The following is a 56,161-nucleotide window of genomic DNA, read 5'->3' as shown; positions in this document are numbered from 1 at the left end:
GCCGGACCCCTCCGGCCCGGGAGCAGGCCGTCGTCAGCCAGGGATCAGGCCGTCGTCGTTCAGCATCTCGCGGACCTCCGCGAGGCTCGCGTCCGGCGACGGCAGGATCAGCTCCGACGGCTCCAGGGACTCGTCCGGCAGCGGGGTGCCCAGCCGGCGCACCGCGTCCAGGAGGGCGTTCAGCGTGCGCCGGAAGCCCTCCTCGTCGTCCCTCTGCATCTCCTGGAGCAGCTCGTCGTCCAGCTTGTTGAGCTCGGTGAAGTGGGCGTCGTCCAGCTTCACCTGCCCCTCCCCCATGATCCGCACGATCATGTGGCCCTCCTGTACGTGGGACCCGGTGGATGACAGCGTTACGTGAGGTTACGGCCTGCCGGGCGTCACTGCTTGTCGAAGCGCGGGGTGTCCTGCGGCTGGGACTGGGACTGCCCCTGGCCCGTGCCGCCCTCCAGTGCCTGCCGCTGGTCGGAGGTGCCTCCCGCCAGCTCCGCCTTCATGCGCTGCAGCTCCAGCTCGACGTCCGTGCCGCCGGAGAGCCGGTCCAGCTCCGCCTGGATGTCGTCCTTGGCCATGCCGGAGGGCTCGTCCAGGGCGCCGGAGGCCAGCAGCTCGTCGATCGCGCCCGCGCGGGCCTGGAGCTGGGCCGTCTTGTCCTCGGCGCGCTGGATCGCCAGGCCGACGTCGCCCATCTCCTCCGAGATGCCGGAGAACGCCTCGCCGATCCGGGTCTGCGCCTGGGCCGCCGTGTACGTCGCCTTGATGGTCTCCTTCTTGGTGCGGAAGGCGTCCACCTTGGCCTGGAGGCGCTGGGCCGCCAGGGTCAGCTTCTCCTCCTCGCCCTGCAGGGTCTGGTGCTGGGACTCCAGGTCCGTCACCTGCTGCTGGAGCGCGGCGCGCCGGGACAGCGCCTCGCGGGCCAGGTCCTCCCGGCCGAGCGCCAGTGCCTTGCGGCCCTGGTCCTCCAGCTTGGTGGACTGCTGCTGCAGCTGGTTGAGCTGGAGCTCCAGGCGCTTGCGGCTGGTCGCCACGTCCGCGACTCCGCGACGCACCTTCTGCAGCAGCTCCAGCTGCTTCTGGTACGAGTAATCGAGGGTCTCGCGCGGGTCCTCGGCCCGGTCAAGGGCCTTGTTCGCCTTCGCGCGGAAGATCATCCCCATACGCTTCATGACACCGCTCATGGGCTTCGCGCGCCCCCTTCTGACGGACTCCAGCTCACAGGTCTGCGACAGGACCCACAGTACGGGCCCTGCATCCATTACCGCACTGTTCGGGGACGGATGCGGTCATCCCCAAGGACGACTGCGTACGGTCCCGCTCCGGCGTAGGGAGTAGGTGTCCCCCGAGGTTACGTACGGGGTGACTCCCGGATTCCCTCAGCCGGCCTACGGAAGAACGCCGGTGGTCCTCCTTTTGAGGCCCTCTGTCCCACTACAGACGACCGGTGTTGCCGGATCGTTCCCCACGCGGCTGGGGTCCAAGCGGGGGAACCCCGTACCCTTGGGTTTTGTGTTCCGTAGCCGTGCCAAGGAAGAGAAGGCCCCCGCCGACAAGGCGCCGGTGACCGACTCCAAGCAGACCCGTGACCCGCAGGCCAAGAAGGGCCGGCCCACGCCCAAGCGCAGTGAGGCCCAGTCCCAGCGCCGCAGCGTCGCCAACACGCCGCTGACGCGCAAGGACGCCTCCAAGCGCCAGCGCGACGAGCGCCGCGCCCAGATGGAGCGCCAGCGCCAGGCGCTGGCCGGCGGTGACGAGCGGTACCTGCCGGCGCGGGACAAGGGCCCGGTGCGCAAGTTCGCCCGCGACCACGTCGACGCGCGCTTCAACGTGGCGGAGTTCTTCCTGCCGATGGCCGTGATCATCCTGGCGCTGAGCCTGGTGAAGACGACCTCGCTGCAGAACATCGCGCTGCTGCTCTGGCTCGTCGTCATCGTGCTGATCGTGCTCGACTCGATCCTCTCCGCGTTCCGCCTGCGCAAGCGGCTGAACGAGCGCTTCCCCGACCAGAACAAGAGGGGCGCGATCGCCTACGCGCTCATGCGCTCCCTCCAGATGCGCCGATTCCGGCTGCCGAAGGCGCAGGTCAAGCGCGGAGAGCGGCCCTGAGCGCGGATTCCTTCTCCGGGGATGCGGCCGGAGCGTGGCTGGACCGGCTGGGCCGCCTGCGTGATGTCGTACGGCAGGAGCTGGTGGCCCGGCAGCTCGACGAGCAGATAGCCGGGCGGTTCCCGGTCGGGCAGCGGCTGCGGGTGCTGGACGTGGGAATGGGCCAGGGCACCCAGGCGCTGCGCCTGGCCCGGGCCGGGCACCGGGTCACCGGGCTCGAACAGAACCCCACGATGATCGAGGTGGCCCGCAGGGCCCTGTCGGGGGAGCCCGAGGGCATCCGGGAGCGGATGCGGATCATCGAGGGGGACGGGCGCGACACGGGGGTGCACTTCCTGCCGGGCAGCTTCGACGTGGTGCTGTGCCACGGGGTGCTCATGTACGTGGACGAACCCGATCCGCTGCTGGCGGGGCTGGCGCGGATGCTCGCGCCCGGGGGACTGCTGTCGCTGCTCGTACGGAACGGGGACGCGCTGGCGCTGCGGCCGGGGCTGTCCGGGGACTGGGACACGGCGCTGGCCTCCTTCGACACCACCGCCTATACTAACCGTCTGGGCCTGGAGGTGCGGGCCGACCGGCTGACGACGCTGACCGCGACGCTCGCCGGGATCGGGGCGCCGCTGCACACCTGGTACGGGGTGCGGGTCTTCACGGACACGGCGCCCGACGACGCTCCGGTTCCAGAGGACGTGGAGCGGCTGCTGGCCGCGGAGGAACGGGCGGGGCGGACGGATCCGTACCGGGGTGTGGCCGCGTTGCTGCATCTGTGCGGAGTGCGCGGCTGAGCCGGGGCCTGCCCCTCGTTCGGACGCGCAGGAGGCGCCGGGAGTCCCTCCCGAGGAGAGACTCGGGGCATGGACGCTACCCGTGCCCGTACCGTTCGGCGGTGCGTTCCGTTTCTCCTGTGGTGTCTGGTTCTGCCCGGATGCACCGGCTCCGGGCAGCCGGCCCGGGCCAAGAGCCCGACCAGCACCCAGGCCCCCTCCCCCAGGACGGCCAACGATCTGCAGAGCGACTACCAGCGGGTCATCAAGAACGTGCTGCCGTCGGTGGTGCAGATCCAGGCCGGTGGGGCCCTCGGGTCCGGAGTGGTCTACGACGACAAAGGGCACATCGTCACCAACGCCCATGTGGTGGGCAGCGGCAAGAAGTTCAAGGTGACCACCGCCAACAGCCAGGAGGTGCTCACCGCCGGCCTCGTCTTCTCGTACCCGCAGCAGGACCTCGCCGTCATCCGGCTGGACCGGACGCCGCAGGGTCTGCGGCCGGCCGTCTTCGGCGACTCGGGCAAGGTCGAGGTGGGGCAGATCGTCCTCGCCATGGGTTCACCGCTCGGGCTGTCGTCGAGCGTGACCGAGGGGATCGTCTCGGCGACCGGGCGGACCGTCAGCGAGGGGAACAGCGAGGGCGGTACGGGCGCCACCATCGCGAACATGGTGCAGACCTCGGCGGACATCAACCCCGGCAACAGCGGGGGCGCGCTCGTCGATCTGAACGGCCAGGTCATCGGCATCCCCACGCTCGCCGCCGTCGACCCGGAGCTCGGCAACGGCGCGGCGCCCGGCATCGGGTTCGCCATCCCGGCGTCCCTCGTGAGGACGATCGCCGACCAGATCATCAAGACCGGCCGGGTCACCGGCTCGGGACGGGCCGCGCTCGGCATCACCGGCCGCACGGTGGTGAACGGCGCCTATCAGCCGGTCGGGGTCGCGGTGGTCGAGGTCGTACGGGGCGGCGCGGCCGACCACGCGGGCCTGAAGACCGGGGACGTCATCACCAAGCTGGGCGGCCAGGACATCACCACCATCACCTCGCTCGCCGAGGCGCTCGCCGGGGACAAGCCGGGACAGCGCACGACCGTGACCTACACCCGCAGCGGCGGCCGGCGGACGGTCGACGTCACCCTGGGCGAGCAGTAGGCGCGCGAGTCGCACGAGGGGCGGGGCGGGTGACGACCGTTCGGCCCTCGCCCGCCCCGCCCACGCGCGTACGCGTGTGCCTCCTACGGCTACGACTCGTCGGCGCGCAGGCTCATGGGCCCGTAGATCTCCGTCGAGTCCTCGTACAGCCGCACCTGGTCGGCGCCGCCGTCGAGCAGGTCCCTCCAGTGCTCCCCGATCCAGGACTCGGCGTCCCCCTGCGTGGTGAACTCCTCGGGCACGACCGCGGGCTGGACCTCCGCCCCGTCGGCCTTCTCGAACCGCCACGTCCATGCCGCCATGTACGCCTCCCAATGTGAGCACATGCAGAGCACCGGCCGGATCTTGGTCCGGCCATCGTTCCGAGCCTAGCCGGACGCGCAAGACCTGCGGCGACCCGGGAAAATCGGGTCCGTGGAACTGACTCTGCTCGGCACCGGTGCCCCCGCGGGACTTCCCCGCCCCGACTGTCCCTGTGCGGCCTGCGCGCGTGCGCTCGGACCCGAGGCGCGCGCGGCGACCTCGCTGCTGGTGGACGGCACACTGCTGCTGGATCTGACGCCGGGTGCGGCGTTCGCGGCCGCGCGCGCCGGGCACTCGCTGGCCGGGGTGCGCCAGGTGCTCCTCACCCACCCGCACGAGGGGCCCCCGGTGGACGTCCCGGCGGGTCTGCCGCAGCCCGCGCGGGTGCCGGACGGGCGGGAGCTGGCGCTGCTGACCGGGCACCGGGTGCGGGCCCTGGCGATGGACGCGCCGGGCACGGGCTACGCGGTGACGGGCCCGGACGGGATGCGGCTGCTGTATCTGCCGCCGGGCGGAGCGCCCGCGGGCCTTGTGGGGCCGGTGGACCCGTACGACATGGTGGTCGCCGATGTGGTGGGGCGGCCGGACGCGGTCGCGCGGCTGCGCGCGGTGGGGGCGCTCGGGCCGGCCACCGATGTCGTCGCCGTCCACCTCGACCACGAGGTGGCGCCGGGCGCCGAGCTGCGGCGGCGGCTCGCGGCCGCGGGGGCGCGGGCGGTGCCGGACGGGACGACGCTGGCCGTGGGCGCGTACGACGAGGTGCCGGACGTCCCGCGGCGCACGCTGGTGCTGGGCGGGGCGCGCTCGGGCAAGTCGGTGGAGGCCGAACGGCGGCTGGAGGCGTTCCCGGACGTGCTGTACGTCGCGACGGGCGGAACGCGGGGCGGGGACACGGAGTGGGCGGCGCGGGTGGCCGCGCACCGGGAGCGACGGCCCGGGTCCTGGCAGACCACCGAGACCTGTGACCTCGTACCGCTGCTGAAGGAGGAGGGGCCGCCGCTGCTGATCGACTGTCTGTCGCTGTGGCTGACCGACGCCATGGACGCGGTGGACGCATGGGACGATGCGGAGTGGGCGAGCGGCGGCGAACGGGCCCTGCGGGCACGGGTGGAGGAGCTGGCGGCGGCGGTGCGGGAGACCCGCCGGACGGTCGTCGCCGTCTCGAACGAGGTGGGCTCCGGGATCGTCCCGGCGACGGCGTCGGGACGCCGCTACCGCGACGAACTCGGCCGTCTGAACGCGGCGTTCGCGGCGGAGTGCGAGCATGTGCTGCTGGTGGTGGCCGGGCAGGCGCTGACGCTACGCGGATGACGGCGGCGTGCGCGCGATGACCCGGTAGGCGTTGGCGAAGCGGGTGCGCCGCAGCAGCGGTGCCAGCGCGTGGTCCGCCGCCGTGGCCGCGGCCGCGACCGGGGCGGCGGCCCTCGCCAGGGCCGTGCGCACGGGTGCCGTGCGTCCCCGGGCGTCCGGCGCCGGCAGGGCACGGGCCAGGGTCAGGGCGAGGGCGCCCGCCAGGTCGTACGGCAGATGCGGCTCACGATGGTCCGTGGCGACGATCGCGCAGCCCAGCGCCTCGAGTTCGGCCAGCAGGTTGGCCTGCGGCACGAGGTGGAGGTGGTGCGGGCTCCCGTGAGGGACCCACCGCCTGCCCAACAGCCGGGCGAACGCGCAGCCGGGGTCGGCGGCCTCGATGAGCAGATGGCCGCCGGGGCGCAGCACGGTCAGGGCGGCGCGCAGTTCCGCGCGCGGGTCTGGGGTGCGCTCCAGGTGGTGGACCATGCTGAGGACGTCGTAACGGGAGCGCAGACGCGCGAGGACCGCCGGGTCGGTGAGGTGCCCGCGGTGGGCCTCCTCGACGCGGCCCGCGGCCCGTGCCTGGTGGACGCGCCGGGTGGGGTCCAGTCCGTCGAAGGAGGTGTACGGGTGGATCTCCTTGGCCGCCTCGGGGAAGTGGCCGTGCCCGGTGCCGACGTCGAGCCAGCTCTCCGGCTCCTGGTGGGGCCCGAGCGCGCGGGCCGCGGCCCGGTGGCGCCGGGCGCTCGCGCGGGCGCCGAGGAGGCGTTCGGTGAGCCGGTCGTGTCCCGGGCGGCCGTCGGGGCCGTCCTGGTCGTGGCGGGCGCTCTCCTCGGCGGCGGGACGGGGGTTGCGGAAGACATGGGCGCAGTCCCGGCACTCGTCGACGCCGAAGGCGCCCGGCCGCACCGCCTCCGGGGCGCTTCTCCGGGCCCGGACCCGGGTGCGCAGCCGCGTGGAGCCGCACCACGGGCAGTCCTCCCGGCGCGGCTCCTGCGACCGGGCGGGGTCCGGGGCGGCGTGACCGCGGCGCTCGGCGCGGCGCGCGGCGGCCGTCCGTGGGGTACGGCGCATGGGCGGCTCCTGTGGCGACGGGGGTGGCGGCTGGGGTGGGCGGGACGACGGACGGCCGCGGCGACAGGGGGGTACGGCCGTGCGCACGGGGTGCGCGACCATACATGCCCAAAAGGTACGTACAGGACACCGCTCGGAGGCGTAGTGACGTGCCGTCGACGTGGCGCCTCGGCGTTGGATCAGGGCCGGTACTGTTCGGCGAATGAGCTCGCTTAATCTCGACGACTTCACCGATCTGATCGAGCGCCCCGACGGCGGGGTGCGCCGCGACGCCGAGGCGCGCAGGGAGCGTCAGATCGTGCCGCCCGGGGCACTGGGCCGGCTGGACGACCTGGGTGAGTGGCTGGCGGCCGCGCAGTCCGCCGTGCCGGTGCGGCCGATCGAGCGACCGCGCGTGGTGCTGTTCGCGGGCGATCACGGCATCGCCTCGCTGGAGGTGTCCGCGCGGCCGGCGGGCAGCGCGGACCGGCTGGTACGGGCGGTGCTGGAGGGCGCGAGCCCGGCGTCGATCCTGGCGCGACAGCTCGACGTGCCCGTGCGCGTGGTCGACATGGCCCTCGACTGCGACCCGGACGAACTGCCCGGGGACGTCGTACGGCACCGGGTGCGACGCGGCAGCGGGCGCATCGACGTCGAGGACGCGCTGACGGCACAGGAGACGGAGGCGGCGTTCCTGGCGGGGGTCGCGGTCGCGGACGAGGAGGCGGACGCCGGGACCGACCTGGTGGTCCTCGGTGACGTGAGCGTCGGCGGGACCACACCGGCGGCCGTGCTGATCGCCGCCCTGTGCGGCACGGACGCGTCCGTGGTCACCGGGCGCGGGGGTCTCGCGATCGACGACCTGGCTTGGATGCGCAAGTGCGCGGCCGTACGGGACGCGTTGCGGCGGGCCCGGCCGGTGCTGGGCGACCAGTTGCAGCTGCTCGCCGCGGTCGGCGGGGCCGATCTGGCCGCGATGACGGGCTTCCTGCTGCAGTGCGCGGTGCGCAAGACCCCGGTGATCCTGGACGGAGTCGTGTCGGCGGCGTGCGCGCTGGTCGGGCAGCGGATCGCGTTCCGCGCGCCGGACTGGTGGCTGGCCGGGCAGAACAGCGGGGAGCCCGCGCAGGCCAAGGCGCTGGACCGGATGGCGCTGGAGCCGCTCCTCGAACACGGCGTGACCGTCGGCGAGGGGACCGGTGCCCTGCTGGCGCTGCCGCTGGTCCAGGCCGCGGCCGCACTGGCGGCGGAACTTCCGGAGACGCCCGCCGAGGCCGAGGGCGACGAGTAGCCGAGGACAGGAACGGCCCGGGCGACACGCGTCCGGGCACGTGGAGTTGACGTCCAGTCAGCTACCTTGGGAGCGGCCGCATGTGACGCGTGAGCGATTCCACTCGATTCCGCCTCGCACCGCTCCCCCGCACACACCCGAACGCCCCATATCATCGCCCTTCATGGGAGATGCCCGTTTCACCATGGAACAGGAGCGCACGGTTCGGCCGGGAGGCCAGGCGCGGTCGTCCGGTCGGGCCTCCCGGCGGGCCGCCGCGGGCGCCGTCTGGTACCTGCGCGCCGTCACCTTCATCAACTTCCTCTCCGCCGCATGGGTCTCGCTGGGGCAGGACGTACGGCGGCACAACCAGGAGAACCTCTTCACCCCGTACCTGCTGACGGCGGGCTTCGCCTCGGGCGTCTTCACGATGTTCCTCGCCGTCACCATGCGGCGGCGCAAGCGGGCCGCGTGGATCCTCAACCTGGCGCTCAGCGGGCCGTTCCTGCTGCTGTTCGCCTTCGCCATGAGCTTCCCGGAGATCCGGCAGTACGCGCAGAACTGGGCCTCCCTGGTGCTCACCGCGGGCTTCGTCGCCGCCCTCCTCGTCGGGCGGCGCGAGTTCTACGCCAAGGGCGACCGCTCCAACCCGCGGCTCGCCGCCGTGGTCGCGGTCGGCGGCCTGCTCGCCTCCTCGTTGCTCGCGGCGCTCCTGGTGACCGTCACCAACACCGCGCACGATCCGCATCGCTCGACCTTCCTGGACCGTTGGCGCTACGGCACCCTGCGGCTGGTCTCGGTCGCCGCCGACGAGTCGCACTACCCCGGCATCTCGACGCCGAACTGGGTCAACGTCGCCATCAACGTGTTCAGCACGCTGCTGGTGCTCGCCGTGCTGTACGCCGCCTTCCGCTCCCGGCGCGCCGTCGACCCCCTCACCGAGGACGACGAGAAACGGCTGCGGACGCTGCTCGCCCGGCACGGCGAGCGGGACTCGCTCGGGTACTTCGCGCTGCGCCGGGAGAAGAGCGTGATCTGGTCGCCCACCGGCAAGGCCGCGGTCGCCTACCGGGTCGTCGGCGGGGTCTCGCTCGCCTCCGGCGACCCGCTCGGCGACCCCGAGGCCTGGCCCGGCGCCATCGAGCCATGGCTCGCCGAGGCCCGTGCGCACGGCTGGATCCCGGCCGTGATGGGCGCGAGCGAGGAGGCCGGCACCGTGTACGCGCGGCACGGGTTGGACGCGCTCGAACTCGGTGACGAAGCCATCGTGGAGATCGGCGAGTTCACCCTTGAGGGGCGGGCCATGCGCACCGTCCGCCAGGCTCACAACCGGGTGCGGCGCGCCGGGTACACGGTGCGCATCCGGCGCCACGAGGACATCCCCGGGGGCGAGATGGCGCAGCTGCTGGAGAAGGCGGACGACTGGCGGGACGGGGCCACCGAGCGCGGGTTCAGCATGGCGCTGGGGCGGCTCGGCGACCCGCAGGACGGCCAGTGCATGATGCTGGAGTGCCTGGACGCCGACGGCCGGCTGCGGGCGCTGCTGTCCTTCGTGCCGTGGGGACCGCACGGACTCTCGCTCGATCTGATGCGGCGTGACCGCGACTCGGACAACGGGCTGATGGAGTTCATGGTCATCGAACTCCTGCGCCGCGCCCGGGAGATCGAGATCACCCAGGTCTCACTCAACTTCGCCATGTTCCGTTCCGTCTTCGAACGTGGTGCGCGCCTCGGTGCCGGACCGGTGCTCAGGCTGTGGCGTTCGCTGCTCAGCTTCTTCTCGCGCTGGTGGCAGATCGAGTCGCTGTACCGGGCCAATGCGAAGTACCGGCCCTTCTGGGAGCCCCGGTTCCTGCTCTTCGAGAAGAGCGCGGACCTGCTGCGCATCGGCGTCGCCTCGGCGCGCGCCGAGGGGTTCCTGGAGGCTCCGGGACTGCCGAAGTGGTTGCACCGCAAGCACCTGGAGTCGCACCGATGAGGAACGCCGGACGATGAGGAACGCTGGATGAACGCGCTCGCCCGCCTGGCCCGCGCCGAATGGGAACTGCTGTACGTCACCGTGCGTCAGGACCTCGCGCGACGGAACCGGCGGGCGGTCCCGATGACGCTGACGGCCGTGTGCCTGACCTCGGTCCTGCAGTTCGTGCAGAACCAGTCATGGGGCTTCGGGTTCGTGCAGCACATCGGATCCGTACGGGCCGAGGAGCCGCTCTCCCTGGCCCTGCTGCGCACCCCGCTCTCCCTGTTCGTACCGGCGCTCGATCTGCCGGTGTGGGGAGCGCTGCTGCAGATCCTGTTCGTGTTCGGGATCGCCGAGATCTGTCTCGGCTGGTGGCGCACGCTCGGTATCGCGTACGTCGCCACCCTGGCCGGCACGCTCTACGCGCGCTTGGGCATCCGGCTGGGGGCGCACCATCCGCTCGGGCTGCCCGCGACGGACGCGCAGGTCGTCGACACCGGCCCGTCGGCGGCGGTGATCGGGCTGGCCCTGTTCCTGTGCTGGCGCCACCAGGCATATATCACCGGCGGCGTGGTGGTCGCGGCGATGGTCGGCGAACTCCTGGTCAAGCAGAACCTCGCCGGCAAGGAGCACCTCGCCGCGATCGCCGCGGTGCTGGTGCTGTGCGGGACGTCCGCGCTCGGCCGCTACTGGCGCTGGGGCACCCGGGTGTCCTGCGAGTCGGGCCTGCCGCCGATCCAGTCCTGAAGTCTGCGGCTGGGGACCGCCCAGCGGCGGTCGTGGTGGTAGGCGCGCAGGCCCGCCCTGGCCCGGGCGCGCGGCCGGCCGCGGTAGAACCGTCTGGCCCACGGGGAGCCGGGGCGGGCCAGCCGCACGGCGCCGATCACGGCGACCAGCGGGACGATCACCCCGAAGAGCGCGGTGCGCGCCTTGCCCTTGCTCAGGGCGAGCAGCGAGAAGAGGAAGTTCGCGGCCACGCTCACGGCGACGGCGGCGCGGTCGTGCAGCTCGTCCGTGGAGACGTCGTTGACGCCGAACGGCGCGAAGCCCGCGAGCACCAGGCCGACCAGGGCCGCCGTGACCACCACGACCTCGACGCTCTTGCGGCCGTCCTCCGTCCAGTAGACGTCGGCGAGGTGCAGGATCAGGGCGAACTCGTCCAGGACCAGACCCGCCCCGACGCCGAAGAGCACCGCGCACACGCCCGAGCCCGGGCCGTGGCGGCTGGCGAGCGCGCCGAAGCCGCCCACCACGACGAGGACGACACCGGGGACGACATGGTGGATGTGCACACCCCCGGCGCTCACATTGCCGAACGGGCCCTTCCCCGCGCGGATGAGACGGGTGACGACCCGGGTGACCACGAACGTCAGCACGAACGAGGCCAGCGCGAGCAGCAGCGGCAGCTTGCCCGGCTCGACGATGTTGCGCTCCAGCCAGTGGCCCATGGGGAAAAGTGTGCCCGTGGCGGCCCCGAACTGCCTGCTCACGGCCGCCCCGCGGAAGGACGGCCGCACCGCTCACGTACCCTTCGCCCGTGTCCAGGACCCCGCAGCTGCACGGCCTCCGCTTCGCCTTCGGCACTCTCACCGTCCTGCCGGTCAGGGTGACCCGCTGGGACCGGAAGGCCGCACGGGGCGGCATGGTGTGCGCGCCGCTGGCCGGAACGGTGGTCGGAGTCCTCGCCGGGCTGCTCGGCGCGGCCATGCTTCTGCTGGGCGCGGGCCCGCTCACGGCCGCCGTCGCCGCTGCCGCCGTGCCGGCCGTGCTGACCCGGGGCCTGCATCTGGACGGGCTCGCCGACACCGCCGACGGACTCGGCAGCGGGAAGCCCGCCGAGGACGCGCTGCGGATCATGAAGCAGTCGGACATCGGCCCCTTCGGCGTGATCACTCTGGTCCTCGTGCTGCTGGCCCAGGTGGCGGCCCTCGCGCAGGCCTACGACGCCTCCTGGACCCGCGGTCTGCTCGCCGCGGTCGTCTCGGCGGCCGCCGCGCGGCTCGCCCTCACCCTGGCCGCGCGCGCGGGGGTGCCGGCCGCACGGCCCGAGGGACTGGGGGCCGCCGTCGCGGGGGTGGTCCCGGTGGGCGCCGCCCTCGCCGTGGGGCTGGCCGTGACCGCGGCGGCGGCGGGCGGGGGCGCGCTGTTCGGCCCCTACGGCGCCGTCCGCACGGCGGCCTCGGTGGTGCTCGCGGTGGCCGCGGCGGAACTGCTGCTGCGCCACTGCGTCCGCCGGTTCGGCGGGGTGACGGGTGATGTCTTCGGCGGCCTCGCCGAAACGGCCGCGACGACCGCGCTCGTCGCGCTGACCCTGGGCTGACCGCCCCCGGATCATCGGGACGGGGGCGGCAGAAGGCCGAGGCACCACGAAGAGGTGAACACCCACAGGACTCAGTGGGTCGGCCACCGAGCGTAGGCTCATGCCGGGTGTTTCCCTGCCCAGGTGAAGACCGAACGATCGGAGCAATCTAGGGTCGGGTCCCGGGCCGGTCGACCCCATCCTGTTCGGCCACCGAAACTCAATCGGAAGCGAGATTTCACCACCGTGACTGCTCTCACTCTCAGCACCGCTGCGGCGGCCGGCCTGCGCGCCGACGCGATCGTGGTCGGTGTCGCGAAGGGCGCCGAGGGCCCGGTCGTCGCACCGGGCGCCGAGGCCGTGGACCAGGCGTACGACGGCAGGCTCGCCGTCGTCCTGGAGACCCTGGGCGCCTCGGGTGCCGAGGGCGAGGTGACGAAGCTGCCTGCACCCTCCGGCTTCAAGGCTCCTGTCGTCGTGGCCGTGGGCCTCGGTGCCGCCCCGGAGAAGGACGAGCCCTACGCCGCCGAGTCGCTGCGCCGGGCCGCCGGCGCCGCCGCCCGCGCGCTCGCCGGTTCCAAGAAGGCCGTCTTCGCGCTGCCGGTCGCGGACGCCGCCGACGCCGGTGTCGTCGCCGAGGGCGCGCTGCTCGGCGCGTACTCCTTCGACACGTACAAGGAGAACGGCAGGAACTCCAAGAACGCCAAGAACGGCAAGGCTCCCCTCGCCGAGGTCGTCCTGCTCGGCGGCAAGCCCCGCGACAAGGCCTACAAGGCCGCCGTCGAGCGCGCCGTCGCGGTCACCGAGGAGCTCAACCGCGCCCGCGACCTGATCAACATGCCGCCCAACGACCTGAACCCGGCGGCCTTCGCGTCCATCGCGCAGACCGCGGGCAAGGAGCACGGCCTCAAGGTCCAGGTGCTCGACGAGAAGGCGCTGACCAAGGGCGGCTACGGCGGCATCCTCGGCGTCGGCGCGGGCTCGGCCTCCGGTCCCCGCCTGGTGAAGGTGTCGTACACGCACCCCGAGGCGAGCAAGCACCTGGCGCTGGTCGGCAAGGGCATCACCTACGACTCGGGCGGCATCTCGCTCAAGCCGGCCGGCCACAACGAGACCATGAAGTGCGACATGAGCGGCGCGGCGGCGGTCTTCGCCGCGGTCGTGGCCGCCGCCCGGCTGGGCCTCGAGGTCAACGTGACCGCCTGGCTCGCCCTGGCCGAGAACATGCCGTCCGGCTCGGCCACCCGCCCGGGCGACGTGCTGCGCATGTACAGCGGCAAGACCGTCGAGGTCCTCAACACGGACGCCGAGGGCCGTCTGGTGCTCGCCGACGCGCTGTGGGCGGCGTCGGAGGAGAACCCGGACGCGATCGTGGACGTCGCGACCCTGACCGGCGCGATGATGCTGGCGCTCGGCAGCCGCACCTTCGGGATCATGGCCAACGACGACGCGTTCCGCGGCGCGATCCACGAGGCCGCCGAAGAGGTCGGCGAGGAGGCCTGGCCGATGCCGCTGCCCGAGCACCTGCGCAAGGGCATGGACTCCCCGACGGCCGACATCGCCAACATGGGCGAGCGGATGGGCGGCGGCCTGGTCGCCGGTCTGTTCCTGAAGGAGTTCGTCGGCGAGGGCATCACCTGGGCCCACCTCGACATCGCCGGCCCGGCCTTCAACGAGCAGGCCCCCTTCGGCTACACCCCCAAGGGCGGCACCGGTTCGGCGGTCCGCACCCTGGTGCGGCTCGCGGAGCTGACCGCCGCGGGCGACCTCGGCTGACGTCTGCGCGCAGACGGCGCACCACACGAGGGCGGCCCCGGATGCCACGGCACGGCATCCGGGGCCGCCCTCGTCGACGCACACCGGGAACGCCTCGCCCCGGATCGGGCTCCGGCCGCGGGGTCGTTACGCCCTCGACGAAATCAGTACGGGCCAGGCGGCCACGACCTCCCGACGTGATGGATCAGACGTCCCAGACGGCGGCCCGGCGTCCCCTCTGCCGCCGACAAGTGCAAAGATGGGGTCTCGGCAGGACAGGGCCCCCACCGAAGGGCCGAAGCATCAAGCGGCCGGACACCAGCCGCCTGCCGGTCATCGGAGACCGGCGCACGGCGCACATGCATGGAGGACGTGACGTGGCGAACGACGCCAGCACCGTTTTCGACCTAGTGATCCTCGGCGGTGGTAGCGGTGGTTACGCCGCGGCCCTGCGCGGGGCGCAGCTGGGTCTGGACGTCGCCCTGATCGAGAAGGACAAGGTCGGCGGCACCTGCCTGCACAAGGGTTGCATCCCCACCAAGGCTCTGCTCCACGCGGGCGAGATCGCCGACCAGGCCCGCGAGAGCGAGCAGTTCGGTGTCAAGACCAGCTTCGAGGGCATCGACGTGCCGGCCGTCCACAAGTACAAGGACGAGGTCATCTCGGGCCTGTACAAGGGTCTGCAGGGCCTGATCGCCTCCCGCAAGGTGACCTACATCGAGGGTGAGGGCCGGCTGTCCTCCCCCACCTCCGTCGACGTCAACGGTCAGCGGATCCAGGGCCGCCACGTCCTCCTGGCGACCGGTTCCGTGCCGAAGTCGCTGCCCGGCCTGCAGATCGACGGCAACCGCGTCATCTCCTCGGACCACGCCCTCGTCCTGGACCGTGTGCCGAAGTCCGCGATCATCCTCGGCGGCGGCGTCATCGGCGTCGAGTTCGCCTCCGCCTGGAAGTCCTTCGGTGCCGACGTCACCGTCATCGAGGGTCTGAAGCACCTCGTCCCGGTCGAGGACGAGAACTCCTCCAAGCTTCTCGAGCGCGCCTTCCGCAAGCGCGGCATCAAGTTCAACCTGGGCACCTTCTTCCAGAAGGCCGAGTACACCCAGGACGGTGTCAAGGTCACCCTCGCCGACGGCAAGGAGTTCGAGGCCGAGCTCCTCCTCGTCGCCGTCGGCCGCGGCCCGGTCTCCCAGAACCTCGGCTACGAGGAGGCCGGCGTCGCCATGGACCGCGGCTACGTCCTCGTCGACGAGTACATGCGCACCAACGTGCCGACCATCTCCGCCGTCGGCGACCTGGTCCCCACGCTCCAGCTCGCGCACGTCGGCTTCGCCGAGGGCATCCTGGTGGCGGAGCGCCTGGCCGGCCTGAAGACCGTCCCGATCGACTACGACGGCGTGCCGCGGGTGACGTACTGCCACCCCGAGGTCGCCTCCGTCGGCATCACCGAGGCCAAGGCCAAGGAGATCTACGGCGCGGACAAGGTCGTCTCCATCAAGTTCCCCCTCGGTGGCAACGGCAAGAGCCGGATCCTGAAGACCGCGGGCGAGATCAAGCTCGTCCAGGTCAAGGACGGTGCCGTGGTCGGCGTCCACATGGTCGGCGACCGCATGGGCGAGCAGGTGGGCGAGGCCCAGCTGATCTACAACTGGGAGGCCCTGCCGTCCGAGGTGGCCCAGCTGATCCACGCCCACCCGACGCAGAACGAGGCGCTCGGCGAGGCCCACCTGGCCCTGGCCGGCAAGCCCCTCCACATGCACGACTGACCCTCGGTCGACGAACGCGACGACACAGACTTCCGCACTTCGTAAGGAGCAACCGAAACCATGCCGGTTTCCGTAACCCTCCCGGCGCTCGGTGAGAGCGTCACCGAGGGCACCGTCACCCGCTGGCTGAAGGCCGAGGGCGAACGCGTCGAGGCCGACGAGCCGCTGCTCGAGGTCTCCACCGACAAGGTCGACACCGAGATCCCCGCCCCCGCCTCCGGCGTGCTGACCTCGATCAAGGTCGCCGAGGACGAGACCGTCGAGGTCGGCGCCGAGCTGGCCGTCATCGACGACGGCACGGGCGCCCCCGCCGCGGCTCCGGCCCCGGCCGCCGCCGAGGCCCCCGCTCCGGCCGCCGAGCCCGCCCCGGCGCCGGTCGCCGAGGCACCGGCCGCCCCGGCTCCGGCCCCTGCCGCCGCCCCCGCCGGTGCCGCCCAGGGCACGGACGTGGTCCTGCCCGCGCTCGGAGAGTCGGTCACCGAGGGCACCGTCACCCGCTGGCTGAAGGCGGTCGGCGACTCCGTCGAGGCCGACGAGCCGCTGCTCGAGGTCTCCACCGACAAGGTCGACACCGAGATCCCGGCGCCCGCCTCCGGCGTGCTCCTGGAGATCGTGGTCGGCGAGGACGAGACCGCCGAGGTCGGCGCCAAGCTCGCCGTCATCGGCCAGCCGGGTGCCGCCCCCGCCGCCGCTCCGGCCCCGGCCGCCCCGGCTCCGGCGCCCGCCGCTGCCGCCCCGGCGCCCGCCGCCCCCGCGGCTCCGGCCGCGCCTCCGGCCCCGGCGCCCGCCGCCCCGGCCCCCGCTCCGGCGGCCCCCGCCGCTGCCGCTCCGGCCCCGGCTCCGGCCGCGCCGGCGCCCGCCCCGGTCACCCCGGTCCCGGCCGCCGCCCAGGCGACCGACGAGGGCGCGTACGTGACCCCGCTGGTGCGCAAGCTCGCCGCCGAGAACGGCGTCGACCTGTCCACCGTCAAGGGCACCGGCGTCGGCGGCCGCATCCGCAAGCAGGACGTCATCGCCGCCGCCGAGGCCGCGAAGGCCGTGGCTCCGGCTCCGGCCGCCGCTCCCGCCGCCGCCCCGGCCGCGAAGAAGGCTCCGGTCCTGGAGGTCTCCCCGCTGCGCGGTCAGACCGTGAAGATGCCGCGGATCCGCAAGGTCATCGGCGACAACATGGTCAAGGCCCTGCACGAGCAGGCCCAGCTGTCCTCGGTGGTCGAGGTCGACGTGACCCGCCTGATGCGTCTGCGCGCCCAGGCCAAGGACACGTTCGCGGCCCGAGAGGGCGTCAAGCTCTCCCCGATGCCGTTCTTCGTGAAGGCGGCGGCCCAGGCGCTGAAGGCCCACCCGGTCATCAACGCCAAGATCAACGAGGCCGAGGGCACCATCACCTACTTCGACACCGAGAACGTCGGTATCGCGGTGGACTCCGAGAAGGGCCTGATGACCCCGGTCATCAAGCACGCCGGTGACCTCAACATCGCGGGTATCGCCAAGGCCACGGCCGAGCTGGCGGGCAAGGTCCGGGCCAGCAAGATCACCCCGGACGAGCTGTCCGGCGCGACCTTCACCATCAGCAACACCGGTTCGCGCGGCGCCCTGTTCGACACGATCATCGTGCCGCCGGGCCAGGTCGCGATCCTCGGCATCGGTGCCACCGTCAAGCGCCCGGCGGTCATCGAGACCGAGGAGGGCACGGTCATCGGCGTCCGCGACATGACCTACCTGACCCTCTCCTACGATCACCGTCTGGTGGACGGCGCCGACGCCGCCCGCTACCTGACCGCGGTCAAGGCGATCCTGGAGGCCGGCGAGTTCGAGGTCGAGCTCGGCCTCTGATCCTCTCCGGGCCGCCGACAGTCGGCCTGATCCACGGCGCCCCCGTCCGGACGTTCCGGGCGGGGGCGCCGTGTCTGCCCGTTACAGCGATGTGTAAGCCTCGTCTCACCTGCGGGAAAGCCCCCGCATGCGCCCTTCCCTCCTGGGCTCGCGGCCGTATTGTCTAAGCGTCGAACGCCCCGACTGAGGAGCCCCCATGACCGCGCCCGTCGTCCACTCGCTGCGCGAGCAGATCCGCGAGCACATCGTGGAGGGGATCGTCAGCGGGCGCTGGAAGCCGGGCGAGCGGATCGTGGAGCGGCGGATCGCCACCGAGCTGGAGGTCAGCCAGACACCGGTCCGGGAGGCGCTGCGGGAGCTGGAGTCGCTGCGGCTGATCGAGTCGGCGCCCAACAAGGGCGTACGGGTGCGGAATCTGACGGCCGCCGACCTGGAGGAGAGCTACCCCGTCCGAGCCGGCCTGGAGGCCATCGCGGCGGAGCTGGCGGCCGGCCGGCTGGCGGATGACTGTTCGGCCCTGGAACCGCACGTCACGGCCCTTTACGAGGCGGACCGCAGGGCGGACGGCACGGCGCAGGTGCGGCACACGGTCGCCTTCCACCGGGAACTGGTGCGGGCGGCCGGGAACTCGGTGCTGCTGCACACCTGGGAGGGCCTGGGCATCGAGGTGTTCACGGCCCTGTCGATCCGCTGGCTGGGGACGGTGCAGCAGTCGTACGCGGAGGAGCACGAGGAGCTGGTGGCCGCGTTCCAGCGGCGCGACCCCCGGATCGCGGAGATCGTGAAGGCACACGTCCTGGGATGCGCCCCGCGCGCCTAGGAAGCGGTTCTCCCGGACCCGGGAACCGGGCCCCACGGACCCGCGAAGCCGGACCCCACCGACCCGGGAAGCCGGACCCCACCGACCCGAGAGGCCAGGCCCGTTCGGCCCCCCGGGAAAGCCGGTCCGCGTCACCCGAGCATTCCCCCGCTCAGACGCCCGCGGACCTGCGAAAACGGCAGGAAGACGCGACACTCGGTGTCTCGTTCGAAGGCACCGCGTGCCGACTTTCTCGAAATCGAGAGGTTTTGGCCGTCGATCCTTTGATCGATCATCGATCAGGGAGTTACAGTCGCCGATGGACTTCCACCGAAGTCCATCGCCCTGTCCTGCCAAAGACACAAGGGCACCCCCTGACCCTTACCGATGAGGGAACCCCCTTCGACTGAGGAAGGCGGCGACATGACCGACCCCAAGGCCATCCAGCCGAGCGAGCTCGACCAGCTCCCGGACCGCGACCCCGAGGAGACCGCCGAATGGCAGGCCTCCCTGGACGCCGTCACCAAGGCGGCCGGGCCGCACCGTGCCGCGTACCTGCTGCGCCGCACACTGGAACGAGCCGAGGGCACCGGCGTCGCGCTGCCGAAGCTCCTCGAGACGGACTACGTCAACACCATCCCGACCGCCGCCGAGCCCGCCGTGCCCGGTGACGAGGCGATGGAGGCCCGGATCACCGCCTGGAACCGCTGGAACGCGGCCGCGATGGTGACCCGTGGCAGCAAGTACGGCGTCGGCGGTCACATCGCCACCTTCGCCTCCGCGGCCTGGCTCTACGAGACGGGCTTCAACCACTTCTTCCACGGCAAGGAGGGCGATGGTTCGGGCGACCAGCTGTACATCCAGGGCCACGCCTCCCCCGGCATCTACGCCCGCGCCTTCCTCGACGGCCGGCTGAACGAGCACCACCTCGACAACTTCCGCCAGGAGGCCGGCGGCAACGGCCTGCCCTCCTACCCGCACCCGCGCCGGCTGCCCTGGCTGTGGGAGTTCCCCACTGTCTCCATGGGGCTCGGCCCGCTGTCGGCGATCTATCAGGCGCGCTTCAACCGCTACCTCACCAACCGCGGCATCAAGGACGTCTCGGCGTCGCACGTCTGGGCCTTCCTCGGCGACGGCGAGATGGACGAGCCGGAGTCGACGGCCGCACTCGCGCTGGCCGCCCGTGAGCAGCTGGACAACCTGACCTTCGTCATCAACTGCAACCTGCAGCGCCTCGACGGCCCGGTCCGCGCCAACTTCAAGATCGTGCAGGAGCTGGAGGCCCAGTTCCGCGGCGCCGGCTGGAACGTCGTCAAGACGCTGTGGGGCAGCGCCTGGGACGAGCTGTTCGCCCTCGACACCACGGGCGCGCTGGTACGCCGGCTGCGCGAGGTACCGGACGCGCAGGTCCAGACCTACCAGACCCGCGACGCCGCCTACATCCGCCAGGACTTCTTCGGCAAGGACCCGGCGCTCGTCGAGATGGCGAGGCTGCTGAGCGACGACAAGATCCTCGACTGCTTCCACTTCTCCCGCGGCGGTCACGAGTCGCGCAAGGTGTACGCCGCCTACAAGGCCGCCCTGGCACACAAGGGCGCCCCGACGGTGATCCTGGCGCAGACGGTCAAGGGCCACACCCTCGGCACGGGCTTCGCCTCGAAGAACGCCAACCACCAGATGAAGAAGCTGACGGTGGACGAGTTCAAGGCGATGCGCGACCGCCTGGAGCTGCCGATCTCCGACGCGCAGTTCGCCGACGGCGTGGTGCCCTACGGCCACCCGGGCGCCGACTCCCCCGAGGTCCGCTACCTCCAGGAGCGCCGCGCGGCCCTCGGCGGTCCGGCCCCGGCCCGCCGTGTCCACCCGCTCGCGCCGCTGCCCGCGCCCGCCGACAAGGCCTTCGCCGCCTTCGACAAGGGCTCCGGCTCGCAGAACGTGGCGACCACCATGGCCTTCGTCCGCCTGGTCAAGGACCTGGTCCGCGACAAGGAGACGGGCAAGCGCTGGGTGCCGATCGTCCCCGACGAGGCGCGCACCTTCGGGATGGAGTCGCTCTTCCCGTCCCTCGGCATCTACTCGCCGAAGGGCCAGACGTACGAGCCGGTCGACCGTGACCAGCTGATGTACTACAAGGAGGCCAAGAACGGCCAGATCCTCAACGAGGGGATCACCGAGGCCGGTTCGATGGCCGACTTCATCGCCGCATCGTCGTCGTACGCGACGCACGGCGAGGCGATGATCCCGTTCTACATCTTCTACTCGATGTTCGGCTGGCAGCGCACCGCCGACCAGATGTGGCAGCTCGGCGACCAGCTGGGCCGCGGCTTCCTCGTCGGCGCCACGGCCGGCCGTACGACGCTCACAGGCGAGGGCCTGCAGCACGCCGACGGCCACTCCCCGGTGATCGCGGCCACCAACCCGGCCGCGCTGACCTACGACCCGGCCTTCGCGTACGAGATCGCCGTGATCGTCAAGGAGGGTCTGCGCCGTATGTACGGCGAGACGGCCCCGGGCGAGGACCCGAACGTCTTCTACTACCTCACGGTCTACAACGAGCCGCTGCCGCAGCCGGCGAAGCCGTCCGGCCTCGGTGTCGACGAGGGCATCGTCAAGGGCCTGTACCGCTACAACACGGCGGAGTCGGCGGGCCTGTCCCCCGCGGCCAACGCCCCGCGCATCCAGCTGCTGGGCTCCGGCACCGCGATCCACTGGGCGCTCGACGCGCAGAAGCTGCTCGCCGAGGAGTGGGGCGTCGCGGCGGACGTGTGGTCGGCGACGTCCTGGGGCGAGCTGCGCCGGGACGCCCTGGAGGCGGACGCGGCACTGCTGCGGGGCGAGGAGCGGGTGCCGTACATCCGGCAGGCGCTCCAGGGCGCCGAGGGCCCGGTCCTCGCGGTGTCCGACTACATGCGCCAGGTCCCCGACCAGATCGCGCAGTGGGTGGAGCAGGACTACTCCTCGCTGGGCGCCGACGGCTTCGGCCTCTCGGACACCCGTGAGGCGGCCCGCCGCCACTTCGGTGTCGACGCCCCGTCGATCGTGGTCGCGGCCCTCGCCCAGCTCGCCCGGCGTGGCGAGGTCAAGGCGACGGCCGTCAAGGAGGCCAGGGACAAGTACGGCCTGTAAGGGCTCGTGATGCGGTGAGGCGAAGGGGCACGGCGACTGCCGTGCCCCTTCGTCGTACCCCTCGCTGTCGGTGGGCGACGGCATGATGGCCGCATGCGTGCCGCTCGTCTGATCACCATGGTGCTGCTGCTCCAGTCCCGGACCTCGATGACGGCGGCCGAGCTGGCCCGGGAGCTGGAGGTGTCGGAGCGGACCGTCACCCGTGACGCGCAGGCCCTCGCCGAGGCGGGGGTCCCGGTGTACGCGGACCGTGGGCGGGCCGGGGGCTACCGGCTCCTGGGCGGCTACCGCACCCGGCTGACCGGGCTCGCGCGCGACGAGGCCGAGGCGCTGTTCCTCAGCGGGGTGCCGGGCGCGCTGCGCGAGATGGGCCTGGCGGACGCGGCCTCCGCGGCCCGGCTGAAGGTGTCCGCCGCCCTCCTGCCCTCCTTGCGCGACGCCTCCCGTACGGCGGCGCAGCGGTTCCATCTGGACGCGCCCGCCTGGTTCACGGACCCGAAGACCCCGCCGCTGCTGCCCGAGGTCGCGGAGGCGGTCTGGGACGACCGGCGGATCACCGCGCGGTACCGGCGCGGCGCGCAGGAGGTGGAGCGGGAGCTGGAACCGTACGGGCTCGTGCTCAAGGCGGGCGTGTGGTACCTGTGCGCGCGGGCGACGGAGGCCGGGGCCTTCCGGGTGTACCGCGTCGACCGCTGTACGGCCGTGGACCCCCGGGCGGAGCGGTTCGCACGGGACGAGGACTTCGATCTGCCGGCCTTCTGGGCGGAGCAGGCCGAGCGGTTCGCGCGGTCCCTCCTGCGGGCCGAGGTCGTGGTGCGGCTTTCCGCGGAGGGCGTGCGCAGACTGCCGTACGCCGTGGATCCCGCGTCGGCCCGTGCGGCGCGGGCGGCCGCGGACGCCCCGGACGGGCAGGGGTGGGTGACGGTGACCCTGCCGGTGGAGTCCGAGGACGTCGCGCACGCACAACTCACGGCGCTGGGGCCGGAGGTCGAGGTGCTCTCGCCCCCGGGGCTGCGCGCCCTGTTCGCCCGGGACGCGCGGCGGATCGCCCGGCTCTACGGCCCCTGAGATCCCGCGGCACTCCGCGTGCGCGGCACCCGCCGAGGGCCGATGCTGGTTCCCGTGATGGACGAGACGGAGTTCTGGGAACTGGTGGACGCGAGCCGGGAGGCCGCCGGGGGCGACCCCGAGGAACAGGCCGACCAGCTCGTCGAACGGCTGCTCCAGCTGGACCCGGAGACCGTGCTGGACTTCGCCCGTCACTTCGAGGGCCGCTACAACCGTGCCTACCGCTGGGACCTGTGGGGCGCCGCCTGGGTGCTGCTGGACGGGGCGAGCGACGACGCGTTCGACTTCTTCCGCTGCTGGCTGATCGGCCAGGGCCGGGAGGTCTACGAGGGAGCCCTGCACGACCCCGACGCGCTGGCCGGTCTGCTCGGGGACTTCGACGAGGAGGTCGACGGGGACGGCGAGGAGCTCGGCTACGCCGCGGACGAGGCGTACGAGCAGCTCACCGGGACCGTGGCGCCCGACCTGGGCATCCCGCCGACGGCCTCCGAGCCGCAGGGGACACCGTTCGACCTGGAGGACGAGTCCGCGCTCGCCGAGCGCTACCCGAGGCTGTGGGACCGCTTCAAGGACTGACCCGGCTCCCGGCCGGTCTCGGCCGTGTGGTGCAGCGGCGCCCGGTTGGCCTGGTCGAGGGCGGACGCCGTGGCCGCGGCCGGCCCCAGCACGACCGTCGCCACCGCGCAGACCACCGTCCAGGGGTTGCGCACGGCCCCGGCCCAGGCGCGTGTCCTCTTCGTCTCCGTACGGCTGACGCCGCTCATGATCCCCACCTCCGGTCGGCTTCCGGGCACGACCGTAGGACGCGGAAATCGGAGGACTCTGCGCCTGGCCTGTGAGGGGCCTATGGGCCTCGCGGCGGCACGGGGCACACCCCCGTGGGCCGTGCGGCGCCCTCAAGGTGCGTCCCCGGGCCGCCGGGCCCGGGCGGTCACCGTCTGCCCTGCAGATGGGCCGCCCGTTCCCTGATCGCCGGGAGGAGGGCGCTGAGGGCCGCGCCCGGGCAACTGGTCGCATAGCCGTCCCGGTGGGCCGCGAGGGCGGGCAGCATCGCGGTGGCGCCCTCCTTGTAGAGGCTCTTGCCACTGCTGGAGACGAGCCGGACCTTGGTGCGCGGGTCGATGTCCGCGAGGCCCAGCTTCCAGGCGGCCAGAGCCGCGATCGCGTCGGTCAGGGCCCGGGGCACGGGCACGCCCGCCGTGAAGGTGCCGATCGCGGCGATGCCGGCCGTGCGGTGGTTGAAGCCCAGGGTGTGGGCGCCGGTGACGGGACGTTCCACGCCGCCCGCGCGGCCCTCGTAGATCGTGCCGCAGCGGTCGACGAGGAAGTTGTAGCCGATGTCGTCCCACCGCCGGTAGCCGATCTGGCCCGCGTCCAGCGCCCTGATGATGCGGGGCACGTCGGCGCAGTCGTAGCGGTTGGGCGAGTCGGTGTGGTGCACGAACACCGCGATGACCTTGTCGTCGTAGCGGGGCGACGGCTGGCCCGGCAGGCCACCGCCCGCCCAGGCCGACCGCGGCACGATCCGCGGCCTGGGTGCCTGGTGCAGCACGGCGGACCGGGCCTCGACCGGATGCGAGCGCTGGAGCGCCACCGTCTGCTCGACCCGGGAGGCGCACGTCATCAGGGTCAGGGAGGCGGCGAACCCGGGCACACAGCCGAGCAGCAGCAGGGTGGTTCCCCGAACCCGTACACGCCGTGGTCGCACCAGACCGGCTCTTGGCAAGACACGCATGGCCCCACTCTCGGCCGCCCCCACCGGCTGCGCGACGTGCGCTGTGCCACCTGGCGGAACCATTGTCCCGGTCCGGGACGTTTTAACAGGTCGACGCGCGTGGCCGCTTTTCGGGCGCCCCCCGCGCGCGGCTGATCACTGGGCCCCTGTGGCGCGTACTAACGCGTACTGAAGGGGTCCTAGAGAAAGGCGGCTTCGTGGACCTGCTCGACATCCTGCTGATGCTGGTCATCCTGGCCTATGCGGCGTCCGGCTACCGGCGCGGGCTGGTGGCCGGCTGCGTCTCCCTGGCCGGCTTCGTGGGCGGCGCCGTCATCGGTGTGTGGATCCTGCCGTGGGTGATGGACCTGGTGACGCGGGGGACGACTGCGGCGACGGTCACCGCGGTGTTCACGGTGCTGGTCCCGGCCGTGATGGTCCACGAGCTGGCGGGGCGCCTCGCGCTGAAGCTGCGGCGCGAGCTGGACCACGGCCCGCTGCGGGTGGCCGACGGGATCGGCGGCGCGGCGGCCAACACACTGGCCGTGCTGATCGTGGCGTGGGTGGCCGCGAGCGTGCTGGGCGCCTCCTCCTCCCCGCTGGTCACGGACTCGATCCGGGACTCCCGGCTGCTGGGCTCCGTGCAGAACGTGATGCCGGACACCACCCCGGCCTGGTTCTCGCGGGCCACGACCGCCCTCGCCCAGGCGGGCTTCCCCCAGGTCTTCAACCCGTTCGAGAACGAACCGACGGCCGGGGTGCCCAAGCCCTCGGGGGACGACGTCACCCCGAGCGCGACGAACGCCGCCAAGTTCAGCACGGTGAAGATCGAGGGCGCCGCCGGCACCCAGGGCCGTGAGGGCAGCGGCTTCGTGTACGCGACCGGGCATGTCATGACCAACGCCCATGTGGTGGCGGGCATCGATCACCCGACGGTCCGCGTCGGCGGTGTCGGCCCGTCGTACACGGCCCGGGTGGTGCTCTTCGACCCGGACCGGGACGTGGCCGTGCTGTACGTGCCGGATCTGCACGCGCCCGTGCTGCGCTTCGACGGCGAGGCCAAGCGTGGCGACTCGGCCGTGGTCGCGGGCTATCCGGAGGACGGCGATCTGACACTGCGGGCCGCCACGGTCGCGAGCCGGATCCGGGCGACGGGCCAGAACATCTACAGCTCGAACACGGTCACCCGGGACATCTACTCCATCCGCTCCACCGTGCTGCCCGGCAACTCCGGCGGCCCGCTGCTCACCAAGGACGGCCGGGTCTACGGCGTCGTCTTCGCCCGTTCCACCTCGAACGCGGAGACGGGCTACGTGCTGACGGCGGACGAGGTCGCGGGCGACGCCGGACGCGCGGCGCATGCCACGGCATCGGTGGACACGGGCGACCTCGTCACGCCGTAGGAGCTAGGTGTATTGACATCTCCCGCCGGGCGCGCGACTCCCCCAGCCCGGCGGCTGGGAGGTGCCCCCGGGCACGGCACCTCGCCGCGTTGTCGGATCACCCGAGTACATCCGGTAAGCGGATGATCCACCGCCTTGCGATGCTCCCCCGGCTATCGCTGGGAGGTGCCCCCCGCGCCGGACGCCACGCGCTGATCCGGCGCGAATCGTCAGACAGGCCCTGGGGATCTCAGAGCCCCTGCCGGCGGGCACCTCCGGCGGGGCGCGCGCTCACAGGAACATGCCCATGAGCACGTCGTCGACGTACTTCCCGTCGAGCAGGAACTCCTCGGGCAGGATCCCCTCCACCGTGAACCCCTCGGACTCGTAGAGCCGCCGGGCCGGGGTGTTGTGTCCGAGAACCCGCAGGGTGAGGCGCCGGGCTCCCCGCCGCCGCGCCTCCTCCTGAGCGGCCCGCAGCAGCGCCCGGCCGGCCCCGGTGCCACGGGCCGCGTCGGCGACGGCGAGCCCCCGGATCTGCAGGACGTGCGTGTTGCACGCCAGCGAGGTCGGGAAACCGAGCCGGAGATAGCCGACGACGGCGCCGCCGAGTTCGGCCACGAGGTGGTCGCGCGGCGGGACTCGCTCGGTGAAGAAGGGGTCGTACGGCGGCTCGGGGCGCGGCTGTACGGAGTGCAGCGGGGACCAGGTGGCACCGTCGAGGCGGCCGAGCACGTCCTCGTCGTCGGACGTGGCGAGGCGTATACGGAGATCGGACATGCGGTCACTGTACGGCCGGGGCACGACAATCCGTCCTGTGCTTTTCCGGGCGCCGGACGGGTCGGGAGGGGCGCACGGGGCAGGATGGACGCATGCAACGTTCCCGAATCGCCGTGGCCGGTGCGTCCGGTCTGATCGGCAGTGCCCTGGTGCGATCGCTGACCGCGGACGGACACGAGGTGGTGCGTCTGGTGCGGCGCTCGGCCCGGGGCGAGGAGGAGGTGTGCTGGGACCCCGAGGGGCAGTACGTCGACGCGGCGGGGCTCATCGGGTGCGACGCCGTGGTGAACCTGGCCGGTGCCGGAATCGGCGACCATCGCTGGACGGACGCTTACAAGAAGACGCTCCGCGACAGCCGGGTGCTGGGCACGGCGGCGCTCGCTGAGGCGGTCGCCTCGCTGCCCGAGCCGCCGCGGGTGTTCGTGAGCGGCAGCGCGATCGGCTACTACGGCGAGACCGGGGACCGTGCGGTCGACGAGACGGCACCGCCCGGGGACGGCTTCCTGCCCTCGCTGTGCGTGGAGTGGGAGGAGGCCGCGGCCCCGGCGCAGGAGGCGGGCGTGCGGACGGTGTTCGCGCGGACGGGGCTGGTGGTGGCCCGCGAGGGCGGGGCCTGGGGGCGGCTGTTCCCGCTGTTCCAGGCGGGGCTCGGCGGGCGCATGGGGGACGGACGGCAGTACTGGTCGTACATCGCGCTGCACGACGAGGTGGCGGCGCTCCGCCACCTCATCGACCGTGAGGACCTGTCCGGGCCGTTCAATCTGACGGCCCCCGAACCCTTGACGAACCGTCAGATCACCGACGCCATGGGGCGCGTGCTGCACCGGCCGACGCTCTTCCCGGTACCCGCCCCCGCGCTGCGGTTGGCGCTCGGCGAGATGTCCGGGGATGTGCTCGGCAGTGCACGGGTGGTGCCCGAGCGGCTGCTGGAGTCGGGGTTCTCCTTCGCGTTCCCGGGGATCGAGGAGGCGCTGCGGGCCGCGCTGCAGCGGTAGCGGACGGTGCGGCCACGGCGGTTCGGCGGGGTGCGATAGCGAAGAGAGACAGGGGAACGTCGATTTCGACTGTATGCGACCGCCGTGCGACCGTGCTCTGTTGATGCGCGACTACACCTGACCGTTCACGGACCTACGCTCGATCCGAACTCGGGTATCTCACCAGCCAGTTGGGGGCATGACGTCTCCACCGGCCGCACAACCTCGAGGAGGGGCACGTGCTACAGCCCGTGTATCAGGCGGACGTCGTCATCGTCGGCGCCGGGGTCGCCGGCCTCGCGGCGGCCCATCGGCTGACCAGCGCAGGAGTCACCACCGCGGTCCTGGAGGCCGCTCCTTACGTCGGCGGGCGCATGTCGACCGAGAAGGTCGACGGCTTCCGGCTCGACCGGATCGGACAGCTGCTGTCCACCGCGTACCCCGAACTGCGTCTGACGCCGGGGCTCGAGTCCCTCGTCCTTCGCTCCTTCGCACCGGGTGTCCTGGTCCACAGCGAGGGGCGCCACCATCGTGCGGGCGCCCCCGTGGGGGGCGGGGGCGCAGGGGGCGCACGGACGGCGCTGAGCGCCGTGCGCGCCCTCGCGGCCGTTCCCCGGTCGACGTCCGCGCCTCGCCCGGTGAGCGCAACCGGCCTGGGCCGTACGGCCCGTTCGCTGGCGAGCGGATCACGCGCGGCCGGCCTCGTCGCGCCCCTACGGCTCCGCGCGGAGCTGGCCCGGATCGCCACGTCCCCCATGGAACGGCTGCTGGCCCGGCCCGAGTCCGCCGCCCGGCACGCGCTCGCGGCGCGCGGGATCCCCGCCCGTGCCGTCGACGGTTTCCTCCGCCCCCTGCTCGCCGCCCTGTTGTGCGACCCGGAGCTGACCACGTCGAGCCGCTGCGCCGATCTGGCGCTGCGCTCCTTCGCGACCGGCCGGCTGTGCATGCCGGAGGGCGGCGCGGACGTCCTGCCGGAGCTGCTGGCGCGGGCGCTGCCGCCGGGCACCGTGCACACCGGGGTGCGCGCCACCTCCGTCTCCACGACGAGGGTGACCACCGCGGAGCACGGTGAACTGCGGTGCCAGGCCGTGCTGCTGGCCACCGACGCGTCCGCCGCCGCCGAGCTGCTGCCGGGGCTGCGTGTGCCGGACTTCCATCCCGTCACCGTCGTCCACCACACCATGGAGGAGCCGCCGGGGACCGGTGCCTCACTGCTGCTGGACGCGGACCGCGACGGTCCGGTGGCCCACACGGCGGTGGTCAGCCTGGTGGACCCGTCCCGGGCGCCCGTGGGCCGCGCCCTGGTCTCCTCCACGGTCCTCGGCACACCCCCCGACGACGTGGACGGTGCCGTACGGGCCCATCTGGCACGGCTCTACGGCACCTCGACCACCCGGTGGGAGACGCTGGCCGTGCACCACACGGCGCGGGCCGTGCCGGCGATGCGGCCGCCGCACGATCTGCGCCGGCCGGTACGGCTGCTGGCCGGGCTGTACGTGTGCGGCGACCACCGGGACACGAGTACGGTCCAGGGCGCGCTGCACTCGGGCCGCCGGGCCGCGTCCGCCCTCCTCGCGGACCTGGGCACGGGCCCGACCCGGCTGGCGGACCCATTGCCCACGGCGGCCTGAGGCTCAGCTCAGCGCGGCCACCTTGTCGCGGTACCCGCGCACCGGTGCCGCGTCCCGGTACGGCTCCAGCCGGCGCTCGAAGTCCCGTACGTACTCCACCGCCCGCACCGACCGCATCTCCGACGCCTGTCCGGCGGCCTCGGCCGCCAGCTGGCAGGCGAGGTCCAGCTCGCCGAGGCCGAGTCGCGCCGAGGCGAGCACGACCCGGCAGAACAGCCGGCTGCGGGCGTAACCGGGGGCCCGCAGCTGGAGCGAGCGCTCGGCGTGCTGCACCGCGGCCCGGTACTGCTGCAGATCCCGGTGGCAGTGCCCGAACTCGTCGGCGAGCTGTGCCTCGTCGAAGAACCGGGCCCAGTACGGGACTTCGTCGCCCGGCCGGGCGGACTCCAGCGCCCGCTCGGCCCGCACCAGCGAGGCGGTGCACGCGCGCACCTCGCCGAGCACGCCGTGGCCGCGCGCCTCCACGGCGTGCAGCAGCGCCTGGATGACGGGGGGCGCGGAGGTGCCCACTCCCTGCTGGGCCACGCGCGCGAGCTGCACGGCCTCGCGTCCATGGCCGAGGTAGACGGCCTGCCGGCTCATGGTGATCAGCACGTAGGCCCCGTAGATCCGGTCCCCGGCCGCCTGGGCGAGCCGCAGCGCCTGCACGAAGTAGCGCTGGGCGAGACCGTGCGCGCCGATGTCGTACGACGTCCAGCCCGCGAGCCGGGTCAGATCGGCGGCCGCGGCGAACAGCCGACGGCCGGTCTGCTCGCCGTAGCTGCCGCGGAGCATCGGTTCGGCCTCGTGCTCCAGATAGCGCACGAGGGCCTGGCGGGCGTGGCCCCCGCCGTAGGCGTGGTCGAGCGCACGGAACAGCTCGCCGACCGAGCGGAGGGCGGCGATGTCCCCGCCGGTGACCTTCTGGCCGGGGCCGCGTTCGGACTGGCTGCGCTGCCGGGACGCGGACCCTCCCGGTTCGGGCGCGGTCGAGAACTTGGGGGACGCGGGACGGCCCTGGGCGGGGACCCGGGCGAGGGTCTCGCCGCGGCCGACCCGGTCGTCGGCCCGGCCGATCAGCCAGTCCCGGCTCGGCACCACGAGACCGGCCGGGGTGAACGCGATCTTGCGCAGCTCGGCATGGCTGCCGGAGTCCTTGCGCCACAGACCGCTGACGATGTCCACGGCCTCCTCCGGGGTGGCGGCGAACTCCAGGCCCGCGTACACCGGCGCGCACGCGTCGAGGCCGAGGTCCTGCGCGGTGAGCCGGCGGCCGAGCCGCCGGGTGAACACCTCGGCGATGAGCGCGGGCGTGGTGCCGCGCGGCTGCTGCCCGCGCAGCCAGCGGGTCACGGATGTCTTGTCGTATCTGAGATCGAGCCCGTGTTCGAGACCCAGCTGGTCGACGCGACGGGCGAGACCGGCGTTGGAGAACCCCGCTTCTGCGATGAGCGCGGCGAGCTGTCGGTTGGGGGTGCGCTGCGCGGGTCGTTCCGTCATCTGCGGTGCGGTCTCCTGCCTCCCGGGCACCGACGCAGGAGCTCCCGGGAAGACATGCCTGCCTCCCGGGTCGCCGCGGTACCCGTATCGCCTTGGTGAGCAGCCCTTATGGCCTCGTGAACGGCGTGAATGTAGCGGAGAGTGAGCAGTCGATTGCAGCGTACGGCATGCATTCATCCGATCGTGTGAGGATTGCCCCGTCCGGCTGACGAGCCACCCGGCCCTGTCGACCGCAGGGCTGGACGTACAGTGGCGTGGGCGCCTTTCGCGCCTTACGAAGCTTCTAGGGAGGCGCTTGCCGTGAGTGAGTTGCGGTTCGTCCGTATGGGGTTCGGTGCCGAGGCCGTCGACTACCAGGAGGCCTGGGACGAGCAGCGTCGGGTGCACGCCGCACGCTTCGCCGACGAGGTCCCCGACACCTGCCTGCTCCTGGAGCACCCGCCGGTCTACACGGCGGGGCGGCGCACGGCCCCCGACGAGCGCCCCCTGGACGGCACCCCGGTCGTCGACGTGGACCGCGGCGGCAAGATCACCTGGCACGGCCCGGGCCAGCTGGTGGGCTACCCCATCCAGAAGCTCCCGCGCCCGGTCGACGTCGTCGCCCATGTGCGCCGTCTCGAAGAGGCCCTGATCCGCACCTGCGCGGAGTTCGGCGTGGAGACCACCCGGGTGGAGGGCCGCAGCGGCGTCTGGGTGCTCGGCGACCCGGTGGACCAGCGCCCCGCCCTCGGCGGTCTCTCCCTGGACTTCGACCCGCGCCTGACCGACGAGGAGTTCGACCCGCGCCTGAACGGCCCGGAGTACGCGCCCTCCAACGCCGGCCAGCGCCGGGAGGACCGCAAGCTCGCCCAGATCGGCATCCGGGTCGCCAAGGGCGTCACCATGCACGGCTTCTCGTTCAACGTGAACCCGGACACCACCTGGTTCGACCGCATCATCCCGTGCGGGATCCGCGACGCGGGCGTCACCTCGCTGGCCAACGAGCTGGGACGGGACGTGACCATCGCCGAGGTGCTGCCGGTGGTGGAGCGGCATCTGACGGACATCCTGGAGAACGCCGAGCTCAAGCCGCGGGAGATCGAGCGGACGTCGGCCTGACGGCAAAAGGGGGAATGCACCCCCGCTGCCCGAGGTTGGCCCACACACGGAGCCGAACACATCACGGGCGTACGCTGTGTACGCCGAAGAATCCAAAGTCAACGCAGACAGGCAGGGAGCCGACGTGTCCGCAGTCGCACCCGACGGACGCAAGATGCTGCGCCTGGAGGTCCGCAACAGCCAGACCCCCATCGAGCGCAAGCCCGAGTGGATCAAGACCCGGGCGAAAATGGGTCCCGAGTACACGAAGATGCAGAACCTCGTGAAGAGCGAGGGCCTGCACACGGTCTGCCAGGAAGCCGGCTGTCCCAACATCTACGAGTGCTGGGAGGACCGCGAGGCCACCTTCCTCATCGGCGGCGACCAGTGCACCCGGCGGTGCGACTTCTGCCAGATCGACACCGGCAAGCCCGAGGCGCTGGACCGTGACGAGCCCCGCCGCGTGGGCGAGTCCGTCGTCACCATGGATCTCAACTACGCCACCATCACCGGTGTCGCCCGCGACGACCTCGAGGACGGCGGCGCCTGGCTGTACGCCGAGACGGTCCGGCAGATCCATCGGCAGACGGCGGACCGCGACAGCGGCCGTACGAAGGTGGAGCTCCTCGCCCCCGACTTCAACGCGGTTCCCGAGCAGCTCGCCGAGGTCTTCTCCGCCCGCCCCGAGGTCTTCGCGCACAACGTCGAGACGGTCCCGCGGATCTTCAAGCGCATCCGCCCCGGCTTCCGCTACGAGCGCTCCCTGAAGGTCATCACCGCGGCCCGCGACTACGGCCTGGTGACCAAGTCGAACCTGATCCTCGGCATGGGCGAGACGCGCGAGGAGATCAGCGAGGCGCTGCACCAGCTGCACGACGCCGGCTGCGAGCTGATCACCATCACGCAGTACCTGCGTCCGAGCGTCCGCCACCACCCCGTGGAGCGCTGGGTCAAGCCGCAGGAGTTCGTGGAGCTGAAGGAGGAGGCCGAGGAGATCGGGTTCTCCGGCGTGATGTCCGGACCGCTGGTCCGTTCCTCGTACCGCGCCGGCCGGCTCTACCAGATGGCCGTCGAGAAGCGTGGCGCCTACGTCGCCTCGCAGGCCGTCTGACCCTGGTTCGCCTAGGCTTGTGGCACCCCGTGCCACTTCCCGCGTGTGAATCCGCACACAAGTGACTACCTCCCGGTAATGGCCGATTGACGCGGTCCCGACCGTCCCCGCAGCTTGGGGGGCCGTCAGGGCCGCGTCAGGCTTTTGGGCGTCTGTATCAAGGTTTCATTGGCGTTTGACCAGTGAGTCACGCCCTGGTAACACCAAACAGTGACGCTGGACTCACGCCACGTACAACTCCTGCCCGAGCCGCCGACCCGAGGGGGGACCTCCACCATGCAGGCCGCGCCCGTACGCGCCACCGCGATCCCGTCATTCACCGATGCACTCCGTGCCATCGAATCGCTTCTCATGAGCGGCGGCCAGCGCACCGCCCGCCAGAACGCCTGGACCTCCGTCCTCGAGGACCGCCGACGCGCCAAGGCCCGTGTCGAGGCGCAGCGCGTGTTCGAGTCCGTGGCGTCCCGCTCGTAGCGACGCCCTTCCGCTCTCCCCGCCGGGAGCGTCCCCACCGCTCCCCCCTTCACTCCCCCGCTCCTCGTGCCCGACCCGGCACTGCCGTCGTGGGCACTTCCCGGGCCACGTAGACTTCGTGCCATGGCGAGGAAGGAACCTGCAGCGGACGCTGCGAACGCGGGGCGACTGAAGCAGATCGCCCTGACCTACAAGATGACCCGCAAGGCCGACCCCAAGATCGGTCTTGTGCTCGCGGCTATCGGAATCGTCACCTTCGGTGTCTTCCTCGCGGTCGGCTTCTTGATCGGTCACCCCCTTTATCTGGGCATCCCCGGCCTGCTGCTCGCCTTCCTCGCGATGACGATCATCTTCGGTCGCCGGGCCGAGCGTGCCGCCTTCGGCCAGATGGAGGGCCAGCCGGGCGCCGCCGCGGCGGTCCTGGACAACATCGGCCGTGGCTGGACGACGACGCCGGCGGTCGCGATGAACCGCAGCCAGGACGTGGTGCACCGCGCGGTCGGCAAGGCCGGCATCGTGCTGGTCGCCGAGGGCAACCCGAACCGGGTCAAGAGCCTGCTGGCCGCCGAGAAGAAGAAGATGGCCCGCATCGTGGCGGACGTCCCGGTGCACGACGTGCTCGTCGGCAAGGGTGAGGGTCAGGTCGAGCTGAAGAAGCTCCGTACGACGATGCTGAAGTTCCCGCGGGTGCTGACCGGTCCCCAGGTGACCGCGACCAACGACCGACTGCGGGCGCTGGGTGACCTGATGAGCAACATGCCGCTGCCGAAGGGGCCGCTGCCGAAGGGGATGCGGATGCCGCGGGGTGGTGGTCGCCAGCGGTGACGCTGCCGCTGGGCTTGGCCGGTTTCGGGGCCCTTGGAGAACCTGTGCGGTTCTTCGAGGGTCCTGTTTTTTTGGGGGTGGGGTGGTGCGGTTTCCGGGGGTGTGCTGCGGTTTCTGGGGGTGTGCGGGTGGTGGGGAGTTTTGCACAGCTCCCCGCACCCCTGAGGGTGGTTCTGCCCGCGCCCTCGCAGGTGCGGGCCCGTGGGGGGAATTCGCGCAGTTCCCGCGCCCCTGGAAGGCCGCCCGCCCGCGCCTTCTCAGGTCCGGGCCCGCGGGGGGAATTCGCGCAGTATCCCGCGCCCCTGAGAACCCTCCCACCCGCGCGCCCTCAGGTCCGGGGCCCGCAGGGGAATTCGCGCAGTATCCCGCGCCCCTGAGAACCCCCCGCCCGCGCGCCCTCAGGTCCGGGGCCCGCAGGGGATTTCACGCAGTACCCCGGGCCCCTGAGAACCCTCCCACCCGCGCGCCCTCAGGTCCGGGGCCCGCAGGGGAATTCGCGCAGTATCCCGCGCCCCTGAGAACCCCCCACCCGCGCGCCCTCAGGTCCGGGGCCCGCAGGGGAATTCGCGCAGTACCCCGCGCCCCTGGAGGGCCGCCCGCCCGGCCGCGGGTCCGGGAGTCGTTCGCCGTGGGGCGGATGGAACGGTGGTTTCCCTTGGCTCGGGGGGAAGCGAGGGTCAGATTCTGGTTTCCACCGTTTTGGCGACGCGGTCGTGGAGGCCTCGGCCGTCGCGGTCCCAGATCAGGGCCGGGATCGCCAGGCACAGCAGGATCGTGCGGGTCAGGGCGCGCAGCGGGGCCACCCGGCCGGTGTCCACCGACGCCACCCGGATGCCGAAGAGCCGCTTGCCGGGAGTGACGCCGACCGTGCCCACCGTCAGGACGCTCATCACGAAGAAGACGAGCAGCGCCCAGTTCGGCGTGGCACGGGTGTAGCCGTCGGTGATCAGACCGTATGCGATCAGGACGCACAGGCCCCAGTCGACGGCCAGGGCGCCGATACGCCGGCCCGGGCGGGCGATCGAGCCCGGCCCCTGCTCGGGCAGACCGAGCTGCTCTCCCCGGTATCCGAAGTCCGCCCCGGCGTCCTCCATGGCCGCGCGGGGACCGGAGAGCCACGATCCGATTGCTTGCCTGTTGTCCACCCGTCCACGGTACTGCCCCCCATTTCGGACACAGAAGGGTGGGTCGGTCGGGCCTCCGGCTGGTTAACCTGGGAGAAACAAATGGGTCACGCCCGAGAAATCCCCCGTCCCTATGGTCGGCTGCAGCGTGTGCCACCGCACTGGCCGCACGAACGAACTACCACCCCGGCACGGACGGTCGGGAGTAGGAGGAGCTGGATGTTCCAGAACGCCGACGAGGTCAAGAAGTTCATCGCGGACGAGGACGTCAAGTTCATCGACGTCCGCTTCTGCGACCTGCCGGGCGTCATGCAGCACTTCACGGTGCCCGTCGAGGCGTTCGACCCGGACGAGGAGCTGGCCTTCGACGGATCGTCGATCCGCGGCTTCCAGGCCATTCACGAGTCCGACATGGCGCTGCGCGCGGACCTGTCGACCGCCCGGGTCGACCCCTTCCGCCGTGACAAGACGCTCAACATCAACTTCTTCATCCACGACCCGATCACGGGTGAGCAGTACTCCCGTGACCCGCGCAACGTGGCGAAGAAGGCCGAGGCCTACCTCGCCTCCACCGGTATCGCGGACACCGCGTACTTCGGTCCCGAGGCCGAGTTCTACGTCTTCGACTCCGTCCGCTTCGCGACCAGCGCGAACGAGTCCTTCTACCACATCGACTCCGAGGCGGGCGCCTGGAACACCGGTGCGCTGGAGGACAACCGCGGCTACAAGGTCCGCTACAAGGGCGGCTACTTCCCGGTCCCGCCGGTCGACCACTTCGCCGACCTGCGCGCCGAGATCTCCCTGGAGCTGGAGAAGAACGGCCTGAAGGTCGAGCGCCAGCACCACGAGGTCGGCACCGCCGGCCAGGCCGAGATCAACTACAAGTTCAACACGCTGCTCGCCGCAGCCGACGACCTCCAGCTCTTCAAGTACATCGTGAAGAACGTCGCCTGGCGCAACGGCAAGACCGCGACCTTCATGCCGAAGCCGATCTTCGGCGACAACGGCTCGGGCATGCACGTCCACCAGTCCCTGTGGAGCAACGGCGACCCGCTGTTCTACGACGAGGCCGGTTACGCGGGCCTGTCGGACACCGCCCGCTACTACATCGGCGGCATCCTCAAGCACGCCCCGTCGCTGCTGGCCTTCACCAACCCGACGGTGAACTCGTACCACCGTCTGGTGCCGGGCTTCGAGGCGCCGATCAACCTGGTGTACTCGCAGCGGAACCGCTCCGCCGCGATGCGTATCCCGATCACCGGCTCGAACCCGAAGGCCAAGCGCGTCGAGTTCCGTGCCCCGGACTCCTCCGGCAACCCGTACCTGGCCTTCTCGGCCCTGCTCCTCGCGGGCCTGGACGGCATCAAGAACAAGATCGAGCCGGCCGAGCCGATCGACAAGGACCTCTACGAGCTGGCTCCCGAGGAGCACGCCAACGTGGCCCAGGTCCCGACCTCGCTCCCGGCCGTCCTCGACTCGCTGGAGGCCGACCACGAGTTCCTCCTCCAGGGCGACGTGTTCACGCCGGACCTGATCGAGACGTGGATCGACTTCAAGCGCACGAACGAGATCGCCCCGCTCCAGCTGCGTCCGCACCCGCACGAGTTCGAGCTGTACTTCGACGTGTGATGTGGGCCCCAGGTCGGAGCGGGTGACCGCTCCCCTGGGCCGTCTGTGGGCCGTCGGCCGGCTCTCCCCGCGTGGGAGAGCCGGCCTTCGGCTTTTCGGATCCGGCTTCCGGGGCCGGTCAGGCTGCGTCGTCCTGTCGCTCTTGGCACACCTGGTCGACGGCTTTGGGGGCTCGAAGCCGGCTGTTCGGCAACAGGTGCGTGCAGCTGCGCAGCGTCTTCTTCGGTGTGAAGCCGCTGGATCTTGCCGGCTGAGCGTGACCGCCTTCGCGGCGGGCCGGGGAGTCTCCGTAATAACCCGTTGGCGGACACGGCGACCACTGCTACCTTTCCGGAGGCCGTGCGAGAGAACGAGGAGGTGGTACCCGTGAACGCAGTATCGACATGGGTGCTCCCCTCCGGGGTCACGGTCGGGCGATAGGTCGTCCGGGAGCGCCGTTCACGAGCACTCCCGAAAGGCACGACCATGCGATTCACTTCCGAACAGCGCCTCGACGACGGCGTCCTCGAACGCGAATTCACCCTTGGCGAGATCCCCGGCACCCTGTGGACGCCTGAATCCGCCGCACCGGCCCCGCTGATCCTGATGGCCCACAACAACGGCCTGCCCAAGGGGGAAGCCCGGCTGGTGGCCCGGGCCCGGCACTCCGCGGCGCACGGCTACGCGGTGGCCACCATCGACGCCGCCGGGTGCGGTGACCGGCCCCGTTCCGCCGCCGACGAGAAGGCCCGCGCCGACCTCCGCCGGGCGATGCAGGCCGGCGAGCCGGTCGACGAGATCTTCGAGTCCTTCATCGGCCCGCTGGTCGCAAAGGCGGTCCCTGAATGGCGGACCACCCTGGACGCCCTCCTTGCGCTGCCCGAGATCGGCGGCCCGGTCGGGTACTCGGGGTGGACCGCCGTCGGCGTTCGGCTGGCGGTGGTCGAACCGCGCATCGCGGCCGCCGGCTTCTTCGCCGGGGGTTACGTCCCCCGCGCCCAACGTGAGGAGGCCCGGCAGGTCACCATTCCGCTGCTGTTCCTGCTGCAGTGGGACGACGAAGGCAACCCCCGCCAGCGGGCCCTGGACCTGTTCGACGCCTTCGGCACCAAGGAGAAGACGCTGCACGCCAATCTGGGCGGGCACACCGGCACCCCGTGGTTCGAGGTGGAGGACGGGGACCGGTTCTTCGGCCGGCACCTGAAGTGAGGCCGTGCCGTCAGGCCGGCAGCCAGGCGGCACGGGCGACAGGCGCGGCAGGCCGCGCCATCAGTGATCCAGCACTCCAAGAGGACAGCTGACGCCTGGCACCACGCCGAACAGGGATCCCTGAGTGGCAGAGGTTCTGCGATCGTCCTGATGAGGATGAGGCCGGACCTCAAGGCCTTGGCCTGGCACGGGCGCCGTCCGTATCGTCGGCCGGCGCCCGTCGCCTCATCGGGCGTTCACCGGGGGATGAAGGTGCCGACGCGGGCGATGAGGAGGGCGATGTCGTCCTGAGCGGGGGTTGGGGCAAGGCGGTCGATGAGGGTGTCGGCCAGTTCGTCGAGGGACGGATGGGTACCGGCGAGGAGGTGGATGAGCTCCTCCAGGCGCTCATCGAGGTCCTGCTCTCGGGCTTCCACGAGCCCGTCGGTGTAGAGGACGATCACAGTCCCGGGAGCGACGGGGATCTCCGTGGTCGTGTAGGAGATGCCACCGATGCCGAGCGGCGCGCCGGCGGGCAGTTCGACGAGGCGGGCAGTGCCGTCGGGGGTGATCAGGGCAGGTGGGGGGTGTCCGGCCCGGGCGAGCCGGCAGCGGTTGGCCGCGGCGTCACAGACGCCGTACACGCATGTGGCCAGGATCGGGCCGTCGAGGTCCTGCATTGCCTGGTCAAGGTTGTGCAGCAGCTGGTCGGGGGGCAGGTCCAGCCGGACGAGGGCGCGGAGTGTGCTGCGCATCTGGCCCATGACGGCGGCGGCGGGGATGCCGTGCCCCATGACGTCGCCGATGGCCAGGGCGGCCTTGTCGAGGGTCATGGCGGCCACGTCGTACCAGTCGCCGCCCACCTCACTGGCGTCGGAGGCGGGCAGGTAGCGGTGGGCGATCTCGATACCGCCCGGGGGGTTGAAGCTGCGGGGCAGCATGCTTCGCTGCAGCGTCAGAGCTGTTTCGTGCTCGCGGGCGTAGCGAAGGGCGTTGTCGATCGCCACGGCGGCCCTGGCCGCGATTTCCCCGGCATCGGACAGCTCGTCCTCCGCGAACGGGCTGGGGTTCTCCGCTCGCCAGAGGCCGATCGCACCCACAAGTGTGCGCCGTGAGTACAGCGGGGCGGTGATCAGCGAGTGCATGCCGTAGTCCAGCAGTTTGCGGGCCTGGTGGCCGTGCTCGGCCTGCCATACGGACGAGGTACGAAGGTCCGGCACAAAGGTCGCGCTCGCGGTCGCCAGAGCGATCTGTGAGCCCACAGGATCGAGCGGAGGGGCATCGCGGACCCCGCCCAGTGCGACGCGGCGAGCCCCCGCGCCCTGGTCGGCGAGCGGCTCGTCGACGAGCAGGACGGGCAAGGCCAGATCCACGGTGACGAAGTCGGCGAAACGTGGGACCAGCACGCGCACCAGTTCCTGTGCGGTCTGCTTCGCGTCGAGAGTGGTGCCGATGACAATGCTGGCTTCGTACAACAGTCCGAGGCGCTCGTGAGCGCGACGTGCCTGCCCACGGCTCTCCTGAAGTGAGCAGGCCATGGTGTTGAACGCCGTCCCGAGCTGCCCGATCTCGCCCCTGCCGGTTTCGGGCATCCGCACGGCGAGGTCGCCGCCGGCGAGCTGGGACGCCACGCCGGCCGCCTTGCGGACCGGCCAGACAACGGCCCGGACCATGTACCCGGCGAAGGTCGCGATGAGGAGCATTGAGCCGGCAAGGCCGATCGACGCTGCCACGACCGCTTCCCGGACGTCGTCATTGGCCGCGCTTTCACGCGCCGCGATCAGGGCTTCCTGGGTCGAGTCGTACCGGTCGAACTGCTTCCTGAGCGCGTCGACGCGCCGCTTCCCTTCCAGCGTCGCCCCCACGCCGCGGGCCCGGGGATCCCCTCGGCTCGCAGCCGCGACCAGCGGAACCGAGTAGTCGTGGATGAGGGACTCGCCGGCCTGCCTGATGTGCTGGGCCAGTGTCTTCTGGCCGGGGGTGGTGCTGAGGCGCACGAGTTGCTGTGCCTGGCCGGAGAACGTGGCCCGGGCGGTCTGCCATGGCTCGAGGAACTGCTTCTCCCCGGTGATGACGAAGCCGCGCTGGCCTGTCTCCAGATCGACGACGAGTCGCTCGACGGTCCTCGCCTGGGCGAGCGCCGTATGTGTGTGGCGGTCGGCCGCCGCCGACTGGCCGAGCCCGGTGATCGTCCAGAGCAGCACCATGAAGGCGAACCCGATCAGCAGGGCGAGCAGCCCACCGGCGACAGCGGTAAGGGGCACCAGCCCCGCACGTGCGCGTCTCTTTCGTGGACCTGACATGCGCATCCCCTACCCTGCGCACGAACCGGTGGCCGAATCGCCGACAGGGCGGTCTCGCGGTGAGCTCCGTTCCCTTGAGTCTAGGTTGGGGACGACGTCCCTGCTGGTCGGAGCAATGGTGCCGGCGGTCCGCCGAGGTGACCCGGGCAGGTCGTCATTTCCTCGACGTGTGATCGGCGCTGCCCGCCCGCACTCCGGGGCCGCCGCCCGCAGCGGCTGGCGGCCCCGCCGCGTGCCACGGGTGAGGGAGGGTGCCCGCGGGGGCTGACGCACAGCGACGTACCGCGACTCACAGGGACCTTTTGCTGCTCCTAGGGCCGTTCGGAACCACTTCATGGGAATCCGCAGGTGCACACTGGACAGCGGGACGAGTGCCTGAACTGCGGGGTGATGCAGATGCAGAGCCGCTTCCGGAGCGATCGGCGCCTGACCGTGCGGATGACGGTCACGCTGTTCCTGCTGGGACTGCTGTACGTGGGCTTCATCGCGGCGTTGATCACGTTGCTGAGGTCCTGGGTACTGGTCGTCGTCCTGGTGGGCGCGATGTTCGTGGCGCAGTTCTGGTTCTCCGACCGGATCGCGCTGTTCGCCATGCACGGGCGGGTCGTGGAGCGCGAGCAGTATCCCGAGCTGCACGCGGTGGTCGACCGGCTGTGCGCGATCGCGGACATGCCGAAGCCGGTGGTGGCCGTGTCCGATATGGACATGCCGAACGCGTTCGCGACCGGGCGCAATCCCGACCATGCCGTGGTCTGTGTGACCACGGGCCTGCTACGGCGGCTGGACCCCGCCGAGCTGGAGGGTGTGCTCGCGCACGAGCTGTCGCATGTGGCGCACAAGGACGTCGCCGTGATCACGGTCGCGTCCTTCCTCGGCGTGATCGCGGGACTGATCGTGCGGTTCGCCTTCTACTCCCAGATCTTCGGCGGTGGCCGCCGGGACCAGAACACCGCGGCGGTGTTCGCCGCAGTGCTGGGCGTCTCGGCAGCCGTGTACGCGATCAGCTTCCTGCTGATCCGGGCGCTGTCCCGGTACCGGGAGCTGGCGGCCGACCGGGCGGCGGCACATCTGACCGGGCGTCCCTCGGCGCTGGCCTCCGCACTGACCAAGGTCACCGGGGACATCGCCCGGATCCCGTCCGAGGACCTGCGCACGGCCCAGGCCTTCAACGCCTTCTACTTCACCCCGGCGACCGGCAAGGAGCCCGGCATCGAGCGGTTCTTCTCCACCCACCCGACCCTTCAGCAGCGGCTGGACCAGCTGGGGCGGATCTCCGCCGAGCTGGGTGAGGCCACCGCGCCGGGGAAGGCGGGCTGAACCTTGGGGCTGCTGGACATCCTGCTGGGCCGTACCAAACCCGTCGCACCCGACCTCGACCAGCTGTTCGCGCTGCCGTCGGCGGCCGTGACGCTCCAGGCGGCGGCCGGGTTCACGCCGACCGGGGGCGGCGCGGTGTGCTTCGCCACGGTGGAGGGCGGGGCCTTCGAGCAGACCCACCGGGAGGTCCAGGCCCTCCTGGACGCGGACGCCGACCGCACCGGTCCGCCCGTGGAACTCCGGCAGGACGAATACGGCTACTCCTGGCTGGTCTCCCGGCGGACCCCCGACCAACTGCCCCAGCTGGTCAACGATCTGCACGCGGTGAACAGCTCGATGGAGGTCAACGGCTTCGGACCGCAGCTGCTGTGCTCCCTGGCCGGATTCGAGTACGTCTCCGGGAACCAGGGGGACGCCGGACACGAGGGCGGCCGGGCCGGCCGGAAGCTGGCCCTTGTCTACCTCTACAAACGCGGCACCTTCTACCCCTTCGCCCCGCTGCCCGGCTCCGCCCAGAGCCGGGACAGCGCGCTGGAGTTGCAGGTGAAGGCGGCGCTCGCGAACGACCTCAGGATCGAGCAGGACCTGAGCCGCTGGTTCCCCGTGTGGGGCGCCCCCGGTCTGTGACCGGCGGCGCCCCGGGGGCTCACTTGTTCTTCTCGCGCTCCTGACGGCGGGTCTCGAAGGGGCGCTCGCGGCGGTAGCGGCGCTCCCACTTGGCCTGCTGGTCACGGCGCTCGCGGTACTGCTGGTAGGTGGCCGCCGCCCCCGGGGCGGCCCCCGTGCCCGATGACGCCGAGGACGAGCGCCGTCCGTACTGCGCGTACAGGAAGAGCAGGACGGCGGCGGCGAGCCACCAGGCGTGGTTGGTGAACCCCAGGACGACGAGGACTACGGTTCCGACGATGACGATGGTGCCCATGACGGGCCTCCGTGCGTGGGTGAGTGGTTGTGCCAACGCTGTCCGACGGGTCGCTGGGGGTGGGCGGCCGTCGTAGGTGCGTAGAGAGTAGCCCTGAGTCCACCGGCTGGTACCGGTCCTTCGGAAAGCGGTGGTGGGCGGCTCCGGAACGCGTGTCCAGCGTAGGGACACGGTCACTCGCCGTGCATCCCCTTTTCGACGCGGTGCGTCCTCGCCAGGGGTGGCCGTACGGATCAGCGCGTACGGGATCGATGTGCGCGCACCCGGCTCGCGGGCCGGGGGTCCGTGGGGCCCCGGCCCGGGCGCGGGCCGTAGGGGCCTCTGGGGAACGGTCCGGTGCGGGTGGCGGGCCGGCCCGGGGGCCGGAGGCCGGAGCGCGGGGCGTGGTGCGGCACGGGCACCGTCAGAGCTGACGTCGTAGGGGTGCGTCCGTGTCGTGCCATCGCCTCTCCCGCCTGTCCGCGACGGCTCTCCACACCGTCCCTGCCTCAGTGAAGGCATGGACGGGGGCCGTCCGCATGTCGGGTACGGCACTCCGGGTGACGGCGAGCCGCCGACGGACGAGCCTCGCCGGGCGCCCCACCGCACAGGGCACCCGGCTCAACCGCTCCCCTGCGTCAACGGCTCAACGGCTGTACCGCATCAGCGCTCGCACCATGTGGCACGTGGTGTCCGACGGCGGATGCACCCCGATCTGCTCCGCCGTGCTCCGGATCGTCTCGTTGTGGGCCTGGTTCGGCACGTACACCCCGGAGTCGAGCAGCGCGATCGCGAGGCGCATCGCCTTCAGACGGCGGTTGTGCGTGACGTACCACTCGCGCGGCCGTCCCGGAGGGAGCGGGCGCTTCTCCACCGGCGCGTACGGCAGATCCATGAGCACCCGCCTCCTGGCGGTGGACTGGGTCGGCTTCGACCTGGGTTTCGTTGCGGCAGCGGGCACGGGCATCCTCCTGTCGCGGTCAGGGAGCCGGCCGGACGTCCCGGCCACTCCCTCGAACACTACTTCCAGTCTACTGCCCGGCACTGACATTCAGGGAGTCCGCCGAGACCAGCAAACACCCAGCTCAGAAAGGAAATTGGCACCCAGTCACACCAGTTTCGCGAGGGGCCTCTGAGGTGGCATCAAATTCGAACAGAGGGGACTCGGCTACCGTGGGCCGCATGGAGATCTGGATCAATCCGGCCTGCTCGAAGTGCCGCAGCGCCCTCACCCTGCTCGACGCCGAGGGCGCCGACTACACGGTCCGCCGCTATCTGGAGGACGTCCCCACCGAGGACGAGATCCGCGACGTTCTGACGCGGCTCGGCCTCGAACCCTGGGACATCACCCGCACCCAGGAGGCCGACGCCAAGGAGCTCGGCATGAAGGAGTGGGCGAGGGACCACGCGAACCGCGACCGCTGGGTGCGCGCACTCGCCGAACACCCCCGGCTCATCCAGCGGCCGATCATCACCGCCGACGACGGGACGGCCGTGGTCGGCCGCACGGACGAGGCGGTACGGGACGCCTTGTCCCGCTGAGCCACAACTCCCGCGTGACCCACGTCACTTCAGTGACTCCTGGAACCGCTGAGTAACCCCGTTCGGGATCTCGTACATAGCGGCGTACCTTTCGCGACCGGCCGTCGACGAGGCGGCCGGGGACAGGAGGCGCGCATGTCGCGTAGGAGAACCCTCAGCCCCAAGAAGAAGATCGCGCTGGCAGTCACCGCCGTCGCCGTGGCGGGCAGCGGGGCCTTCGCCCTCGCGGCCACCTCGAACGCGGCCAACGTGCAGACCGCAGCCACCTCGACGGTCTGCAAGGGACTCGCCACCGCACTCGGCAACAACGAGTCGTTCATCGCCGGGCAGAAGGCCAAGCCGGACGCCCAGTCGGCGGCACGCATCGCCAACCGCGAGGCCGTCATCGCCCAGATCAAGGTCCAGCAGCAGGCGTCGGACTGTCAGGTCGGGGAGTCCGTGCAGGCGGGCGGGGCGGCGCAGGCCGGTGGCGCGGCGCAGGCCGGGGGGTCGGCTCAGGACCCTCAGGCCGGGCAGGCCGCGTCCACCCCGCCGGCGAACACCGCTCCCGCGAAGGGCGCGGGGAACAACGGCAACGCCGGCAACGCCGGTGCCGCCTCGGGCCAGCAGGTCTGCAAGGGCTCGACCGTGACGCTGTCCGGCGAGGCCGGCGCCCCGGCTGCGTCCAGCAACCAGTTCCCGGCGGGCACGAAGCTGAAGGTCACCAACCTGGACAACAACAAGTCCACGACGGTGACGGTCACTTCGGTCTCCGGTAGTTGTGTGCTGCTCAACAACGCCGCCTTCGAGCAGGTCCGCGAGCCCGGCAAGTTCCTGATCCGCCGGGCCGTGATCGAGAAGGTGGGGTGAGGTCAGCCCCTTAGGAACTCCAGGAGGCGGCGGTTCGCGGCCGCCGGGCAGCTGTACGGAACGGACGGGGGACTCCGCGCCCGGCAGCGACCCGGCGGCACGGACGGCCACAGGGCGGGGATCACGGGTCCTGCTGCTCGCGGCCACGAGCGGCAGGACCCTGGTGTGCGGCGAGCGCGGCGCGGCAGCGCTCGGACACGGCCCCGCGACCGGGCGGACCGTCGGGAACCGGGCCGCCGCCTCCTGGGGCCGCACCCACACGGCCGGTGACAGCGGGACGTCGGGCACGTACGGCGGACACGCGACGGACACGACCGGCGGCGGGTGCTCATCACGGTGGACGAGCAGGCGGTACAGCTCGGCCGGGGGGTGTTCGGGCCGTTGGCCGGGCGGGCCGGAGAGCTGCTCCAGGGGTACGGCGAGCGGGAAACCGGCGGCGGTACGGGGCTTCCTGGACGGTGTCCTGGGGCGGCCGCGGACCAGGGCCGCCCCACTGCCGCCGGTTGACACGCAGCCGCCGGTAACACGGGGTTCACACCCGGGCAATGGACGAGAAATCGCCTGTTGGCAGGCTGCGGGGCAGGAAAACGCGGTGCACGACGGCGCCGCGGCACCCGCAAGTGCACCAAGACACACCCCGAAGGATGTGGCCCGTGACCTTCAAGGCTGAGTACATCTGGATCGACGGCACCGAGCCGACGGCCAAGCTCCGTTCCAAGACGAAGATCATCACGGGTGCCCCCGCCGGTCTGGACTCACTGCCGATCTGGGGCTTCGACGGGTCCTCCACCAACCAGGCCGAGGGACACTCCTCGGACTGCGTGCTCAAGCCGGTCTTCACCTGCCCGGACCCGATCCGCGGCGGCGACGACGTCCTGGTGCTGTGCGAGGTCCTCGACACGGACATGGCCCCGCACCCGTCCAACACGCGTGCCGCGCTGGTCGAGGTCGCCGAGCGGTTCGCCGCGCAGGAGCCGATCTTCGGCATCGAGCAGGAGTACACCTTCTTCGACGGCACGCGCCCGCTCGGCTTCCCCGAGGGCGGCTTCCCGGCCCCCCAGGGCGGCTACTACTGCGGTGTCGGCGCCGATGAGATCTTCGGCCGTGAGATCGTCGAGGCGCACCTGGACAACTGCCTGAAGGCGGGCCTCGGCCTGTCCGGGATCAACGCCGAGGTCATGCCGGGCCAGTGGGAGTTCCAGGTCGGCCCGCTCTCCCCGCTGGAGGTCTCCGACCAACTGTGGGTGGCCCGCTGGCTGCTGTACCGCACCGCCGAGGACTTCGGCGTCTCCGCGACCCTGGACCCGAAGCCGGTCAAGGGCGACTGGAACGGCGCCGGCGCGCACACGAACTTCTCGACCAAGGCGATGCGTGAGGGCTACGACGCGATCATCACCGCCTGCGAGGCGCTCGGCGAGGGCTCCAAGCCCCTGGACCACGTCAAGAACTACGGCGCCGGCATCGACGACCGTCTGACCGGCCTGCACGAGACCGCCCCGTGGAACGAGTACTCCTACGGCGTCTCCAACCGCGGCGCCTCCGTCCGTATCCCGTGGCAGGTCGAGAAGGACGGCAAGGGCTACATCGAGGACCGCCGCCCGAACGCCAACGTCGACCCGTACGTGGTCACCCGTCTGCTCGTCGGCACCTGTTGCACGGCCCTGGAGAAGGCCGACCAGGTCTGACCGACGCCCAACGACGCTCGAGGGCGCCCACCCGATCCGGTGGGCGCCCTCGAGCGTCCAATGCGTGAGAGAAGACTGCTGCCGGGCCCGGCTGTCTGCTTCAATGGGGCCATGGCCAGTTTCCAGGAGTGCAGCGCGACGGGTCGCCATGACCTCGAGCCCTTCTGGCCTTCCCGTCAGCACCACGACTTCGACCGGGTGTGTTGTCGCGCGCGGAACGCGCAGGCCCTCTAAAGCCGGCACCCCGGCCTTCGGCCGGCGCGCACGACGTACGTCCTCGACGACCCCGGCCACGAACTCGCGGTCGTCGGCCTCCCCGACGAACTCCTCGCGTGAAAGAGCTGACCTCTCATGGCGACCACTCGTTCTCTGCCGACCGCCACCCTCGACACTTCGGCGGTCCCCTCGACCGGCTCCGCACGGCACCGGCTGCGTGCCGTCGACCGGGACGAGGTCCCCGGCGTGCCGGACTTCCTGCCGCCGGGCGCCACCTGGCTGCCCGTGCCCCCGCACTCCCTGCCCGAGCTGCCGGGCCGGCCGCCGATGATCGGCTATCTGGTGCTCGTACCGGCCGACCAGCCGCCCCCCTTCGCGCCGGTCGCCGTCCCCGCCCCCGCGGAGGACACCCGGGCCGACGACACGCCGGCGGACGACCTTCGGGCCGGGCGGACCGCCGACCCCTCCGCCGGGGAACCGCTCGTCCGCATCGACGCCGCGCGGCGCACCGCCGAGGTGGCCGGGCGACCGCTCGACCTCACGTACCTGGAGTTCGAGCTGCTCGCCCATTTGGTGGCGCACCCCCACCGGGTGCACACCCGGGACCAGCTGGTGAGCACGGTCTGGGGCTACGGGCACGTGGGCGACGGGCGCACCGTGGACGTCCATGTCGCCCGGCTGCGCCGCAAGCTCGGCGCCGAGCACCGCCAGGCGATCCAGACCGTACGGCGCGTGGGCTACAAGTACACACCGGGCCGCTGACCCCGCCGCCCCGGATCTTCTGTCAGCAGATCCGTGTTCCGCCCCGCGGACCGGCCGGGCACAGTCTTCGGCATGAGACTTCTGGTGCTGGGCGGTACGGAGTTCGCGGGGCGGGCCGTCGTGGCGGCGGCGCTCGACCGGGGCTGGGAGGTGACCGTCCTCAACCGGGGGCGGCACCGACCCCCGCCCGGGGTACGGCAGATACAGGGTGACCGCACCGCGCCCGGCGGGCTCGCGGCGCTCGAAGGGGATCGCGAGCCCGGCGGCTGGGACGCCGTCGTCGACACCTGGTCTGGGGCGCCGCGCGCGGTGCACGAGTCCGCCCGGCTGCTCGCCGGCCGGGCCGGGCGGTATGTGTACGTGTCCAGTTGCTCGGTCTACGCCTGGGCTCCCGATCCCGGCTACGACGAGGACGCTCCCCTGGTCCAGGGCGCGGCGGCCGACGCGGAGCAGACCGCGTACCCGCAGGACAAGCTCGGAGGCGAGCTGGCCGCCGTGGCGGCGTTCGGTGCGCGGAGGTCCCTGCTGGTGCGGTCGGGGCTGATCCTGGGGCCGTACGAGAACATCCACCGGCTGCCGTGGTGGCTCACCCGGATCGCCCGCGGCGGTCCGGTCCTCGCGCCCGGTCCGCACGACCTGCCGTTGCAGTACGTCGACGTACGGGATCTGGCGGAGTGGATCCTCGGCGCGGTGGAGCGGGGGCTGAGCGGGCCGTACAACCTCATGAGTCCGCAGGGCCACACGACCATGGGCGAGCTGCTGGCGACCTGCGTACAGGAGACCGGGAGCGATGCCCGGCTGTGCTGGACCGCGCCCGAGGTGATCCTCGACGCGGGCATCGAGCCCTGGACGCAGCTGCCGGTGTGGGTGCCGCCGGGCAGCGAGGCCCACGCGGCCCTGCACGGCGCGGACGTGTCGCGGGCGGTCCGGGACGGACTGCGCTGCCGGCCGGTGGCGGAGACCGTGGCCGACACCTGGGACTGGCTGCGGAGCGCCGGCCCGAACGCGTCCCGGCGGCCCGGTCGTCCGAAGGTGGGCCTCGATCCCGCGCTGGAGCAGAAAGTGCTGGCCGGCAAAGGCGGGAACGGCACCGAACATTGAATTGAATTCAAAAAACCCTGGATACCCTCCTCAATTCTCGTTGAAACAGGGGCTTCTGTGGCTCTTGCGCCCGAAATGGCCGTACGAAGCTCTAAGTTTTTTTCCGAGGCTCCTGAACACCCCCCACACCCCCTGCGTATGAGAGGACACCGCTTCACGCCTGTCGGGCGCCTCCGCCCCGAAAGGAAGTCAGAGGAGTTCCATGGGACGCAACACTCGAAAACGCCGTACGCCGCTGGCCACGAAGGCCATTGCCGCCTCGGCTGCCCTAGCGCTCGGTGGGGGCGGGCTGATCTGGGCGAACTACTACGCTTCGGCGCACGAGACCAACAACGCCTGGGGGGGTAACCAGACCAAGGCCGCGAGCGCCACGGTGGCGACCATCTCGTGCCCGGACGTCGGCCAGAAGCTGACGAACGTGCCGGCCGCCGCGCGCAACGGTGTGGCCGCGGAGCTCGCCAAGCTCGACAAGCAGATCACTGAGGCCTACGCCCGGCTCGCCTCCACGCGTCAGGCCCAGGCGAACGACGCGAGCTTCGTGCAGAACGCGATCGTCGGCCCCCTCAAGGAGAAGCGGGCCGCGACGATCGACCGCATCAGAATCGACATCCAGCGGGTCGGCGGGTCCTTCAACCAGTCACTGTCCCAGCTGGCCTCCTGCACGACGCTGAACACCAACCAGACGACCGCCGGTCAGACCGGCGGCCAGAACGGTGGCCAGCAGAACAACGGCGGTCAGCAGCAGAACAACGGCGGCCAGCAGAACAACGGCGGCCAGCAGCAGAACAACGGCGGTCAGCAGAACAACGGCGGCCAGCAGCAGGGCAACGGCGGCCAGGCCGGCAACGGCCCGGTGGCGGCGGACTTCGTCGACATCACCAAGGTCGCGCCGAACGTCCAGGGCAAGCCGGCCAAGCTGGGCAACGCCTCGACCGGTTCGTTCGTCACCCGCTGTGGCGTGAACGCGAACAAGAACCACAACACCGACAACGTCATCGTGGCGCCCGGCGTGGCCAACGGCGCGCACCACCTGCACGACTACGTCGGCAACCAGAAGGTCAACGCGTTCTCCAGCAACCAGACGTTCCTGCAGGGCGGCACCAGCTGCCAGAACAAGAACGACCTGTCGGCGTACTACTGGCCTGTGGTCCGTGTCCAGGACGGCACGCAGGACTTCGACCAGAACGCCGACGGCGGTGGCAAGGAAGGCAACGTCGGCCGGATCCTGACCCCGGTCCAGGCGCAGATCAAGTACGTCGGCAGCCCCGCCAGCAAGGTCGTCGCGATGCCGCAGTTCCTGCGCATCATCACCGGTGACGCCAAGACCACCACCAACGGTCTGGGCAACGCCAACGCGCACTGGAGCTGCACCGGCTTCGAGAACAAGGTCCAGCTGACGACGCAGTACCCGATCTGCCCGCAGGGCAGCAACGTGGTCCGCACGTTCGCCTTCCAGAGCTGCTGGGACGGTCAGAACATCGACAGCGCCAACCACCGTACGCACGTGGCCTTCCCCGACCCGGCGAGCGGCGTCTGCGGGAACGGCTTCAAGGCCATCCCGGAACTGACGATGCGCCTCGTGTACAAGATCAACCCGCCGACCGTCGTGAACGGTCAGGTGAAGAACGCCTACGCGGTCGACGGCTTCCCGGACCAGCTCCACAAGCCGGCCACCGACCACGACGACTTCATCAGCGTCACGACCGGCGGCCTGGCGAACAAGATCGCCAACTGCATCAACTCCGGTCGGCAGTGCCAGTGACCCGCTGAGGCGGCGACCACCGACACGGTGATCCACTGAAGAAGGCCGGTGGCGGGATTCCCGTCACCGGCCTTCTTCGGCATGTGCGCCGCACTGCGACCGCCCCTTCGCCGTGCGGCCCCGCGGTTCCCACCGCGGGGCCCCCTGGCCCTGGCTCAGCCGCCGTGCCCGGCGTGGGAGTGGTGGTCGACACCGATCTCGACATCGCCGCCGAGCGTGCCGCGCAGCGCCTTGACCACCCCGTTGTCCCCGACGGCGACCCACTTGCGGCCCACGAGGTAGTAACCGCCGTAGTCCTTGGCATCGTTGATCCACTCACGCTGCCCCCGGTCGGTGGCGAAGGTGGCGAGCACGAACTTGCCGTCGGAGTTGGCGCAGATGGCCTGCCGGATCTCGTCGGCGTCCGTCTGGATGTTCGGCTTGCACTTCACGTCCGCCGCCAGGTCCTCCAGGCTGCCGGTCGCAGTCGCCGGAACCTTGCTCTGGGCGGCGGCCGACCCGCCGGACCCGCCCGACCCGGCACAGCCGGTCAGCACCAGCAGGGCGACGGCCGCACCGGCCGCCAGCTTCTCGCGCGTCCTCATGTCTTCTCCCGGTCGTTCCGGCCCATGCCGCTGAAGGCCCCCGCGAGGACCCTGCCTTCTCGTACGGCTGGGACGCCTTCTGTGCTCAACGGCCGCCTGGCTCCCTGTGGGATCACGGAAATCCGGTGCCCCGTCCGGCACCCGTGTGCGAAGGTGGGCGGCCTGGCACTCGGGTCGAGGGGGAAGCGTGGGCACACAGGACTGGGACGAGCGCGTGGCGGCCGCGTGGGCGACCCTCGACGACTACGCCGAGGAGGACGCCGCGGACTTCCGGGCCGTGATCGACGCCCTCGTCGCCGAACTGCCCGACGGCAGTCCGCTCGGCCCCTTCGAGCGGGCCTGCGCCTGGGACTCGACGGGCCACTCGGACCGTGCGGTGCCGCTGTACCGGGAGGCGCTGGCGCGCGGTCTCGACGGCTACCGCGGCCGCCGGGCGAAGATCCAGTTGTCCAGCTCGCTGCGGAACATCGGACAGGCGGAGGAGGGCGTGAAGCTGCTCACCCCCGAACTCGACGCCCCCTCCGACGAACTGGACGACGCCGTACGGGGCTGTCTCGCCCTGTGTCTGTCGAGCCTGGGCCGTGACCGTGAGGGGCTGTCCCTGGTGCTCGGCGCGCTCGCGCCGCATCTGCCGCGCTATCAGCGGTCGATGGCGAACTACGCCCGGCTGCTGGTCGAGCCCGGCGACTGACCGGCTCGTTCACGCGCACGCCGGGGGACCGCTCCCCCGCGCTCGCCCGTCCAGGTGACCAACCACCGTTTCGCTCGTTCTGCTGAGCGTGCAGTCACAGGACGTCGCCCCCCACCCCGCATCGGCCTCCGGTCCGGTCATCGACGTCGAGCAGGCCGAGGCCACGCTCGTCGAGCACTATCCCCGGCTCGTCCGGCTCGCCTATCTGGTGCTGCCGCCGGGCCTGGGCCGCAACCGTCGGGTGCTGACCGCGCACGGCCTCGTCCAGCGGGCTCTGCCCCGGGGACGCGCCCTCTCGGCCGTGGTCCCGCCCCAGAGCGGCGGCCGGCACAGCGCCGGGGCATCCCACCGCTCCGGCGGTGCGGGAGGCGCCGGGAGCCCGGCCGAGGGCCCCGACGGCGACCCCGGGTACGCCCTGCTGCGGCTGCGCGTGGTGCGCACGGCGCTGGAGGCGGGCCGCCCGCTCCGGGGCACGGCCTGGCCGAAGCGGTCCCAGCTGCCGCCGCTGCTGCCCCAGGTGTGGGGGCTGCGGTTGTTCCCGCGCTCGGGCGGCGCCGACGAACTCGCCCTGGACCAGCGGTTGTCCGCCCTGTCCGCCCCGGCCCGCGCCGCCCATGTGCTGCGCGGTCTGGAGAAGCTCCCCGAGGGCGGTGTGCGCCGGGTGCTGTCCGCGGCAGGGGTCGCGGACCCGGCGGCGGCGATCCGCGAGGCCGCGTCCGTGCCGGCCGACGACGCCTTGCTGCACTCCTCCGAGTTCGACCCGTGTGCGCTCCAGGCCCGGCCGACCGACCTCATGCGGCGCCGGCAGCACACCAAGGCCGCGCTCGCCGCCGCGGCGGCCGTCGCGGTGTGCGGGGCGCTGCTGACGGTGCCGAGCGGCGGCTGGGGCCCGGACGGCGCCGCCGCCCCCGCCGACGCGCAGAACCCGGCCGCCCGGGCCGCCCTGGATCCGGCCCGGGTGACCCGGGTGGCGCCCACCGCGTGGCAGACGTCGGCGCGCACCGACTTCTCCGTGTGGCCCGCCCGCGGCGGTCTGACCGGTGACCGGGGGCTGCTGCGGCGCGCGCTCGCCGTCTGGGCGCGGCCCGGGGAGTCCGTACGGGTCTCGGCCACTCCCGGCACGCCCTCGGGTGGCCCCGCCGGCCCGCCGCAGCTGCTGTACGCGGGCCAGGTCGACGCGGCGCGCGTGGTGGTCTTCTACGACGGTCTGCGCATCGTGCGCTACGCCGAGCCGAGGGACGGCACGGACAGGGCCGCGCTCGACCTCGCCCGGGCGGACGCGGCGTCCGGGGCCGAGGCGGAGGCGCTGGTGCTGGACCGCGCCGACGGCAACGTCCGTTATCTGACGGCCCCTTGGGTGCGCGCGGCGGTGCAGCGGGACCTGGTGCGGCCGTCGGCCGGGGCGACGGACCTGCGTCCGGTGGACGGGGTGACCGCACCGCTCGCGAGTCCGGCCCAGCAGAGCGGCTCGTGTGCGTCGTGGAACGTGCTGCAGCTGACGGACGGTTCGGGTACGCGGGTGCTGGCCGACCTCGGGGAGCTGATGCCGGCGCATCTCACCGTGGGGCGGCCGGCCGGGCCCCGGGAGGCGTCCGGGGCGGCGGGCCTACGCGCCTGGGCACCGTACGCGTGCTCGCTGGCGGCGGTGCGGTCGCAGGGCGTCCGGTCCGTCAACGCATGGGAGTACGCGCGGCAGTCGCTGCCGGACGGGTCCGGGGCCGCGCAGTGGGTGTGCACCCGGGCGGACACCTGGCGGGGCGATGCCCCGCGTGTGCTGGCCCAGTTCCGCACCCCGGGCGGGAGGTCCGGGGCGGTCGCGGCGCAGGGCGAGGGCGTCGCGGCGTGCGGGGCGAAGGATCCCCATGTGCTGGCCGGGGTGTTGTGGAAGTCGGCGGGGGGCGCCTGGTACCTGCTCGCCGCGGGCAGCGAGGACACCGCGTCCGTCCGGACGACCGGCCAGGTGAACGGGTCGGCGCGGGGCAGCCTGCTGACGGTGCGGACGCGGCAGGGTGTCCGGGCCGGGCTCAGGGGCACCCTGACCGACGGAAGGACGGTCGGCGGACTTCGGTGAGAACCCACCGAACCGGCCCTCGGATCAGGGGGTACGGTGAGGGTGTTGTGCCGGAGATGTGAACACACCACAGGGATCCGGCCGGTTCAAGGCCGGATTCGATCGGTAAGGTGTTCGTATGACTACCGGGGTACGCCGCAGATTGGGAGTCGAGGAGCGGCGGCAGCAGTTGATCGGCGTCGCCCTCGAACTGTTCAGCCAACGCTCCCCCGACGAGGTCTCCATCGACGAGATAGCGTCGGCCGCGGGCATCTCGCGCCCGCTGGTCTATCACTACTTCCCAGGCAAACTCAGCCTGTACGAGGCCGCGTTGAGGCGGGCCGCGGACGATCTGGCGAACCGGTTCACGGAGCCGCACGAGGGTCCCCTCGGGGCACGGCTGCTCCGGGTGATGCGCCGCTTCTTCGACTTCGTGGACCAGCACGGCCCCGGCTTCTCGGCGCTGATGCGCGGCGGCCCGGCGGTCGGCTCGTCGACGACGAACGCCCTCATCGACTCGGTGCGCCAGGCCGCGTACGAGCAGATTCTCTCGCATCTGGAGATCGAGGACCCGCCCGCGCGACTGGAGCTGATCATCCGCTCCTGGATCTCGCTCGCGGAGTCGACCGCACTGCTCTGGCTGGACGGCCGGCGCGTCCCACGGGCGGAGTTGGAGAGCCAGCTGGTGCACGACCTCGGCGCGCTCGCGGCCGTCGGCGCCGCCTACGACAAGGAACTGGCCGCAGTGGTGCGCCCCATGTTCGAGGGCGAGCCGGCCGACGGCCCCTTCGGTGACCTGGTCGCCCGGCTGATCGCCCTCGCGTCCTGACGGCTCAGGCGTCGAACCTCTGGTACGACGGGTCGAGGTCACGCACCTCGGCCGAGGCGTGCAGCGCCAGGCCCTCGGCGGGCTTCACGTACTGGCGCAGCAGCTCCAGCGCGGCCTCGGCCAGCCGGGCCCGCGTCTCCTGGGCGCGTCCGGCCAGCAGACCGATGGAGATGCGCACCACGGCGTGCCCCTCGCTGTCGGAGCCGACCACGGTGTCCTCGGTCCGGCGGAACTGTGTCTTGCAGGCCGGGGGCTTCGCCGCCGCGATCTCCACGGTGGCGGCGTGGAGAGCTTTGGCGAACCCGGCGCGGTCGAAGTCCTCGGCGAGCCGCGCCGAGTAGTCGACGGTGATCTGCGGCATGAGCACTCCTGTTCTACGACGACACGGCTCACCCTAGTCGCCGTGCCGCCCCTCTCCCGAGCGGCTCTCGCACAGGCGGGGCCGGGCCCGCGAACGGACCCGGCCCCGCTGTCGGGGTGCCTCGTCACGCGCCCCGGGAGAACACCGCCACCGTGCGCGCCGGGACGGTGAAAGTGCCCGTGGCCGCCGCGTAGGAGGAGGTCTTCACCACCGCGTCCGCGCCGGCCGCCTGCACCGGGTGCAGCCGGTAGTGGGCCCCGGCGAGCGGCTGGACGCGCTGCTCCTGCCGCTCGGGCGTCGCGTTGAACACCACGACCAGGTCGCCGAGGGTCATGGTGATCACGCCGGGTGTCTCGTCCTTCCCGGACAGCGGGAAGGCCAGCCGGTCCTGCACCTGCGCGGCCGTGCCGAGGGAGAACGCCTTCTCCGTCGTACGGATCCTCAGCAGGTCCCGGTAGGCGGCGGAGGTCCCGTCGATCTGCGGGCAGCCCACCTTGACCGTGTCCAGCAGCGGCTTGGCGTAGGTCCACTTGGACTGGTTGTCGGCCGCCATCGGCAGCCCGCGTCCGAAGCCGTTGCCGTCCGCGCAGTTCCAGTGGACGGCGTTGAACCAGTCGCCGCTGTCGAAGGAGTTGCGGTCCAGCGACTTCGAGCGCAGCAGGTCGGTGCCCGCCTGGGAGAGGGCCGGTCCCTGCGAGAGGGCGGCCGTGGCCATCGCCAGCACCTGCATCCGGGCCCGGTCCGACGCTCCGGTCGAGGCCGGCAGCTTGTAGGTGAGCGCGTCGAACAAGGACTCGTTGTCGTGCGCGTCCACGTAGGCGAGGGCGTCGCCGGGGGCGTCCGCGTAGCCGGCGGGGGCGCCGTTGTAGTCGATCTCCGCGCCGGTGACCTCCTTGCCGTCGTCGTCGGTGAAGCGGTACTTCGCGAGGTTGCCGGTCAGACCGACCTTGATGAGGTCCTGGTAGTGCAGCAGCCGGGCCTTCTGCTCGGCCGGAGTGCCGTTGGCGGAGGACGCGTTCGGGTCGGTGTACAGGCCGGACGCGAAGCCCTGGACGCCCGGGTCCGAGTCGAAGGGGCTCCCGCCGCGCACGGCGTCACGGGCGCGGTCGGAGAACGTGGCGATGCCGGTGCCGGCCATGTTCTTCTGGGTGGCTTGGACGAAGCGGGCGTCGTTCGCGACCTCGCCGAAGTTCCAGCCCTCGCCGTAGAGGATGATCTTCTTGCCGTCGACCCCGTCCTTCGCGAGGGTCAGCGCGTCCAGCGCCTTGCGCACCGCGAGGATGTTGGCCTTCGGGTG

51 protein-coding genes (1 of these 51 cut by a window edge) are annotated in these 56,161 nt (G+C 71.9%); 35 read left to right on the top strand and 16 right to left on the bottom strand.

The window, feature by feature from the left end:
- Positions 1-33 precede the first annotated feature (33 nt).
- Positions 34-312 (bottom strand): hypothetical protein, encoded by a 279-nt coding sequence (locus ACFY2Z_RS00980; RefSeq protein WP_311690706.1) that lies wholly within the window; start codon positions 310-312, stop codon positions 34-36.
- A 65-nt stretch (positions 313-377) separates the two neighbouring features.
- Positions 378-1,175, bottom strand: coding sequence for a PspA/IM30 family protein (locus ACFY2Z_RS00975; protein WP_390742053.1), 798 nt, complete (start codon positions 1,173-1,175; stop codon positions 378-380).
- Between the two features lie 289 nt (positions 1,176-1,464).
- Here ACFY2Z_RS00975 and ACFY2Z_RS00970 point away from each other — a divergent pair, with 289 nt between their 5' ends.
- From ACFY2Z_RS00970 to ACFY2Z_RS00960, 3 genes are all read left to right on the top strand, one after another.
- The gene (locus ACFY2Z_RS00970; protein ID WP_390742415.1) at positions 1,465-2,100 is read left to right on the top strand and encodes a DUF3043 domain-containing protein; all 636 of its coding nucleotides are present in this window, start codon (positions 1,465-1,467) and stop codon (positions 2,098-2,100) included.
- A gap of 83 nt (positions 2,101-2,183) precedes the next feature.
- The gene (locus tag ACFY2Z_RS00965; RefSeq protein ID WP_390742052.1) at positions 2,184-2,885 is read left to right on the top strand and encodes a class I SAM-dependent methyltransferase; all 702 of its coding nucleotides are present in this window, start codon (positions 2,184-2,186) and stop codon (positions 2,883-2,885) included.
- A 69-nt stretch (positions 2,886-2,954) separates the two neighbouring features.
- Positions 2,955-4,019 carry a S1C family serine protease gene (locus ACFY2Z_RS00960; protein WP_390742051.1) on the top strand — a complete coding sequence of 355 codons (1,065 nt, stop codon included), beginning with the start codon at positions 2,955-2,957 and terminating at the stop codon, positions 4,017-4,019.
- Positions 4,020-4,108: 89 nt separating this feature from the next.
- Here the strand turns inward: ACFY2Z_RS00960 and ACFY2Z_RS00955 are convergent, their stop codons facing one another.
- Positions 4,109-4,321, bottom strand: a complete 213-nt coding sequence (locus ACFY2Z_RS00955) for a hypothetical protein (protein WP_355919514.1) — start codon at positions 4,319-4,321, stop codon at positions 4,109-4,111.
- A gap of 112 nt (positions 4,322-4,433) precedes the next feature.
- On the opposite strand from ACFY2Z_RS00955, the gene ACFY2Z_RS00950 reads away from it, so the two are divergent.
- A complete protein-coding gene (locus ACFY2Z_RS00950; RefSeq protein ID WP_390742050.1) occupies positions 4,434-5,633 on the top strand; it encodes a bifunctional adenosylcobinamide kinase/adenosylcobinamide-phosphate guanylyltransferase in 1,200 nt (399 codons plus the stop codon).
- On the opposite strand, the gene ACFY2Z_RS00945 is transcribed toward ACFY2Z_RS00950, so the two are convergent.
- Positions 5,622-6,689: a class I SAM-dependent methyltransferase gene (locus ACFY2Z_RS00945; protein ID WP_390742049.1), complete on the bottom strand. Its 1,068-nt coding sequence runs from the start codon at positions 6,687-6,689 to the stop codon at positions 5,622-5,624. The two genes, ACFY2Z_RS00950 and ACFY2Z_RS00945, sit on opposite strands and share 12 nt — an antisense overlap.
- 202 nt (positions 6,690-6,891) lie before the next feature.
- On the opposite strand from ACFY2Z_RS00945, the gene cobT reads away from it, so the two are divergent.
- The 3 genes from cobT (at position 6,892) to ACFY2Z_RS00930 (ending at position 10,645) form a co-directional block, all read left to right on the top strand.
- Positions 6,892-7,959, top strand: a complete 1,068-nt coding sequence (cobT, locus tag ACFY2Z_RS00940; protein ID WP_390742048.1) for a nicotinate-nucleotide--dimethylbenzimidazole phosphoribosyltransferase — start codon at positions 6,892-6,894, stop codon at positions 7,957-7,959.
- A gap of 163 nt (positions 7,960-8,122) precedes the next feature.
- Positions 8,123-9,916 (top strand): phosphatidylglycerol lysyltransferase domain-containing protein, encoded by a 1,794-nt coding sequence (locus tag ACFY2Z_RS00935; protein ID WP_390742047.1) that lies wholly within the window; start codon positions 8,123-8,125, stop codon positions 9,914-9,916.
- A 27-nt stretch (positions 9,917-9,943) separates the two neighbouring features.
- On the top strand, positions 9,944-10,645 hold the full coding sequence (locus tag ACFY2Z_RS00930) for a hypothetical protein (protein WP_390742046.1): 702 nt from the start codon (positions 9,944-9,946) through the stop codon (positions 10,643-10,645).
- On the opposite strand, the gene ACFY2Z_RS00925 is transcribed toward ACFY2Z_RS00930, so the two are convergent.
- The gene (locus ACFY2Z_RS00925) at positions 10,585-11,346 is read right to left on the bottom strand and encodes a hypothetical protein (RefSeq protein ID WP_390742045.1); all 762 of its coding nucleotides are present in this window, start codon (positions 11,344-11,346) and stop codon (positions 10,585-10,587) included. The two genes, ACFY2Z_RS00930 and ACFY2Z_RS00925, sit on opposite strands and share 61 nt — an antisense overlap.
- A gap of 89 nt (positions 11,347-11,435) precedes the next feature.
- Here ACFY2Z_RS00925 and ACFY2Z_RS00920 point away from each other — a divergent pair, with 89 nt between their 5' ends.
- The 8 genes from ACFY2Z_RS00920 (at position 11,436) to ACFY2Z_RS00885 (ending at position 23,120) form a co-directional block, all read left to right on the top strand.
- Positions 11,436-12,218: an adenosylcobinamide-GDP ribazoletransferase gene (locus tag ACFY2Z_RS00920; protein WP_390742044.1), complete on the top strand. Its 783-nt coding sequence runs from the start codon at positions 11,436-11,438 to the stop codon at positions 12,216-12,218.
- Positions 12,219-12,443: 225 nt separating this feature from the next.
- Complete coding sequence (locus ACFY2Z_RS00915; protein ID WP_390742043.1) at positions 12,444-13,973, top strand: leucyl aminopeptidase; 1,530 nt, start codon at positions 12,444-12,446, stop codon at positions 13,971-13,973.
- Between the two features lie 356 nt (positions 13,974-14,329).
- Positions 14,330-15,718 carry a dihydrolipoyl dehydrogenase gene (gene lpdA / locus ACFY2Z_RS00910; RefSeq protein ID WP_390742042.1) on the top strand — a complete coding sequence of 463 codons (1,389 nt, stop codon included), beginning with the start codon at positions 14,330-14,332 and terminating at the stop codon, positions 15,716-15,718.
- A gap of 60 nt (positions 15,719-15,778) precedes the next feature.
- Positions 15,779-17,551, top strand: a complete 1,773-nt coding sequence (gene sucB / locus ACFY2Z_RS00905) for a 2-oxoglutarate dehydrogenase, E2 component, dihydrolipoamide succinyltransferase (protein WP_390742041.1) — start codon at positions 15,779-15,781, stop codon at positions 17,549-17,551.
- A 196-nt stretch (positions 17,552-17,747) separates the two neighbouring features.
- On the top strand, positions 17,748-18,371 hold the full coding sequence (locus ACFY2Z_RS00900) for a GntR family transcriptional regulator (RefSeq protein WP_390742040.1): 624 nt from the start codon (positions 17,748-17,750) through the stop codon (positions 18,369-18,371).
- Positions 18,372-18,773: 402 nt separating this feature from the next.
- Positions 18,774-21,476, top strand: a complete 2,703-nt coding sequence (aceE, locus tag ACFY2Z_RS00895; RefSeq protein ID WP_390742039.1) for a pyruvate dehydrogenase (acetyl-transferring), homodimeric type — start codon at positions 18,774-18,776, stop codon at positions 21,474-21,476.
- A gap of 93 nt (positions 21,477-21,569) precedes the next feature.
- The gene (locus ACFY2Z_RS00890; RefSeq protein WP_390742038.1) at positions 21,570-22,544 is read left to right on the top strand and encodes a helix-turn-helix transcriptional regulator; all 975 of its coding nucleotides are present in this window, start codon (positions 21,570-21,572) and stop codon (positions 22,542-22,544) included.
- 57 nt (positions 22,545-22,601) lie between these two features.
- Positions 22,602-23,120 (top strand): DUF4240 domain-containing protein, encoded by a 519-nt coding sequence (locus tag ACFY2Z_RS00885; RefSeq protein WP_390742414.1) that lies wholly within the window; start codon positions 22,602-22,604, stop codon positions 23,118-23,120.
- Here ACFY2Z_RS00885 and ACFY2Z_RS00880 read toward each other — a convergent pair.
- Positions 23,087-23,308, bottom strand: coding sequence for a hypothetical protein (locus ACFY2Z_RS00880; RefSeq protein WP_390742037.1), 222 nt, complete (start codon positions 23,306-23,308; stop codon positions 23,087-23,089). The genes ACFY2Z_RS00885 and ACFY2Z_RS00880 overlap by 34 nt on opposite strands.
- A 167-nt stretch (positions 23,309-23,475) precedes the next feature.
- Positions 23,476-24,279 carry a peptidoglycan recognition protein gene (locus tag ACFY2Z_RS00875; protein ID WP_390742036.1) on the bottom strand — a complete coding sequence of 268 codons (804 nt, stop codon included), beginning with the start codon at positions 24,277-24,279 and terminating at the stop codon, positions 23,476-23,478.
- 197 nt (positions 24,280-24,476) lie between these two features.
- Between ACFY2Z_RS00875 and ACFY2Z_RS00870 the strand changes: the two genes are divergently transcribed.
- Positions 24,477-25,661 (top strand): MarP family serine protease, encoded by a 1,185-nt coding sequence (locus tag ACFY2Z_RS00870; RefSeq protein WP_390742035.1) that lies wholly within the window; start codon positions 24,477-24,479, stop codon positions 25,659-25,661.
- 270 nt (positions 25,662-25,931) lie between these two features.
- Here the strand turns inward: ACFY2Z_RS00870 and ACFY2Z_RS00865 are convergent, their stop codons facing one another.
- Positions 25,932-26,420, bottom strand: coding sequence for a GNAT family N-acetyltransferase (locus ACFY2Z_RS00865; protein ID WP_390742034.1), 489 nt, complete (start codon positions 26,418-26,420; stop codon positions 25,932-25,934).
- Positions 26,421-26,512: 92 nt separating this feature from the next.
- On the opposite strand from ACFY2Z_RS00865, the gene ACFY2Z_RS00860 reads away from it, so the two are divergent.
- Positions 26,513-27,415 carry a TIGR01777 family oxidoreductase gene (locus tag ACFY2Z_RS00860; RefSeq protein WP_390742033.1) on the top strand — a complete coding sequence of 301 codons (903 nt, stop codon included), beginning with the start codon at positions 26,513-26,515 and terminating at the stop codon, positions 27,413-27,415.
- 218 nt (positions 27,416-27,633) lie between these two features.
- On the top strand, positions 27,634-29,025 hold the full coding sequence (locus ACFY2Z_RS00855) for an NAD(P)/FAD-dependent oxidoreductase (protein ID WP_390742032.1): 1,392 nt from the start codon (positions 27,634-27,636) through the stop codon (positions 29,023-29,025).
- 3 nt (positions 29,026-29,028) lie between these two features.
- On the opposite strand, the gene ACFY2Z_RS00850 is transcribed toward ACFY2Z_RS00855, so the two are convergent.
- Positions 29,029-30,504: a regulator gene (locus ACFY2Z_RS00850; RefSeq protein ID WP_390742031.1), complete on the bottom strand. Its 1,476-nt coding sequence runs from the start codon at positions 30,502-30,504 to the stop codon at positions 29,029-29,031.
- 300 nt (positions 30,505-30,804) lie between these two features.
- Between ACFY2Z_RS00850 and lipB the strand changes: the two genes are divergently transcribed.
- The 4 genes from lipB to ACFY2Z_RS00830 all read left to right on the top strand — a co-directional run bounded on the left by lipB (position 30,805) and on the right by ACFY2Z_RS00830 (position 33,991).
- Positions 30,805-31,602: a lipoyl(octanoyl) transferase LipB gene (gene lipB / locus ACFY2Z_RS00845; RefSeq protein ID WP_390742030.1), complete on the top strand. Its 798-nt coding sequence runs from the start codon at positions 30,805-30,807 to the stop codon at positions 31,600-31,602.
- Between the two features lie 124 nt (positions 31,603-31,726).
- Positions 31,727-32,692, top strand: coding sequence for a lipoyl synthase (gene lipA, locus ACFY2Z_RS00840; protein WP_390742029.1), 966 nt, complete (start codon positions 31,727-31,729; stop codon positions 32,690-32,692).
- A 276-nt stretch (positions 32,693-32,968) separates the two neighbouring features.
- Positions 32,969-33,166, top strand: coding sequence for a hypothetical protein (locus ACFY2Z_RS00835; RefSeq protein WP_390742413.1), 198 nt, complete (start codon positions 32,969-32,971; stop codon positions 33,164-33,166).
- A 123-nt stretch (positions 33,167-33,289) separates the two neighbouring features.
- Positions 33,290-33,991 carry a DUF4191 domain-containing protein gene (locus tag ACFY2Z_RS00830; RefSeq protein WP_311690663.1) on the top strand — a complete coding sequence of 234 codons (702 nt, stop codon included), beginning with the start codon at positions 33,290-33,292 and terminating at the stop codon, positions 33,989-33,991.
- 677 nt (positions 33,992-34,668) lie between these two features.
- Here ACFY2Z_RS00830 and ACFY2Z_RS00825 read toward each other — a convergent pair.
- A complete protein-coding gene (locus ACFY2Z_RS00825) occupies positions 34,669-35,136 on the bottom strand; it encodes an RDD family protein (protein WP_390742028.1) in 468 nt (155 codons plus the stop codon).
- Positions 35,137-35,334: 198 nt separating this feature from the next.
- Between ACFY2Z_RS00825 and glnA the strand changes: the two genes are divergently transcribed.
- The gene (gene glnA, locus ACFY2Z_RS00820) at positions 35,335-36,744 is read left to right on the top strand and encodes a type I glutamate--ammonia ligase (RefSeq protein WP_390742027.1); all 1,410 of its coding nucleotides are present in this window, start codon (positions 35,335-35,337) and stop codon (positions 36,742-36,744) included.
- A 465-nt stretch (positions 36,745-37,209) separates the two neighbouring features.
- On the top strand, positions 37,210-37,932 hold the full coding sequence (locus ACFY2Z_RS00815; RefSeq protein ID WP_390742026.1) for a dienelactone hydrolase family protein: 723 nt from the start codon (positions 37,210-37,212) through the stop codon (positions 37,930-37,932).
- 236 nt (positions 37,933-38,168) lie between these two features.
- Here the strand turns inward: ACFY2Z_RS00815 and ACFY2Z_RS00810 are convergent, their stop codons facing one another.
- The gene (locus tag ACFY2Z_RS00810) at positions 38,169-40,175 is read right to left on the bottom strand and encodes a SpoIIE family protein phosphatase (protein WP_390742025.1); all 2,007 of its coding nucleotides are present in this window, start codon (positions 40,173-40,175) and stop codon (positions 38,169-38,171) included.
- 435 nt (positions 40,176-40,610) lie between these two features.
- Between ACFY2Z_RS00810 and htpX the strand changes: the two genes are divergently transcribed.
- Entirely contained in the window at positions 40,611-41,531 is a 921-nt protein-coding gene (gene htpX, locus ACFY2Z_RS00805) for a zinc metalloprotease HtpX (RefSeq protein WP_390742412.1), read from the top strand.
- Between the two features lie 3 nt (positions 41,532-41,534).
- Positions 41,535-42,158 (top strand): hypothetical protein, encoded by a 624-nt coding sequence (locus ACFY2Z_RS00800; RefSeq protein ID WP_390742024.1) that lies wholly within the window; start codon positions 41,535-41,537, stop codon positions 42,156-42,158.
- Positions 42,159-42,177: 19 nt separating this feature from the next.
- Here the strand turns inward: ACFY2Z_RS00800 and ACFY2Z_RS00795 are convergent, their stop codons facing one another.
- Entirely contained in the window at positions 42,178-42,453 is a 276-nt protein-coding gene (locus ACFY2Z_RS00795) for a hypothetical protein (RefSeq protein WP_390742023.1), read from the bottom strand.
- Positions 42,454-43,078: 625 nt separating this feature from the next.
- Entirely contained in the window at positions 43,079-43,393 is a 315-nt protein-coding gene (locus ACFY2Z_RS00790; RefSeq protein ID WP_311690648.1) for a hypothetical protein, read from the bottom strand.
- A 221-nt stretch (positions 43,394-43,614) separates the two neighbouring features.
- Between ACFY2Z_RS00790 and ACFY2Z_RS00785 the strand changes: the two genes are divergently transcribed.
- The 6 genes from ACFY2Z_RS00785 (at position 43,615) to ACFY2Z_RS00760 (ending at position 50,349) form a co-directional block, all read left to right on the top strand.
- Positions 43,615-43,974 carry an arsenate reductase family protein gene (locus tag ACFY2Z_RS00785; protein ID WP_390742022.1) on the top strand — a complete coding sequence of 120 codons (360 nt, stop codon included), beginning with the start codon at positions 43,615-43,617 and terminating at the stop codon, positions 43,972-43,974.
- A 135-nt stretch (positions 43,975-44,109) separates the two neighbouring features.
- Positions 44,110-44,823, top strand: coding sequence for a hypothetical protein (locus ACFY2Z_RS00780; protein ID WP_390742021.1), 714 nt, complete (start codon positions 44,110-44,112; stop codon positions 44,821-44,823).
- A gap of 653 nt (positions 44,824-45,476) precedes the next feature.
- Complete coding sequence (gene glnII / locus ACFY2Z_RS00775) at positions 45,477-46,508, top strand: glutamine synthetase (RefSeq protein WP_390742020.1); 1,032 nt, start codon at positions 45,477-45,479, stop codon at positions 46,506-46,508.
- Positions 46,509-46,859: 351 nt separating this feature from the next.
- On the top strand, positions 46,860-47,486 hold the full coding sequence (locus ACFY2Z_RS00770; protein WP_390742019.1) for a winged helix-turn-helix domain-containing protein: 627 nt from the start codon (positions 46,860-46,862) through the stop codon (positions 47,484-47,486).
- 72 nt (positions 47,487-47,558) lie between these two features.
- Complete coding sequence (locus ACFY2Z_RS00765; protein ID WP_390742018.1) at positions 47,559-48,587, top strand: NAD-dependent epimerase/dehydratase family protein; 1,029 nt, start codon at positions 47,559-47,561, stop codon at positions 48,585-48,587.
- 202 nt (positions 48,588-48,789) lie between these two features.
- Complete coding sequence (locus ACFY2Z_RS00760; RefSeq protein ID WP_390742017.1) at positions 48,790-50,349, top strand: DUF1996 domain-containing protein; 1,560 nt, start codon at positions 48,790-48,792, stop codon at positions 50,347-50,349.
- A gap of 155 nt (positions 50,350-50,504) precedes the next feature.
- On the opposite strand, the gene ACFY2Z_RS00755 is transcribed toward ACFY2Z_RS00760, so the two are convergent.
- A complete protein-coding gene (locus ACFY2Z_RS00755; protein WP_390742016.1) occupies positions 50,505-50,933 on the bottom strand; it encodes a hypothetical protein in 429 nt (142 codons plus the stop codon).
- Positions 50,934-51,120: 187 nt separating this feature from the next.
- Here ACFY2Z_RS00755 and ACFY2Z_RS00750 point away from each other — a divergent pair, with 187 nt between their 5' ends.
- The 3 genes from ACFY2Z_RS00750 to ACFY2Z_RS00740 all read left to right on the top strand — a co-directional run bounded on the left by ACFY2Z_RS00750 (position 51,121) and on the right by ACFY2Z_RS00740 (position 54,503).
- Entirely contained in the window at positions 51,121-51,624 is a 504-nt protein-coding gene (locus ACFY2Z_RS00750) for a tetratricopeptide repeat protein (RefSeq protein WP_390742015.1), read from the top strand.
- An 88-nt stretch (positions 51,625-51,712) separates the two neighbouring features.
- Positions 51,713-53,695: a hypothetical protein gene (locus ACFY2Z_RS00745; protein WP_390742014.1), complete on the top strand. Its 1,983-nt coding sequence runs from the start codon at positions 51,713-51,715 to the stop codon at positions 53,693-53,695.
- A 118-nt stretch (positions 53,696-53,813) separates the two neighbouring features.
- Entirely contained in the window at positions 53,814-54,503 is a 690-nt protein-coding gene (locus ACFY2Z_RS00740) for a TetR/AcrR family transcriptional regulator (RefSeq protein ID WP_390742013.1), read from the top strand.
- A gap of 4 nt (positions 54,504-54,507) precedes the next feature.
- On the opposite strand, the gene ACFY2Z_RS00735 is transcribed toward ACFY2Z_RS00740, so the two are convergent.
- Positions 54,508-54,864 carry a 5-carboxymethyl-2-hydroxymuconate Delta-isomerase gene (locus ACFY2Z_RS00735; protein WP_390742012.1) on the bottom strand — a complete coding sequence of 119 codons (357 nt, stop codon included), beginning with the start codon at positions 54,862-54,864 and terminating at the stop codon, positions 54,508-54,510.
- Positions 54,865-54,988: 124 nt separating this feature from the next.
- Positions 54,989-56,161, bottom strand: the final stretch of a protein-coding gene (gene pulA / locus ACFY2Z_RS00730) for a pullulanase-type alpha-1,6-glucosidase (RefSeq protein ID WP_390742011.1). The gene runs 4,239 nt beyond the window's last position; only the last 1,173 of its 5,412 coding nucleotides appear in the window; the start codon falls outside the window, past its right edge; the stop codon is at positions 54,989-54,991.

It is taken from the genome of Streptomyces sp. NPDC001222, assembly GCF_042896945.1.
GTDB lineage: Bacteria > Actinomycetota > Actinomycetes > Streptomycetales > Streptomycetaceae > Streptomyces > Streptomyces gibsoniae.
The sequence above is the reverse complement of the archived record's forward strand: the minus strand, read 5'-3'. Positions and strand labels throughout refer to the sequence as shown.

Excerpts from the sequence above, each read along its gene's own strand:
- ACFY2Z_RS00880 (WP_390742037.1), bottom strand. The coding sequence starts at position 23,308 with ATGAGCGGCGTCAGCCGTACGGAGACGAAGAGGACACGCGCCTGGGCC.
- cobT (WP_390742048.1), top strand. The coding sequence starts at position 6,892 with ATGAGCTCGCTTAATCTCGACGACTTCACCGATCTGATCGAGCGCCCC.
- ACFY2Z_RS00830 (WP_311690663.1), top strand. The coding sequence starts at position 33,290 with ATGGCGAGGAAGGAACCTGCAGCGGACGCTGCGAACGCGGGGCGACTG.
- ACFY2Z_RS00765 (WP_390742018.1), top strand. The coding sequence starts at position 47,559 with ATGAGACTTCTGGTGCTGGGCGGTACGGAGTTCGCGGGGCGGGCCGTC.
- sucB (WP_390742041.1), top strand. The coding sequence starts at position 15,779 with ATGCCGGTTTCCGTAACCCTCCCGGCGCTCGGTGAGAGCGTCACCGAG.
- ACFY2Z_RS00785 (WP_390742022.1), top strand. The coding sequence starts at position 43,615 with ATGGAGATCTGGATCAATCCGGCCTGCTCGAAGTGCCGCAGCGCCCTC.
- ACFY2Z_RS00865 (WP_390742034.1), bottom strand. The coding sequence starts at position 26,420 with ATGTCCGATCTCCGTATACGCCTCGCCACGTCCGACGACGAGGACGTG.
- ACFY2Z_RS00975 (WP_390742053.1), bottom strand. The coding sequence starts at position 1,175 with ATGAGCGGTGTCATGAAGCGTATGGGGATGATCTTCCGCGCGAAGGCG.
- ACFY2Z_RS00890 (WP_390742038.1), top strand. The coding sequence starts at position 21,570 with ATGCGTGCCGCTCGTCTGATCACCATGGTGCTGCTGCTCCAGTCCCGG.
- ACFY2Z_RS00780 (WP_390742021.1), top strand. The coding sequence starts at position 44,110 with ATGTCGCGTAGGAGAACCCTCAGCCCCAAGAAGAAGATCGCGCTGGCA.
- ACFY2Z_RS00735 (WP_390742012.1), bottom strand. The coding sequence starts at position 54,864 with ATGCCGCAGATCACCGTCGACTACTCGGCGCGGCTCGCCGAGGACTTC.
- ACFY2Z_RS00850 (WP_390742031.1), bottom strand. The coding sequence starts at position 30,504 with ATGACGGAACGACCCGCGCAGCGCACCCCCAACCGACAGCTCGCCGCG.
- ACFY2Z_RS00925 (WP_390742045.1), bottom strand. The coding sequence starts at position 11,346 with ATGGGCCACTGGCTGGAGCGCAACATCGTCGAGCCGGGCAAGCTGCCG.
- aceE (WP_390742039.1), top strand. The coding sequence starts at position 18,774 with ATGACCGACCCCAAGGCCATCCAGCCGAGCGAGCTCGACCAGCTCCCG.
- ACFY2Z_RS00815 (WP_390742026.1), top strand. The coding sequence starts at position 37,210 with ATGCGATTCACTTCCGAACAGCGCCTCGACGACGGCGTCCTCGAACGC.
- ACFY2Z_RS00900 (WP_390742040.1), top strand. The coding sequence starts at position 17,748 with ATGACCGCGCCCGTCGTCCACTCGCTGCGCGAGCAGATCCGCGAGCAC.
- ACFY2Z_RS00885 (WP_390742414.1), top strand. The coding sequence starts at position 22,602 with ATGGACGAGACGGAGTTCTGGGAACTGGTGGACGCGAGCCGGGAGGCC.
- htpX (WP_390742412.1), top strand. The coding sequence starts at position 40,611 with ATGCAGAGCCGCTTCCGGAGCGATCGGCGCCTGACCGTGCGGATGACG.
- glnA (WP_390742027.1), top strand. The coding sequence starts at position 35,335 with ATGTTCCAGAACGCCGACGAGGTCAAGAAGTTCATCGCGGACGAGGAC.
- ACFY2Z_RS00930 (WP_390742046.1), top strand. The coding sequence starts at position 9,944 with ATGAACGCGCTCGCCCGCCTGGCCCGCGCCGAATGGGAACTGCTGTAC.
- ACFY2Z_RS00980 (WP_311690706.1), bottom strand. The coding sequence starts at position 312 with ATGATCGTGCGGATCATGGGGGAGGGGCAGGTGAAGCTGGACGACGCC.
- ACFY2Z_RS00740 (WP_390742013.1), top strand. The coding sequence starts at position 53,814 with ATGACTACCGGGGTACGCCGCAGATTGGGAGTCGAGGAGCGGCGGCAG.
- ACFY2Z_RS00795 (WP_390742023.1), bottom strand. The coding sequence starts at position 42,453 with ATGGGCACCATCGTCATCGTCGGAACCGTAGTCCTCGTCGTCCTGGGG.
- ACFY2Z_RS00770 (WP_390742019.1), top strand. The coding sequence starts at position 46,860 with ATGGCGACCACTCGTTCTCTGCCGACCGCCACCCTCGACACTTCGGCG.
- ACFY2Z_RS00960 (WP_390742051.1), top strand. The coding sequence starts at position 2,955 with ATGGACGCTACCCGTGCCCGTACCGTTCGGCGGTGCGTTCCGTTTCTC.
- ACFY2Z_RS00760 (WP_390742017.1), top strand. The coding sequence starts at position 48,790 with ATGGGACGCAACACTCGAAAACGCCGTACGCCGCTGGCCACGAAGGCC.
- ACFY2Z_RS00860 (WP_390742033.1), top strand. The coding sequence starts at position 26,513 with ATGCAACGTTCCCGAATCGCCGTGGCCGGTGCGTCCGGTCTGATCGGC.
- ACFY2Z_RS00945 (WP_390742049.1), bottom strand. The coding sequence starts at position 6,689 with ATGCGCCGTACCCCACGGACGGCCGCCGCGCGCCGCGCCGAGCGCCGC.
- ACFY2Z_RS00875 (WP_390742036.1), bottom strand. The coding sequence starts at position 24,279 with ATGCGTGTCTTGCCAAGAGCCGGTCTGGTGCGACCACGGCGTGTACGG.
- ACFY2Z_RS00835 (WP_390742413.1), top strand. The coding sequence starts at position 32,969 with ATGCAGGCCGCGCCCGTACGCGCCACCGCGATCCCGTCATTCACCGAT.
- ACFY2Z_RS00755 (WP_390742016.1), bottom strand. The coding sequence starts at position 50,933 with ATGAGGACGCGCGAGAAGCTGGCGGCCGGTGCGGCCGTCGCCCTGCTG.
- ACFY2Z_RS00935 (WP_390742047.1), top strand. The coding sequence starts at position 8,123 with ATGGGAGATGCCCGTTTCACCATGGAACAGGAGCGCACGGTTCGGCCG.
- ACFY2Z_RS00955 (WP_355919514.1), bottom strand. The coding sequence starts at position 4,321 with ATGGCGGCATGGACGTGGCGGTTCGAGAAGGCCGACGGGGCGGAGGTC.